Genomic DNA, 57,671 nt, shown 5'->3' with positions numbered 1-57,671 from the left:
CTTTCTTATGACATATGCTTTCTAATTAAAATTTAGATTAAATTGTACCAAATGCAAGATATTTATGTTTTTAATACAATAAATCAACTTAGTGATGTACTCATACTAATACATTTTATGATACCGCTCATCTAATCTTAAAAGACTGTAAATACCAAAAATCTTTTTACTATAGTATTTTATATTGTATCAAGAAAAAATAATTTAAAGATAAAAAGAATACATACTACAATATAGAAACAACTATATACATAAGATAGTAAAAAATACAATATATCCATAATTTTCCATACGCATTACACTGACTGCATTTACTCATACTACATATAGCCTGACTGCACTGTCAGGGTGCTTTATATCACACATATCTAATTCAACATATATTTCTATAAGCTACCTTACTGATATTAGATAAGAAGATACAAATATACACGTATCTATCTTCAATAAATAAAATAATGTATTGTAACATCAACTCAATACATCTTATATAGAAATCAAGTCATTAAATATTAACAATAAAAATAATTAAACTTTAATATATGAAAAACTACACATTATTACATTTAGATATGCACTGAATTAGAGTGGATATTCATGCTTCTAAGAATTGGTGTTACTTGTAATCTAAACTGTAACACTGACAGTAATCGTTAGAACCATAAAAACACTTTTAGAACGAAAAGTTCTTCTACTCTCAACCATTGTCAAAAATTTTTATGATATAAGCACACTCTAAATTAACATATATTCCTAAAATGTATAACAATGCACATCTCTCCGTATGTCGTCATCGGTGCTATTATGGAATAAATGGCGCACAAAAACCCAGAAAATGCTATGAAATACAGCTTATATATAAGCATTACATCATTAATCTTAATACCAATAATATGAAAGGCATAGTTTAGAAATATTCTATAAACGATCATACGAGACATCCTAGACAAGGGGTAACTATAATCATATATTTATCTGCTCAACATTAGCATAATCCTGAAAAAAAGACGCGGTTAGTATTTAACAATGAATCTTTAATACATATCTGTACAAATACATATTTCACTCGTGAAATACTGTATGTCTGTCAATGTACGTATAGTAAATCAAAATACTAGTAGTTACTACTCTGAAGGCATACCACTTATCAAAATGATGACGCACCCATCAGTATAATTTTTATTATAGACGAAGGATGTTGCACTAGGTAGTCAATCTCGTCGGTATCCTTCAAGACACCAAAATCTACAGAATATAACTTTCACATCACCGATACCATCATGGTGATACATTAATCATATCCAATAACAAAACATCTTTCTACGCACAGAGGGTATCTTAGGAATTCTCAATTACTTAATACTAAGCTATGATTAGCTTATTTTAGATTAAATACTTGTTAGTGTAGAGGTGTCCTATTTTTATAAGAGTTTCTAACTTTTGTCGAAAAATCCTTAGTTGCGAAAAAGTTGTAGCACATGAGATATCAGTGGTATATCCGGTAGTTATTATCTCACAAAAAAAACATAATATCTCACATCAGGATATTAGTGACAACGCTCTAAAGGTGTTATATCGTCTGCATAAATTTGGATACGAGGCTTATCTGGTAGGCGGAGGCGTGCGTGATTTGTTACTTGGAAAACAACCAAAAGATTTTGATATAACCACTAATGCTACGCCAGAACAAATGCGTAAATTATTTCGGAACTGTCGCCTAGTAGGTCGACGGTTCCGTCTTGCCCATGTCATGTTTGGAGAGGAAATTATTGAAGTGGCGACTTTTCGTGGTCATCATGAAAACACGCAACACAATAGTAAAAATCATAATCATGCGCAATGTGCGCACAATGGCATGCTATTACGTGATAATATTTTTGGTTCCATTGAAGATGACGCTCAACGTCGTGACATTACTATTAATAGCCTTTATTATAGCATTATAGATTGTACGATACGTGATTATATTGGTGGACTTAGTGACCTTAAAACAGGCATCATTCGCATGATTGGTAATGCAGAAACTCGTTATCGAGAAGATCCAGTACGTATGCTACGCGTAATTCGTTTTTCTGCTAAATTAGGTATGGGCATCGCCCCTGAGACTACAGACCCCATTCCACGACTAGCATCTTTACTATATGAGATTCCTCCAGCGCGTTTATTCGAGGAAATATTAAAATTATTACAAACTGGACATGGTCATCACACCTATCTAAAACTATGTGAATACAAGCTTATTCAACCACTTTTCCCTATCATTACACAGTACTTTACTACTAAGGGTGATAGTAATATGGAAAAAATGATCCATTTGGTATTAACCAACACGGATACACGAATTCAGAATAAAATGCGCGTTAATCCAGCGTTTTTATTTGCTGCAATGTATTGGTACCCGCAATTAGACATCGCATTCTCTATTGCAAAAGAGAATAATATAGCGTACTATGATGCATTCATATTATCTGTCAATAATGTATTGGAAAGAGCTAGTCGTTCACTGGCTATACCAAAACGTATTACTAATTTAATACGTGATATCTGGCATCTACAGTTACGCTTAACACGACGTAATGGTAAAAGAGCATTTCTTATAATGGAGCACCCTACATTTCGCGCGGCTTATAATCTTCTAGCTATGCGGGCCAAGATAGAAAAAAATCATGATCTAAAAAAACTAAGCGCTTGGTGGTTAGAATTTCAGGTATCTACACCATTGCAGCAGCAACTAATGCTTAAAGAGCTTGATTACCAAGTAATTGCTCCGTGCAAGTCACAGTGTGTACATTCACACATCTTTACACCAATATGTCATTCACATATTAATCAGAAAAAAAATTACCCAGAATGAATCGTGCATACCTCTCACTTGGCAGTAATCTTTGCAACCCATTGCATCAAATTTGTAGGGCTCTGGAAAGATTAGCATCGCTTCCGTATTCTCATATTGCCAATATTTCTCACCTCTATCATACCCCCCCGTATGGCCAAGTACACCAATCTCATTTTCTTAATACAGTGGTAGCTCTTGACACTTATCTTGATCCAGAAGAACTGCTCAATAAAATTCAATGTATTGAGATAGAACAAAAACGCTGTCGTCAATCATATCGTTGGGGTCCACGTACACTAGACGTGGACATTATGCTGTTCAATAAACAAACAATCAATACACCTCAATTAATAATACCTCACTATGATATGCATAATCGTGCCTTCATGCTCAAACCACTCATCGATATTGCTCCATCACTTTGCCTACCAAACGGTAAAAATCTATCAGAGATACTAAAAACTCTTAACGCTAATGCCATTCACAAAGTGGTACAGTCTTCCTTTGACTTACAAAAATCGCAGGTGCTACTACAGAAGAATTAAAAAAAAATCTGTGTTTTTGCAGGATACATATCTATCTGGCATAAACCAGGCATGTCAATAGATGCTGACGCACTTAAGTATTGATATCATTGATCAGATACAATAAAATCTGATCATAAACCAACAAAATTAATAAACAACCTTTTACTGAATATATACAAAATAGAATTTGATGATTAGTATCATGTATGTGTGATTTGTACATAAATCAATGATATATTGATATTTAATCAATATGACATGTGAGTTATTCTAATATAAAGATTATTTCAGAAGATGACGAGGTTCATGCAGTGATAGCACTAAGCATCTTATAACTATATATGAATAGATAGATTTCATCTTTCAAATCAGTAGAGCATCACATTTTATTGACTATAATACGATTATTACATGGATATAAATACACATGTTAAAATTTGCCCGCGTGTATATACTATATATGCTTTCTTTTGTAATAAGATTACTACCTCTTACTTAACAAATATCTAACTGTATTTGCATATTGATGAATATAAGTATTAATAGAACTCCTATCTAATCCATCACCTGTCACTATATATTTGCCATTTATGAGCATAACCGGCACACCTGGAAGGTTAATATCTTCTGAAATTTTTTTCTGCTTCTCAAGTAAAGAAAGAACTATGGGATTATGCCATGCAGAATCATAATCTTCTGACTTGATTCCGGTAGATTTTATAAAAACTTTTTTTAATGAAGCGGAATCTACAATGGTTTTATTGATCAATAGACCTTCAAAAATTGGAAACATCACTTTTTTTTCTACACCCATCATTCTTGCCATAGCCCATACATGGCTTAATGTTTGCCCCATGTCTCCACCAAAGTTAATAATATGGTATTTTACTACTTGACCATGCAACCCAAAATCCCCATTTAAAATATCTTGATTGTACCATGCTTTTTCAAATTCATAGCAATGAGGGCAGTAAAATGAAAAAAATTCGAGCACTGGAGGGATAGTAGTAATAGGTTTAGTTAGCGTCATATATTGCTTACCATCGTTAAATGGAGCTGCAAAGGCGCTATATGCTAGAACCATAGCAACCACAGTGAAAAAAATATTTTTCATTTGCGACCTCTTCGTTTTTCTCGCTCATTACGTCATACAGTGACAAACCTTTAAAAACTGAGATTGACGTTATGACTATATACATCATGTTAACTCAATCTGTATTGTACTCTTACTATCCAATCACCTAGTGCTATCTTTGTCTCATACGTTATATCACTCAGTGAGGTAAATTAGATGATCTTCTACAGCAGATAATTATCCGCACAATGATCCACCTGTCCTATATTTTATATTAAGCTGTCTAATATATTAGATCACCATACCATTTATGGAAATGTACAAAAATAATCACATCTATAATATATAATATTGAACATATACGTTCATTATGCTTCATAATATGCATATATTATCCATCTCTTGATGGTTTTTTCAAAAAGTATAGCAAGTATAGATATTGGCTATAAAATATAATTTTACACATTACTATAAAAATAATTTTAAAATATGAAAATAAAGTAAATTTTAAATAAAAATAAAATAATATTATTATGAATAATTGGCACTACACTAGAATAATACTTATTATTTATCTTATAAAGTCGTAATTATATATAACAATATAATGCAATAGTTATTTACAAAAAATTAAATTTGTTAATAAAGATGATAAAAGTAATATGCTATGTATTTTAATTAGACATACGCATATTTTAATAAAAGTGAATTTTAGAGTGTCTTACTGCATCACAAACGATAGTAACGGCATCAGTTTTAATAATTATTAATATGTATATATAATTTTTCTCAATCAGTCTCTTTAAATTAAAAATAAGTACAATATATTATATGTTATCATCATATGATCTAAATAGTATAGAAATATAATTCATGTCATAATCATAATATATATACTCTTAATATATTTTATTAAAAAATTTTTTTAAAAAACCATGAAATGGTTTACTCATATAAAGGAATATCTTTCAATTCATGTCATGCATTAGTTCTCCATACCCCCCCAACGCTTAAAAAGGTCATTGGGAAGCTTAATATCAAATTGATCTAATACACGATTCACAATCTGATCGATGATATGCATGATATTAGATGGACGATGATAGAAAGCTGCGACTAGAGGCATAATAATAGCTCCTATCTCTGCTGCTTCAGTCATGGTACGAAGATGACCTAAATGGAGAGGGGTTTCACGTACACATAACACTAGACGACGACGCTCTTTTAAAACAACATCAGCAGCGCGTGTCATTAATCCATCATGATGCCCACACACAATACCAGATAAAGTCTTCATTGAACAAGGTAGTATAAGCATGCCAATTGTTTTAAAGGAACCAGAAGAAATGCTAACTGAAATATCCTGTACATCGTGCACTACATCAGCCATTTCCTGAATATCACGTACTGAATATTCACTCTCTAAAAGTAGTGTTTTGCATGCTGCCTGACTGATGATTACATGTGTTTCAATATCATTGACTTGTTGTAAAACTTGTAAAGTGCGAACACCATAAATCACCCCACTAGCGCCAGATATTCCTAGAATCAGTCGTTTCATCGCATATATCCTAAATACACTAAATAAAAAAGAATAAGTTATATGCTTAGTGCATAATCTATCGATAGATGTTTTGATAAAGTTTTTCATGAACAGTATGTAGTCATAACTCTACAGTATCAAAATAGTGGAATATAATAATTCTGCTATTTACAAACACCACTTTTATATACCGTCAATGATTCTTTCATATACTTTTTTATATTATACAATTCATTTTATGTAATTTTAGAGTGTGTAAATATAACACTGATATCAGTTAAAAATATATGAATAAATGACGATAACAAGTAATACAATATTTAACTATAAACATAAAAGTGTTATATATAGAGATAATCTGTAATAACCTACATTATGGCAATAATTATAAGATAAATGATATTGATGTACATAAAATATAGTAATATAAAGATTCACTTAAATATATCTATAAGATATTGCATTTTTGATTATGGCCAATGATTACAATAATTGGCGCTTAAAGAATCTTAGTCACAGTATGTAGTCAATTTATATAAAAAACTACGTTTGATAATATCATGTGATATCAAAGTAATAACATATTGTTATGCATTATATATGTCAACTACACATATGATATAGTGACACACTAAACAAAAGATAACATAGCTATTTAAATAAAAATTTAATTGTTTATTACCTATTACCATTATTCTTAAATATTTCTTAGTCATCATGAACGAAAATAAAACATCTTTTTAATGTCATAACATGTGAAAAGACATAAAATATAACATAAATATCACTGAGAACATTTTATATAGAATACCAGAATTGTATATTCAATACCACATGCTTGCACAATATTTAACTCTCATTATGTATCTCTAAACTCTCTATTTCATTTAAACGTTGTAATTCTTGCGTTTCATCGTTACGTAAGAATTGCAAATACTCAAAGGACCGCTGATCCACATCTTGAGTGACGTAAATACCATTAAAGACAGAGCACTCAAATTGCGTAATCTCTAAATTCTCCTCCCGTACAGCCTCAATGAGATCAGTAAGATCCTGAAAAATTAAAGCATCAGCACCTATTAACTGCCGGATCTCTTCCACCCCTCTCCCATGGGCAATTAATTCATTTTTGCTTGGCATATTAATACCGTATACATTTGGAAATCGAATTTCTGGAGCTGCGGAAGCTAGGTAAACATTTTGAGCTCCTGCTGCTCTAGCCATCTCAATAATCTGTTCGGAAGTAGTTCCACGCACAATTGAATCATCCACTAACAAGACATTCTTGCCGCGAAATTCTTCACGATTGGCATTTAACTTGCGTTTAACCGCACTACGTCGTAGATTTTGACCTGGCATAATAAAAGTACGACCTACATAGCGATTTTTTACAAACCCTTGCCGATATGGTTTATTAAGAATGCGTGCCATTTCTAATGCTATATCACAAGAAGTTTCAGGAATCGGAATCACTACGTCAATTTTGCGATCTTTCCATTCACGAACAATCTTCAAACCCAGTTTCGTCCCCATACGAACCCGAGCGCTATACACAGAAATTTTATCGAGGAATGAATCTGGACGCGCAAAGTACACATATTCAAATATGCATGGATGATGTTTAGGATTATCAGCGCACTGTTGGCTAAATAGTTGACCTTTATCAGTTATATATACAGCCTCACCTGGTTCTATATCACGTAAAAACTGAAAGCCCAATGTATCTAACGCAACACTTTCAGAGGCTACCATATATTCAAAACGACCATCTTCTGCCTGCCGTCTACCAATCACTAATAAGCGAATACCGTAAGGGTCACGAAACGCAATAAGCCCATGACCAATAATGATTGCCACACAAGTATAAGCGCCTCTTACTTTACGATGTAACTCAGAAATAGCTGTAAAAATATTGACAGATGAAAGTGGATAGTGCTGAAAACAATTCACCTCCTGTGCGAAAATATTAAGCAGTATCTCCGAATCCGAAGTGGTATTCACATGACGATGACTATCTTCAAATAATGATTTACGTAACATATTGGCATTAGTAAGATTTCCATTATGAGCAAGAGTAATGCCATAAGGAGAGTTCACATAAAAAGGTTGTGCTTCAGACGCACTACAGCTACCAGCGGTAGGATAACGAACATGGCCAATGCCCATGTTTCCCTGCATACGCTGCATATGACGCGATTTAAATACATCACTTACCAGTCCGTTAGCCTTTCGCATATGGAAACAATTTACTGCATCAACAGTAACAATACCAGCAGCATCTTGACCTCTATGTTGTAGTACTGTTAACGCATCATAAATAGACTGATTAACTGGAATAAAACCAGCAATCCCAACAATACCACACATATTAATATTTCCTTATAATCTGAGTAATAACAAAATTATAGTAACAGAAAATTTGAGGTGCTGTTTAGGTGATGTACAATCCAATTTATGAGATAACTGAAACGTGGTGCAAGCTGAGATTTATGTAAATCGGGAAGTGTGCTAACATCAGTAAACGTATCGAAAAAAAACAACATAGCTGCAACAATAAATATACCACGCAGCCCCCCAAAACAAACCCCTAGTACCTGATCAGTGCCTTTTAAGCCGGTTTTTACAACTAAGGATTCCATCATAGAAGTGATAAATACTCCTATCAGTAAGCTGCCAATAAACAAAAAGATTATAGATATTCCATTACACACTAATTGGTTGCCTAACCCTTTCGCTTCTAAAAAAGTAGAAAAAAATCCGTAATAATGATAAGCAACAAAACACGCCATACTCCAGGTGATTAAAGATAGTATTTCCTTAATTAACCCCCTTGTTGAGCTAACAAGAATCGAAAAACCAATAATTGCAACAATTAAGTAATCTATCCAGATCATTATATATCTTCCGGTTAAGCACTGCATGAATACTTCATTTATGTTTTTTATGAAAACTTTTTCTCTATTGAGATTGAGTGCACGCACGACTCAATGAAATAACATTTTCCGTATGTAGTATCTCGGTAATAATTATGATGATTGGTATGTCTAGGTATTAAGAATATTATCTCTCCTCCCAATATAATTATAAATATCCTAGTGAAGTAGGTGTTAAATACACTACGATAAAATGTGTCATATTAAACAAACTATGATGAAATGTATCATTGTAATCTTACATAGAACTACCACACATGATAACTACACGATGTATAATTTTCTATGAAAGTACTGCAATGCTAGATATTATATGATTATGTGAGAACGCCATTAATGTCATGAAATGTATTTTTCTCAATCATCACATATCACAATCTTAGCATGTGTTATGCTTTACCTGAATGACATATGACAATGTTTTACTTACCATTGTATGAAATATTTCACTTTGAATAAAATTCCAAAAATACTCCACAGTACTATTATGCAGCACTCTAAACACCTATAGTGCATGAACGAGTAAGCAACACCTGTATATCCAGAAATTATTAAAATTAGTGATTACATAGAATGATCATCTAGTACAATCTACAATGTACCACAATTTGTACTGATGTTCTCAGTACACAGCATATAGCTTGCAAAGCAATAAATAGCGCTCATATGACATCGTCATCATATTCCACATAGTCTGTGTTTTGCCACATACATACAATTGAAAAAATTTTGACTCCCTATATTGTAATGCTCACAAATCCATCACCCTCAACGTATAATACGTATAATAATTGTGTACTTTGTAAATAATTTTCATATACCCCTGCAAAAATAAAGCATGCACTGATCTCACATAAAATAGATATGCATTGTATAAAAATTATTTATTATTTACTAAATCCACCTATATCTTTATAAGAGCAAATATAAGCATAAAGACATTTCTACAGGTATATTCTTCTGTTTTAGTCGTATTAATCACATTGCTCTATTTTCATTATGCAATGTGAAAAATATTTAAATGTCAGCATTCAATGCAAGGATGATAATCCATCACTATTAGCATGCTTATATTACAAAATAGTCTGCGCGGGCACTATTTTATATTTCTATTGAAGCAATCTCACTACAATCATTTAAGATAATAATATGACGCAATACTAATGTGTATTAGTATCATGCTCTTCATTTTTAATCCAAAGAGCATTCAATGATAATCTAACTATTATATCATGTGATGATGCTCAGTTATAAAATCGATCACTTCATATTAAAATACAATTTTACTAATGATATTCTATATATAAAAAGATTGATGACCCATTTTTGTCATCGTGCTAAGAATATTATTCTGCTCTAAATACACAATCAGTGATTAGTCATAAAACGCATGTAATTTTATTACAAGTGATAATCATGACCGCTGTTCTAATATAACTACTCTCTGCTCTAATATAGCTAGTTTCTCTTGTAGGTGTAATAAAGTTTGAGCTTGAATATCAAACTCTGCACGATTCACTAAATCGAGTTGCATTAGTTGTGATTGAAGAATATGCAGTATTTTATTTTCGAGATCATATCCTAAATCCCGAAAACTTATAGGCATAGCATTGTGCACATGGCGAGCTAAATTTTCAATTGTTTTTATATCAATCATAGTATAATTCCTCATAGGATTGTAGAATACACTTTATCATGTCTATATAGTATTTATCTATCTACATATAGTGTGATCAATCAGAAACATAAATACCAATGATCTAAAAATTTTTAAAAATACTATAGATATAATTATCATGCTAAAAAATAAATTAACCCTATAAACATTTGTAATTTTTAGTAAAAATGACTAAAAATATTCGTTAGTCGTAATAAAGACACTATATTATTAATATATATGATAATATTAATAATAGCTCAGTTTAGATCCATATAATAAAGCCTTAACTGCAGATAAAATGTATATTTATATCGTAAGATTAAATATATCCATTCTTCTGTCTACATACATAGTACATGCACTGTAGAATCCATGTATACTCTTTATTATATTTATATAACCATATATATCTGCTATCTATCTAAAAAATACACAGAAACAATCTCATATATAGTTGTATAGTTTATGTGTATCTTCTGTTTCTCTCCTGACGCCAAGATATAAAATATCATTGTGCATTTCCTGATAACACCACATTAACTTTTATATCCATGAGGCAATAACATATTACTTTTCCTGATGTAATAGAATGTTTTTCTTACTTATTCAATAAACTTTTTATCACACCGCTCATACAGCATACTATGAGTATTGATAAGTAAGATACTTTAGTGCACATTTAATTTTTATTGATTAATATGTATTATAAGACAAACCTTCTTCTTTTAAATTTTAATGTAATAGATAATGCAGTCTTATGCACAGGATAAAATATTCATATCTTTTAATAGATAAATTAATGTATTATATATCAATATCTGCATCATTATTAAAACACAATTATATAGTAAAATAACCATATGTTATTAAACAAGCTTTCTTACTGATTTATCATTCTCAATATCATATTTATGATGATATATATTTTAATATATTACTATAATTAGTATAGCTTGATAGGCATTTATTAATATCTAGTTAATCAAGTTTTAAAAACGTATTATGTTTTGATTACATCATAATATCCAATAATTAAAATCAATAAAATAAATAAAAAAATGAGTTGGAATTATCATGAAATAACTGAGTAATAGTTTTTTCAGAACGTGGAATGTTATTCCACTTACAGTACACATACGTTATGGATATAAATATTATATTAATCGTGATCTTTATTTTTATTTCATGTGATCGCTGTGTTATTTAGCTAACCAATCTTCTATTTGTTGATGTATTCCCACCCAATCTAATTTATAATCAACACGAATCTCTTCTTGAGTCCCTTGAGGAATAAACTCATCTGGTAATCCAATATTTAATACTGGGATTACTTTACGTTTAAACATCAAGAGCTCATTAATTCCGCTACCAGCACCACCTTTGATGACCCCTTCCTCAATAGTAACAACTGCATGATGTTGTGCTGATATCCCTAGCACTAAAGCCTCATCTAATGGTTTCACAAAACGCATATCAATCAGCGTGCTATTCATTTTTTCTGCTACTATGGCAGCCTGTGAGAGAAGTGTACCGAAATTTAAGATGGCTAGTTTTATTCCTTTACGTTTTATGACACCCTTGCCGAGTGGTAAGTTGGACAACGGTTTAAGATTAACACCAGTTCCATGACCTCGTGGGTAACGAACTACACTAGGACCATCTAAATAATGATAACCAGTATATAACATCTGACGACATTCATTTTCATCACTAGGTGTCATAATAATGATATTAGGGATACAACGGAGAAAAGCAAGATCAAATGCTCCTTGATGAGTTTGACCATCCGCTCCAACCACACCCCCCCGATCAATGGCAAATAACACTGATAATTTTTGCAATGCAACGTCATGAATTAATTGATCATAAGCACGTTGCAAAAAAGTAGAGTAGATGGCAACTACAGGGCGATAACCCCCAAGCGCTAATCCAGCAGCAAAAGTTACTGCATGCTGCTCGGCAATAGCTACATCAAAATATTGATGTGGATACGTGCGCGAAAAATTCAACATACCAGAGCCTTCACACATTGCTGGCGTGATTGCCATAAGTTTATCATCTACGGCAGCAGTTTCACTCAACCACTGACCAAAAATCTCGGAATAACTAGGAAAACAGCCAGTTTTCTTTGGTAAAAGACCACTAACCAGGTCAAATTTAGGTACTGAATGCCAACTAATAGGATCTGCTTCGGCTGGTGCGTAACCTTTGCCCTTTTTTGTGATCACATGTAAAATTTGCGGACCTTTTAACACCCTTATATTACGCAATATTGATACTAACTCCCGGACATCATGCCCATCTACTGGGCCAATATAATTAAATCCAAACTCCTTAAATAACGCGCCAGGAACTATTTTACTTTGCAACGGTTCATCAGTGCGTGTAAATATTGCTTTAATAGATAAAAATCCATCTAGAACCTTTTTATTGGTTGCATTAAGACGTGCATATGCTTGACTAGAGAGAATATGTGAAAGGCGATTGTTCAACGCACCAACATTTTTAGAAATTGACATTTCATTGTCGTTCAGTACCACCAGTATATCGGTCTGCATATCTCCAGCATGATTCATGGCTTCAAACGCCATACCAGCAGTCATCGCACCATCACCAATCACACAAACAGTAAGACGACCTTTATCTTCTTTGTTCGCTGCCACTGCCATGCCCAACCCAGCACTAATTGAAGTAGATGAGTGACCCACACTGAGCATATCAAACTCACTTTCTTCACGCCATGGAAAAGGGTGTAGCCCACTTTTTTGTCGAATAGTGCTAATCTTGTCGCGACGACCAGTAAGAATTTTATGCGGATACGCTTGATGCCCAACATCCCACACAAGATGATCAAAAGGCGTGTTATAGACATAATGTAGCGCAACTGTAAGTTCTACAACACCTAGTCCAGACGCACAATGACCACTTGAACAACTCACACTTGCAAGAAGGTACTGTCGTAGCTCATCACAAAGCAATGGAAGACTCTCTTCCGGTTGCCAACGTAATTCTTGTACCGTACTTACCAAAGCAAGTGTCGGATACTTTTTAGATTCAAAGCTCATGAGCCTCTCATGTATAAAGTTATTTATTGCGCTGAATAATAAAACTTGCTAGAGCTCGTAACATAGTTGTATTATATTTTTGTTCAGAAAGAATTGATAATACACTGAGAGATGTTTGATACAAATCTCGTATTTTTGCTTGAGTATTAGATACACCAAGTAACGTAGGATATGTACTTTTACCTGATAGTTTGTCGGAGCTAGTTTTTTTACCCATCATCCCCGCATCGCCAATTACATCCAGAATATCATCTTGTGCTTGAAAGGCGAGACCGATGGCATGCGAAAAACTATCTAGTTCTGGTAGAACAGATTTTCCGTAAGCGCCAGCTGTAAGTGCACCTAAACGCACCGCTGAACAAATCAATGATCCTGTTTTGTATCGGTGTATCTTCTCCAAATCTTCTAGTGTCATTCTCTTACCTTTGGACATTAAATCTAATGCCTGACCGCCACACATACCTGTAACTCCGCTAGCATGTGCTAGCTCAGATAACATCGCTAGACGGTTTTCTTTTGTCACACCCGGCATTGGAGAGTTTACTAAAATAGAGTATGCAAGAGCTTGCAAGGCGTCTCCAGCTAGGATAGCCATATCCTCTCCGAATTTACGATGGCATGTCGGATGACCACGACGCAGATATGCATTATCCATTGCAGGCAAGTCATCATGAATTAAAGAATAGGCATGAATGCACTCAATAGCTGCCGCTGCAACATCAAGCGCCGCATCATCTGCGTGTAACATATTACCTGTTGCATATACTAGTAAAGGACGTATTCGCTTACCTCCTAATAATGTACCGTATCCCATAGCGCCCACCAAGGCAGTATTTTTAAAAGATAGTTTTGAAATATATCTTTGAAGTACTGTATTCACTCGATGACGATAACGATCGAGCAATATGTTAACACTCATTACTTTTTCCGTTTAAGTTATACTTGTCTACATGCTAGTGTACATAGTACATGAATACATGAAGTCTATGTGACCTTCAATGCTCTAATATATCAAACAAAGACGCACATATGATCTATAAACGATCAATTAAAGTTATTCCGTAGACTTAGCTATCCATCATGTGATAATGTACCGATAAATTATCGATGTAGTTTAGACATTAATATTCAAGATGTGATAATGCATGAATGCATCTATAACCCTTACATAATTTACATTAATGTTCAAGTGCATGAAGTTAACAACAATGAATAAACCTATATTGATAATTACCATCGATACCGAAGGTGATAACCTTTGGAAAAATCATAATAAAATTACCACAAAAAATACTGATTTTTTACCACGTTTTCAAGAACTATGCGAAAAATACAAATTTAAAACTACTTGGCTTACAAATTATGAGATGTCTGTTGATGCAAAATATATTGAATTTGCTAAAAGTATTATTAAGAACAATAGTGGTGAAATAGGAATGCACTTACATGCCTATAATAACCCCCCTCTATACAATCTTACTGGAGACGACTTGCGATACAAACCATACCTAATTGAATATCCACCAAAAATTATGAAGCAAAAGGTAATGTACATCACCTCTTTGTTAGAGGATACTCTACAGATAAAAATGCGCTCTCATCGCGCCGGTCGCTGGGCTTTAAACACCTTGTATGCACAGTTATTAATAGAACAAGGTTATCAGGTAGACTGTTCAGTTACACCACACGTGAGTTGGCAATCCTCCATGGGAGATCCATGTGGATCTGGTGGAACTAATTATCAAAAATTTCTTGAGCACGCTTATTTTATTGATCCCGATGATATATCTAAATCTGGCTGTTCTACGTTACTTGAAGTACCAATGAGCACTCAGCATAAACATTGCTCCTTTATCAATCAGGTGCAAAAGATATACAATAAATTACATGGCAAAAAACGCAACCCCTCTGTGCATTGGCTTCGCCCTCAAGGTGGTAATGTAGCACAGATGATCAAAGTGATAAGAAAGACGCTATCCAGTAATAAAGGTTACCTAGAATTTATGATACATTCTTCCGAGTTAATGCCTGGCGGAAGTCCGACCTTTAAGAGTAAAAAAGATATCGAGATGTTATATCAGGATCTAGAAAAACTATTCTACTATTTAAGTATGCGTACAATAAGTATGAGTTTATCAGAATTTTATGCTAAAAAATTAAAAAACCGCGAGATGAACCCATGTAAATGAAAAGACTGCAATATAAAAAAGATAAAAAAGCACTATTACAACAGAATTAAAATTCTATCTTTTCTGCGGATAAATAATATCCAGCACCTCTATTACAAGCATAATACTATCTTAAATAACAAGATCTTTTATTATAACAAACTGATAAGAGATACATCAAAATCCTAACTCTGGATGTTTATTAAAACTAATATTTACTTCTTCAGATAAGATCCACGTAAATCGTACGATTGCATATCCCGCTGTAGACTAATCATCAACGCCATAATTTATAGCAATTAATAAGTCCATTGGTGGAGCTATCATGACTATGACTGTCTTCTTTATCAGATAGATTGAGAAAAATACGATTAGCAAGTTTTTTACCGACATCGACCCCCCACTGATCAAAGCTAAAAATATTCAGAATGGCGCCTTGCGTAAAAACTTTATGTTCATACAATGCCATCAGTGATCCAAGAGTATATGGCGTCAGGTCACGTAATAAAATTGAGTTAGTCGGACGATTACCTTCTAATACTTGATAGGGGATCACATTTTCAGACCATGTAGCACCTTCCTCGGTCATCATAAATTCATTTGTTATTTCTTCACGTGATTTACCAAAAGCTAATACTTCTGTTTGTGCAAAAAAATTAGACATTAATTTATCGTGATGTTCTCTGAATTTATTGTGAGATATAGCAGAGGCAATAAAATCACACGGTATCAATTTAGTGCCTTGATGAAGACACTGGTAAAACGAATGTTGGCCATTAGCACCTATCTCACCCCAAATAATAGGACTAGTCTGATAAGAAACAACCTCGCCACTACGATCAATACACTTGCCATTAGATTCCATATTCACTTGTTGAATATATGAGACAAAACGATGCATATGTTGATCATGCGGTAAAATGGCCTCTGTTTCTGAGCAGAAGAAATTATTATACCATATACTTATTAGAGCTAATAATACAGGTAGACTCTTCTCTGACGGAGTCTCGTAAAAATGACGGTCCATAGCATGAGCGCCGCTTAAAAATTTTTCAAAGTTCGCGAAACCAATGGATAATACAATCGATAAGCCAATAGATGACCATACTGAATATCGACCACCAACCCAATCCCACAATGCAAACATATTATCAACATTTATACCAAAATCACTTACTGCTTTTTTATTGCTTGACAAAGCGATAAAATGTTTCTGTATATCCGTCTCTTTGCCAACAGTTAAAAACCATGTACGCACACTGTAGGCGTTAGTCATAGTTTCTTGAGTTGTGAAAGTTTTTGAGGCAATCAAGAACAGTGTTGTGTGAGGAGTTAATTTCTGAAATATTTCGGCAAGCTGCGTACCATCAACATTAGATATAAAATGCATCCTCAGATGATTTTTATAAGGCCTAAGCGCCTCAGTCACCATATATGGACCCAAATCTGAGCCACCAATACCAATATTCACTACATCAGTAATCGCCTGCCCGCTAAAACCCTTCCACTGACCATTAATAACAAGATTAGAAAAAGCTTTCATTTTATCTAATACTTTATTAACTTCAGGCATGACATCTTGTCCATTCATCAACATTGGAGAATTCGTGCGGTTACGCAAAGCGACATGCAGTACTGCACGATTTTCAGTACGATTGATCTTTTCACTGGCAAACATTGAAGTAATCGCACTACGTAAATTAGTTTCTCTTGCCAATGCCTGTAAATTCTGAAGTGTTTCGCTTGTAATAATATTTTTTGAAAAATCTAACAATATCTGGTTGTTAAAAATAAGAGAAAAAGTAGAGAAACGTTGACGATCTTTATTAAAAAGATCAATAATTTTTACACCTTGCATTGTTTGAAAATGATGACAAAGTACTTTCCAAGCAGCAGTTTTTGTTGGGTTAATATTGTTCATACCACCTACCTTCATTAAAGGTATTAGCTTGACATTAAAGATATAAACACTTACTACTATTAATCACTGTGCCTGCTCTTTCCTGATGATCATCTTTCTTTATCCTATAGTGATATTAACTGCATATGCAACGTGATTGGTGAATACTGAATGGGTACGTTGTAATTATCATAAAAACTTAAAGATTCTATATCACAAAGAGATGTCATTAAAGATGAATTTTATCTAAATTAGCGATCATATGTGTAGATATGTTAATTGCACCATTCAGATCCATAATGTTAGCCTCATGCATATAGCATATACTTCTTATACCAGTAACATGCATTAATGCGTAATAAACACATATTGTCACTATTCAAGTAGGTTGACCCTGTCTATAATCTCGACATAAAACTACCCTTATTATGATAAAAAACCAATACTTGAGACGTAATATTAACAAATCTACGATTCATCAAACATAAGTATATCTTAAATAATACGCATAGATGTGTATTATTTATATGATCTAATTATGTCACTAGATTATGAACATTTAAATTTTTGCGTGAAGCATTTATTGCACCCGCATGAGAGATGCGCTGCGCTGTGAAACGCACTTTCTGCATACAAATCATCATCTTGATATAGTAATCTGGGAAAATATACGATAATCATAATATTTTGTATGATACCCGTTCACTCAAAAGACTCATGTAATCTATCAAAAATGTCAAGAAACATCATTCTATAACATGCGAGCATTTCTTCTAAATATGAGTACACCTGATGCTTCTACTCATATAGTTTCGTAAGAAACGTTAAAATAGATGCGCATTAAAAACAAGAAAGTTTCCAATCGCAAACAAAATAGCTGCAATAGTTGACCTGTACTACATGCAGAAATAATATCGATATGATCAAGACCCTATCAACTCTGTGCCGTTCCAGACAAACCGATAAATATTTTCGGTTAATGGTACATTCACACAGATAATAGACGGATTGATCAGGAACACTAAATATTCTAGTAACTCTAAGGATACGATATGGCACTCTTTAGTTACAGAGTGACAGAATACCTTACATGGTTCAATATGTGAAACGAATGAATATACATATTCTTATCACACATAACATTTAATTGACTTCCTCACCCATATAGCGGTAATTTTAGATGCAAGAAACTATAGTTTTTTCTTTTTATTTAAAATAGCATCATATTTTTACGCACAAATAGACGTAATGTCTAGCTTATTTTAATATCTTTCAATAATAAAGAAAAAACAAGATATATACCACACTAGCTCTCTTCACGACCTTATTTCACGATTTTACAGTGTTCGTGAAAAAAAACATTGTGCTCACTAGACAGATGAAGACCATGGCGCTACAACAAGAGTATTGTTACTCACACCCCTCGATGTTTAGGAAAAATCTGCGAAAATATGAAATATTACTACTCACTGCCCTTATTTTTACATACATACACTAGCGCAAAGTCATAAAAAATTTTAAAATGTTATTTTTTCAAAAAAATAAAGTCATTTCATGTAATCCACCTCAACTTCACATTTAGCCCTCTAGAAAAATACGAAATAATTCATCAAGAATATTTTAACAAACCTCTCTTTTCGGGTGTTTAAAAATTTAAATAGATTCTAATACTAAATGTTGCAATAACTACTAGTGTTAATATGATAGTGAAATAATTCAACCAGAACGGTTTACATGCATTCCAAACAATAAAATGTACAGTTCGACTATCTATGAAATCTATATGAGCTATGACATCTAATAGTGACCACTGTATGTGTATACATATTAACCATATCTTCATAGCGCTCATATAAAAACATAAACGATAGTAGAAATTATATTACAAATCCCATACATCTTTGATGTTTAAGACACTCACAAAAAATTACTCATTACAGAATATTTGTCTTATATACCCATAATTACATATAAATAATACTATTATAATGTAGTCTGCTTGCATATGGTTATTATATATGACACGAAAAACAATCATATACATATATTTTATGCTTATTCAATATATAGTTATATAACTAAACGCCTGGTTTTTACTACAGAAAAGACAAAAAAGAAAAAGCTGTTGTAACAGATCAGTTATAACATATGAATATTTCTCTAACACATAAATGTATATTTTCAAATACCAAGACACATATTTATGGTAAAAAATATGTATATGCTGATAATTGCATGTCACCATATAGCAGATTGACTGTAGTGATCACTTTATCTATGCAATACCACTAACTATACATTTATAATAGAAACATGAAAGCACACTGAATAATGCAATTTTATATAGTCAGTACTAATCTTATCAAGATAAACTGACTAGAAATAAATATAATAGAATTATGTCCTTTAACTCATCTATATTGATGTGCTATCATACAAAAATGAGTCTTATCCTCATATCAAGGTCTCACTTCTATGAAAGTTCAATACTTATTCTGTCACTTACAATAAGTAATTTCAAACTCCAGATAAAGGTCCATACAATATATATCACTTTATAAGTATCTACCACAAAGAGAAGTAATAACAGACCAGGAAAATTAAAATACTAAATGTTTTTAAACACATAACTTCTGTAACACCAGTCATATGAGAAATAAATGATATTTTAATTAGATTCATTGTACTCTTGATTACCTGTACAGTAATTTCTTATACATTAAAAAGAAAATTGATTACATCTCCATCTTCCACTACATATTCTTTTCCTTCTGCGCGCATTTTCCCTGCCTCTTTAGCCTCCTTACTGCCTTTATACATGATGAAATCTTTAAAAGAAATTGTTTGTGCGCGAATAAAACCTTTTTCAAAATCACTATGAATTTTACCAGCGGCCTCAGGGGCTGTAGCACCAACCGGAATAGTCCACGCTCGTACCTCTTTTTTTCCTGCTGTAAAGTAGGTGTGCAATCTTAAAAGATCATAACTAGCCTGAATAATACGCTGCAGACCTGTCATTTTAATACCTAACTCCACCATAAATTCCTTGCGTGAATTCTCTTCTAGCTCAGAAAGTTCTGATTCAATAGATGCACATATAGTCACTACACCCAACCCCTCTATAGAAGCTATTTTATGTACTTGATTAAGGTATGCATTATTTATAAAACCATCTTCATGTACGTTAGCAATGTACATACTTGGTTTTAGAGTAAGTAAATTCAAGTTATAAATACAATCGTTCTCTTTAGAGCTTAGAGATAGCGTACGCAACCCACCGCACGTCTCCAGGTGTAATATGCATTTTTTTAAGACCGCTCTCTCAAAATCTACATCCTGTTCATTTGTTTTCTTTTTTTTCTCTGTGCGAACTACAGCGCGTTCACAAACATCTAAATCAGACAAAACCAACTCAGTCTGAATAATTGCAATATCATCCGCAGGGTTCACTCTATTATTTACATGTATAATATTGTCATTATTAAAACAACGTACTACATGAATAATAGCTTCAGTGGCTCGTATATGAGTTAAAAACTGGTTTCCTAATCCTTCACCTTTTGAGGCTCCTTTTACTAAACCGGCAATATCTACAAACTCCATACTGGCAGGTACGACACGTTGTGGATGTACAATTTTTGCTAGTTCTTCTAAGCGTGTGTCCAGGATGGCAACTACCCGACTATTTGGTGTAATCGTACAAAAAGGGAAATTTTCAGCCTCTACGCTTGCTTTAGTTAAAGCATTAAACAAAGTAGATTTCCCAACATTTGGCATACCTATAATACCGCACTTTAAACCCATTTTTACCTCATAAAGTAAAAGTATTGTATAATATACAAATCTTTCTATCATTGATTAATATAGAACACAGTTCAAAAGATGATGGTTAGGTGTGTATTTTCTCGATACAAAGATCACTAACAGTATCTAGATATAGTATTATGTAATACTATATAAAATAATGTTAATACATACTAAAGGCAGTTTCATATGCCTATTAAATTGCTTTTGCTATTCAAGCATATACCTATATATGCTCATATCATCATATTGAATCTTAGTAGATCTTATACATCGCCTGTAAGAAGATACGATTTTTATGCATCATATAAATCCATTATATCTATATAGTATAGCGCAGATCACATGAGTCATATACTAAGCCTAAACGCACTACATAATATTACTGAACGGTTATTTGGCAGCATACGATAGTTAACTATCGTACAGTCACATCATTAGAAGAATTACTGATAACAGTCTCGCGCAACTAAATAAATTCATTTATATGCTATATATAACCTTGTTTATTAAAATGCACAATTCATCCTTCGAATTAATATATATAATTAGGGGCATCTTATTAATCATAAAACATATATACTATGATTCCCCTTCCTCCTTAAAAAGAGCTCCTATCCTGTTAATTATTCATTAACACTGATATGCATAAATGAACCATAATAAATATAAAATCTCTTTATAACGTCTTTCTATTTATGTCTTGATCTTTATAGAGAAAGAGCATGCTCTTCGGTTAGAACGCATATAGATAAATATACTCTTTGATATACAAACAAGAGAAAAACTAAAAAATAAAATATTCCTCTCAGATCTATCTGGACTATGCATACTATGCTAGAAATGTAAAGAAAATAACATTACTCATATATAATTTAACGTTCTTGCTAGTCTAAATATGTGCATGCGTGTCCCGCAAACTTAACAGACTTTACTCACTAACATAAAATAGACATAAGAAGAGGTAATACTTCCTCTACCAATCTATATAAATTACATTAGTCTATGCTTAGTATAGTATAGATTTATTAACAGTAGGTATATGAGAAGAAGGAGTAAACTATAACTATTATTAATACTATCCACCAGGCAAGATAAAGAAGATATCACTAGAGACAATCAGAAAACTGAATACACGATAATTTTCCATTGCTTGTTCTTTTTTACAGATTTTTAGATAACATGTTTCTATGTGTATGAATAGACATAATCACTCCAAATCCCGCCATAAGAACAATCAGAGCCGAACCCCCATAACTAATCATGGGTAACGGTACCCCTACTACTGGTAAGAGGCCACTGACCATTCCAATATTTACAAACACATAAATAAAAAACACTAGCATCATCCCACCTGCCATCACTCGACCAAAAGTAGTCTGAGCTTGAGACGCCATTACTAATCCACGTATAACAAGAAGCACGTAAAGTAAAAGCAAAAAAACAACCCCAAAAAAACCAAACTCTTCCGCTAAAACAGAAAAAATAAAGTCTGTATGTCTTTCCGGTAAAAACTCTAATTGTGACTGAGTGCCTAAAAGCCACCCTTTTCCCGGAAAGCCACCAGATCCAATCGCAATTTTTGACTGAATAATATGATACCCAGCTCCTAATGGATCGCTTTCAGGAGAAAGTAAAATTTTAATACGATTACGCTGATAATCATGCATAAAAAAATACCATAATATAGGGATGCATGAAGATATAACTAGTCCCGCCACTACAACAAAAGTCCAACTCATACCTGATAAAAATAGGACAAAACAACCAGAACAAGCGATTAATATGGCAGTACCTAGATCAGGTTGCACTGCAACTAATAGCGTTGGAATAAATATTAATATTAGGATTCCTATGATATTCAGCGTACTAGGTGGACACCTGTCACGATTCACACATCGAGCTACTATTAATGGTACAGCGATTTTAGCTATTTCTGATGGCTGAAATCGTATCACACCGAGATCTATCCAGCGCTGCGCTCCTTTACTAATGTGTCCAAAAATGCCAACTACGATCAGAAATGCCAGAGAACAGATATACAAATAAGGCGACCACCTCTCATAGATACGTGGTGGAATCTGCGCCATAAGCATCATCACCCCTATACCTATAGTAATTTGAAAAATCTTGTGCTCCATCATATTACAATCCTGCCCACTAGCGCTCCATATTATTAATGCACTAAAGACTAACAGAATGGCAATAATGAAACAAAAAAATGGATCGACATGAACGCGACTCCAGATTGTTTTTTCCTGTTTATGAGTAACCATAATAAATTAACGATCTCCACAAACTTAGCAATAAATAATGTCTTGAGCATCCTAAGTCTGATTCTGTGTACGAATGATATAGTAATCTAGAATTTGACGTGTAACTTTTCCGATTGACACACCAGAGCCTCCGTTCTCAAGAATCATAGCGACTGCAATGCGTGGTTGATGATATGGCGCATAAGCAATCATAATTTTATGATCACGAAGACGCTCATGAAGCATATTAGAATTATAAGCTTGCATACCTTTAAGACCAAAAACCTGTGCTGTACCTGACTTAGCACCAATTTTATATGGTGCGTTGGCAAAACTCTTACTTGCAGTACCATTAGCATGATTTGCTACACCATACATCCCTTCTTTGGCGATGTGCCAATATTCTCTATTCACCTCGCTCACCTGATAGTGAGAAGGAGCGTGTAAATCACACCATGAGATTTTATGTTCACCTTGAGTAACATCTAGAAGCAAATGAGGAATATTAATGGTTCCATTATTAATGAGAAGCATTAGAGCTTTATTCATCTGAATAGGAGTTGCACTCCAATAACCCTGTCCAATACCAACTGAAATCGTATCCCCTTGATACCATTTTTCATGAAAACGCTGCATTTTCCATTCGCGCGTTGGCATAATACCGGATGTTTCTTCTGCTAAATCAATGCCGGTAAGACACCCATAACCAAATTTTTTCATCCACTCACTCAATTGATTAATGCCCATGTCATATGCAATTTTATAAAAAAACGTATCTGAAGACTCTTCAAGTGCTTTGATAATATTTAGAATTCCATGTCCTGAGTGTTTCCAGTCATGAAAAAACTTTTTAGAATGAGGTAATTGCCACCACCCAGGGTCAAATAGAGTAGTGTTGTATTCAATAACTCCGCTCATTAAAGCTGCAATGGTGATATATGGTTTGATTGTTGATGCCGGTGGGTAAATCCCCTGGGTAGCACGATTAATCAATGGATGATTACCATCATGAAGCAAAATATTGTATTGATGACGTGAAATGCCACCTACAAAAAGATTCGGATTATAATTAGGCATAGAGACCATTGCAAGTACCTCTCCAGTACGCGGATCAGTAACAACTGCAGCGGCACGGCTACCTTCTAATAGAGTTGTAATATACTGTTGCAGTTTAAGATCAATGGTTAAATGAATATTCCTGCCTGGTTGGGGGGCTTTCTCATGAAGCTGGCGAATAACCCTACCGTGATTATTAACTTCAACTTCTGCATACCCCACCTGACCATGTAAAATATCCTCATAATACCCCTCAATACCTAATTTTCCGATATCACGAGTCTCTGAATAATTAGACCATTTACCATTTTTTTTTAGACGGTGAATATCATTATGATTTATTTTGGATACATACCCAAGTACATGAGTGAGAGTCGATCCATAAGGATAAAATCGCTCTTGATAACTTGTTATCTCTACACCGTGAAAACGGTATTGATTAATTGCAAATCTCGCAATTTGTAATTCAGTGAGACTTCTTTTTAACACAATAGATGTAAAAATATGCGCGCGTTTGCGTTCTTTTTGAAAAGAATCTAATTCTTGAGAAGTAAGGTCAATCAATGGCTGAAGTTGTTTTAAAGTTAGAGCTAAATTGTCAATTTTTTCTGGTACTATTTTAAGCTGATAAACGGTTCTATTTAATGCAATTACAATACCATTACGATCACATATCAGACCTCTTCGAGGCATCTCTGGAACTAATTTTATGCGGTTTTCATTAGCACGAGTACTATAATTACTATGTTGGATGACTTGCAGAAAATAGAGATTAAGTAGTAATATAGCAGAGAGAAGTATGATGCCTAGAAAAGCAATCAATTCACGATGTACAAATAGTTTTTGTTCAGCGCTGTAGTCACGTAAAAAATCATCTTTTAATTTCATTCGATACTTATTTTACTTCTATTAACATAATTTGTGATGATTAATTATAAGAGTGGTTTTCTTCAGACACTTCTGATAATCTCATACAGGCTTTTTATATCTTAGCTTTACAGTAATAAATGTAGAAAAAAGCCTTGATTAATAACATGTGCGCCTAACTGTATCCATACCATTACTCTAATTATTAAACAATAAAAAATATCATTATTTTATGGCTAAAATACAATCTTATTTTGTATTCTGTGGATTAAGTAAATAAAAATCAATAATCCATTTTGAGGATCATACTTACGAGTTACTACTATTTGCCTTTATTTTTAATAAGTTATTCACTAATCAGTATTGATTCATATACAGTTCGTCACTATCACACCTTTTATAAATCACGTTCTCACTGCATGACGTAACATCTCAAGGCATACACGAAAGCACTAATCACTTATCAAACATCGCCATAATTCACAATTCTCCATTTGAAGAAAATGTATCATATGCATGATCTTAAGTCGTTTTTCTAAAAGCAATCTATTAAATCACATCAATATCCTGTGATGGTTTACTGATCCCATAACAGTGTAAACCTGCACTCTACTACGAATAAACGATAATTATATTTAATTAAAACTTTATGATGAAAAGATAATACATCAAACAATTAGTACGCTGGAGATAATAGCGATTATTAGATTATTAATAATACCTACCTACATAAGTAATCATTTAAAGAAAAACAACTTCATTATAATGATAAACAATACTAATTTTATTCTATATATATTAAGTTTATATTTTTATAATTTATATGATTTACATTATCATATAATCATGCGCTATATATTTATACTTGTTGGATAATTCAACAATGAATAAAAACACCATAGCGAAAAATAATCAAATATCTTTTATGTAAATATATTAGATGCATTATTATATATTAATATTTTTTAAATTATATATTGTTAATTATTACACGACACTGTTCATGTATCTCAATACTATTCATTTTAAATCATATGAGAAGCATCTACTGATATTATTCTATTTATTATTTAGATCCGCAGAATATAGTATATATACTATATGGAAGCATAGTTTTATCAATTACAAATATTGGTCTCTACCATTTGTTAATAGATGATAAAATTGTTAAATACAAGTGTGCATTAGTTTTCTATCGTTAACCACATAAACGTTTATTTTTTATGCGTTTCATGACTATGAAATATTATAATGACTATAATAATTTTATCATTTTCCATATAAGACACTGGAATGCTAATATGATGTTAGTACTAAATAGTATCATCTAAAACATAATAAATAAAAAGTTAAAAATGCTTTCACATATAATATATAAATATTTTAAATTTTTTTTATAAAAGTAAACATATTACTATATTAATAACAACATAATGACTTTAAATAATTTTATAATTTATTATAGAGTATGCATAACCATACTACAATTTTCATCCTCCTGCTATAAATTTACTATAATAATTATGTCTTTTTCTATATCTATCAGAAATACATATTATATGTCTCATGAATAAGTGTTGCAATCGCATGTTAATAAATCATATGATCATTCTAGTCCAGTCAATACTGATAGTAAATTGAATAGACAGAAATAAAAGTTTAGTACTTTTACTATACTAAGTTTAACAAAACAATACATTATACACGTAGTAATACAACATGATTCTTACATAGAGGAAACATCCATAATTGAAGATCTAAAATAACTATTCTCAGGATAGGTACGATTCTAGTCTCTATTCCGTAGCAGCATATTATAATTTACTCTAGAATACACGCTGGATGATAATGATATTATTTCTATGTAAAGCTTGTACGATAAATCTTTCTTCATTTTTAAGATAAAGCCATGAATTCTTGCCAGACGAGATAACTTTATACTCAATCGCACAAAAGATAAAAGTAACATAGAAAAAGGGAGATTACTTGCCAAAAATTTATATATATTTTCTATCTGCCATTCTCATGTGCTCATTTTCCATTGATATCCAAGCAGCACAGGCTAATTTGCAAATTTTAGGAGTATCCGCAGATGTAAAAATTAATATTCAGAAACGTTTATCGACTGTTATAAAAAACAAGATGCTTATAGATACCCATGTAAGATCTCATATTAATCAGACAATCAAAGAAACACTAAGAGCGTTAGGGTATTATGAACCCAATATTTCCTTTAAACTATTACCTTCATCAACTCTTAGAAAATATCCATTACTAACTGTAAACGTGATACCTGGTATGCCAATAAAAATTGCTGAAGAAATCGTTATACTAAGAGGTATGGCACGTAACGATAATGATTATCGCAATCTTTTCAGGACTGGCAAACCTCCCATAGGTAGTATACTGCGTCATGATGACTATGAAAATTTTAAAAATTCTTTAAATCATCTAGCCTTACGAAAGGGGTACTTTGACGCCCATTATGATAAAAATCAATTAAGAGTCTCTGTTCCTCAGCATAAAGCATTCTGGTATATCGACTATAATAGCGGGCCGCGTTATCATTTTGGTAAGATTACTTTTACTGGTTCACAAATCCGTGAGGACTTTTTACAAAACTTAGTACCGTTTAAAATAGGCGATAGCTATGCTGCACATAATTTAGAAGAGCTCGCTCGGCGCTTATCAGCAACTGGATGGTTTAATTCAGTGGCTGTTATACCGGAGATGGGGAAAATCAATATAAAAAGAATGGTGCCACTCCATGGATTTCTCACACCTCGAACAAAAAATACCATTGAAGTAGGTTTGGGATCTGCAACAGATGTTGGACCACATATTCAAGCACGATGGAATAAAAGATGGCTAAATAATAAAGGACATAATTTTCGTATCATTTCAGATATATCCATACCAGAAAAAAATTTAAAATGGACTTATAAAATACCAATATTAAAAAACCCACTAGAACAATATTATCTATTACAGGGTACCATAAAACATATTCACCTTAATGATACCAGGTCTGACGCTTCTGCTATAACCGTCTCACAATGCTGGGACTATTCCAGCGGATGGCAGTGGGCCATTCACCTGCACGGGATCTATGACCACTTTACACAAGGTAACGAAATCAATACAGCCATGTTGATCTATCCAAGCTTAACTGTAGACCACACCCGCTCATCGGATACATTAATGATGCCAGTCTGGGGAGACTCCCAGCACTATTCTCTTGATTGGTCGCATTCCTTCTGGAGATCCTACACGAATTTCCTAATATTTAAAGCTCATAATGTATGGATCCGAACAGTCAAAGAAGACCATCGCTTAATTGCACGTATCGGTTTGGGTTGGATTATGACCAAACAATTTGAAAATATACCACCAGATCTACGTTTTTTTGCCGGCGGTGAAAACAGTCTTCGCGGTTATAAATATAAAGGAATCGCGCCGCAGGATGCTACCGGAAAGTTAACTGGTGCTTCAAAGTTAGCAACAAGTTCCATGGAATATCAATACCATATCTATGGAAACTGGTGGATAGCAATATTTATTGATTTAGGCGCTATTATGCTAAATACTCATCAAGATGCCATTCACAGTGGTGCTGGTTGTGGTATACGCTGGCATTCTCCAATAGGTCCAATAAAATTTGATATTGCACGCCCTATACTGCAGCACAACACACATAATATGCAATTATATATTGGTCTAGGTCCTGAATTATGACAGGTTGTAAAAAATCCTTAATTGGTATATTTACCTTCGCCCTAATGCTCTCTTGTAGCATATTTTTTTTAGTAGAAACCACAATGGGCGCAAAGCTAATATTACATTCTGTAATGCGATCTATGCCAGCTATACATATACAAAAAATCGATGGTACTTTAAATAATCTAACCTTAACTCGTCTATCTTATACTACTCCTAGTATAAAAGTTTGCATAAAAAAAGTACACCTTGCGCTCCGTTTGAGTTACTTCATAAAAAGCAAGCTCTATGTGAATGAATTAATGCTACACAATGTCGATATATGTATAAATCAGCGTCAACTTTTCAAAATCAACAACCCTCTCATAAATGCACGAAAGAACAAGATACTAGTAACCACTTACCCCATTATACTAAAGCATATATCTCTTCATAATTGCCATTTCCAAACGGAAAATTCTATTATTTCTCTAACCTCCTTTATCGGAGGTTTAAATTGGGAAAAGAATGACGTTACGGTAACACCCTCATGCATACAGGGACTAATAATCGCACTCCCAAAAATCACTATAAACTCTTCCAAAAAAAACGTACAAAAACAGAATGATCATATAGGAAAAATAGCTATACATGCATACTCCGTTTATGAAAAATTACAAACACTGTGTGCTCACACCATTATGCCAGCATTATCAGCATTAGATTTATCCATCACTGTGCATATAATGCAACTACTCTGTGAGAAAGTATATTATATTGGAAATGGCGAGCTTTTGATGCATCGTATGTTTATAACAGGTTACATACGTAATAAAAAGCTTCAGATAGATCATCTTTTAATTGATTCTCCTCAAGGAATACTAAATGCAACAGGCCACATAACCCTTAGTGGAAGCTTTCCTCTAAAGTTTATTATACATAATATTATACATCAATCTTTACTAAAAAATGAAACTATCACGATAAATGTAAGCGGTGATGTATGCAATACACTGCAATGGAAAATACAGTTATCTGGCCAAATAGAAGCACTAATAAACTTACAAAGCAATCTTTCTGTTATCGGCCTACCTTTCAGTATGCAATTCTACAGCTCTCAATTACTCTGGCCATTCCAAGGGTTAGTGAAATATCAAGCGAAGGATATTCACTGTATCGTAAGTGGTAAAATGAATAATTATACTCTTTTGCTAACAGCAGAATTAAATAAACCACATATGCCACCCACAAACTTAACCGTCAACGGTACGGGTGATTTAGAGAAATGTGCCATTAGAAAACTACGTCTTACTACTTTGCAAGATAGTGCTGAATTACAAGGAAAAGTCAACTGGTGTAATGGAATCAATTGGTATGGGAAAGTCACTCTTTCGGGTATTGATATCAGCCATTTTTACGCTAAATTGCCTTCAAAGATAAATGGAAAGATTATTGCGCGAGGCAGTTTATCTCATAGTATACAGTCAATACAAAAAAACAGAGAACATCCATTAAAACTCCAAAATCTAGAGATACAACTTGACTTGAAAGGACAAATGTTGCATCACCCATTTCGGGTATGTGGATCTATTTTGAGTAATACGCCTCATCAATGGCATATACCTGGTGTAAACATAGGAGTTGGTAGTAATAAAATAATACTTAAAGGTTTCCTCACACATCGGGCGCATTTAGATATAAATATTAATGCTCAAGATTTAAATAATATTCACCCTACACTATTCGGTAGAGCACAAGGAATTATTCATATTCGCGGCGATCGTATACAGCCAATATTAATGACAAAGTTTTCTGCTCATCATTTAAGATGGAAAAACATATTTGTAAATTGCATTAATCTAGATGGATCTCTTGTTGCTAGTAATAAAATGCAGAGTCATATGAACCTACAGATTGAGCAGTTAAAACAAAAAACAGTAATCCTAGAATTACTACAATTACAAGCTACTGGAACAGCTTTAAAACATAATTTAAATATTCAGATACAAAGTACACCAATATCTGGACACTTTGCTATCCACAGTGCTCTGAATTTTCTCAATAATCAATGGATGGGAACCATTGAACGCGCTTGCCTATCTACTCCATTAGGTATGTGGACATTAAGCAAAAACACTGCTATTCATTACCTTTATAAACAAAAAATATTAACTATTGGTATGCAGCGCTGGAAAAATCATAACGTTATGGTATCTATACCACAAGTTAGACAAATGACACTAAATGGAAAGGCTAACATCATATGCAACCATTTAAATCTTATGATGTTTAATATGTTGATGCCAAAGACCACTCAGTTATCAGGAATACTTGAAAAAGCTGAGATGCATGTTAGATGGAACCTGCATACATTTTTATCATATGGAACGGTTGCTCTCACAGGAAAAAATATTACAATTTATCATAATGTAGACGGGGAAAAAATACCGATCACTATCAGTAAAATACAACTCAATATAGTATTACACGAAAAATATATACAGATTAAAAGCATTGTAGATCTTGCTAGTTATGGAATATTAGATGCTAACTTACATATATCTCACCTTCACAGACAACGTACGCTGTTGGGTACAATTAATATTCACTCTCTGTCTGTAGGTATATTTAACCCAATACTTATTCCAGGTGAAAACATTTCTGGAGTACTAAATACTCATTTGCGCCTCAGTGGAAATTTAAAACAACCACAAATTTTTGGAACAATGCATCTTAATAACACTTATTTTGAAAGCAATCTTATCCCTATTAAACTCACGAACTCTCAAGTAACTATAAATTTTAATGGTCTACGCTCAACTTTAAAAGGAATAATCCATTCTGCAAAAGGTAAAATAACTTTAAACGGCGAAGCTGCATGGAGTCAAATCAATCATTGGTACACGCGTATAGCCGTAATAGGGGATAGAATACAAGTAATAATGCCACCTAATATAAAAATGGATATTGCGCCAAACCTACTATTAACAGTTGAACCAAAATTACTAACTCTAATAGGCCATATTAATATCCCATGGGCTCATTTTATAGCAGAACAAGTGCTACTAAGTTCAGTTCAAGTTTCTTCTGACGAAGTTCTTCTGGATGAAAATCTAAAACCATTAAAACAAAAATTTTTTACACTGCCTATGAGCAGTAATCTGACGTTACATATTGGTAGTAACGTGACTTTAGATGCTATAGGTTTAACAGGAAAACTACACGGAGATCTGCAATTCAAGCAAGATAATTCTAATATTGGTTTGTATGGGAAGATTCATATCTTATCAGGATCCCTGCACGCCTATTCCCAAGATTTGATTATACGAAAAGGAGAATTACAATTCTCTAGATTTCTGCATCAACCATATCTCAACATTGAAGCAATCCGTAATCCAGAATCCACTACCGATGATGTTACTGTCGGCGTCAGAATTACTGGGCTTGCTAATAAACCTACATGTGAGGTTTTTTCTGATCCAGAACAAACACAAGAAGAAGCGTTATCGTATCTCCTACATGGTCAAAAACGAGACTCCGCTGGGAGTGAAAGTGATACACTTACCTCTGCGCTCATAGGATGGGGGGTATCCCAAAGCAGTACGCTGGTAAATAAAATTGGCCAAACCTTTAACGTTAATCATCTTATACTAGATTCTATTGGAGCTGGCGAGAAGCAACAAGTACGGATGAGTATCAATGTCCTACCGCGCCTCCAGATAAAATACAGTATGGGTATATTTGATTCTTTGGATACACTCACTCTACGTTATCGACTATTACCAAAATTATATCTAGAAGCCATCTCTGGTATGAATCAAGCAGTAGATTTTCTCTATCGATTTGAATTTTGATAATAATTTTGCATATTTTGACATAGATAATATCAAAAAGTAATCTACAATCTCACACAACATTAGACACCCCTTCTATGAAGGATGGAAAAACATTGCAAATAATAGTATTGATTTACAGATATCAAAGATGTAATCTGTAGAAAGTTAAAATGCACAATGTACATCATATAAAATTAAAATGATTTTCTCATAAAATCATGCAAATATATAAGAATCGATATTCTGCAAGATATACAACAAAATACCTAGAACCGTTTAAAAATTAACAACATTCAAAATATTCAACATTTTTTATAATAACACGCTGTCCCCGATGCATTTACACAAAATTCATCTTCTACCATATCAATAATCTATGGATGATAAATATAATCATACATCACGTTTGAACAAATAAATTATTACCATATATCCCTGATATATAATCACCGTATTAGTATAATATTTTAATTCAGATGCATTTAATTTTAATAAAATTCATGAACAATAAATCGAAGTGATGTTATTACCCTCACAAAAACGTTCACTCAATATTGTTACCGAATAGCTATAGCGGTCTGTCTATATTAATTAATTACAGTGAAAATATGAACTATACTTACTATAGACATAGTTTGTAAAACAAATAAAGTATACGGAACTGCATAACATATATGATTATTCATCAATCAATCGTGATATAAAGACTTCATAACATAATCCATCAGCGAATACTGCATATTTATTTTCACACACAATAAAAATCATGCAATCGTTACTTGTACTTCATACAGTAAATATAATACATAGCTATGTTGTCATTGTTAATGTACAGAGGATTCCGTCTATTCAAAGTAAAAAATCTCTATATGTCTATCCCTACAGCAGTAGTAAAACACTCTCTCGCTATTATTGAGTATTCACGCAAAAAATTATATAATTATTTCATGGATGTTCTATTAACATTCAGTACACATATTTTTTAACATATTAAAGAATCACTCTTTGTGATGTTCCATATTCATGGTATTATATACTATATTCATAACGAAATGATATTTAGAACGTCTTTTTCCTAATATCCTTACCAAATAGAGATCTATTAATTGTAATACATATGTCAAATCTTCCTGAGGCTACAAAATTTTACCCACTATCTCTCCTGGAGTACGCGTATTATTAATGACTATATGCCTCTTTATATACATCTATGTGTATCAGACTCTTTTATATTTTAGAACACATTCTCTTTAGAGAGTAATTCATATCAATAACACCACTGATTTGCATTATTCTTTAGTGAATACATTCTATATAGCTATCTATATTATCAGACAACAAATGTAGAAAATATTTTATAACTAGCTACTATATCTCTAGAAAAAATGAAAGCATATGTAACACTATTAATATACAAAAAAAACTTATGAGCATGTAATATTATTTGATAGGTTAATTGGGTCTATTAGATATACAATCAACATTCTCAATGGTGACAACATCCTTTTCACATCTACTACAGTGATATCAAGCAATATCATATATCTCAATCACACACATATCAGGTATAAATATTCATGCCTTATCATCCAGACATACTTATCGTATTAGTCCAACATCGAAATTAAGCGTTAAAGATAAAAATTTCGGAGAAAATATGTAAAATTATTTACATTATACATAAAATTAGGCATTATTCACTGATGTAGAACAAATGTATAAAATCAGAGGACTTAATGGCTAAAGAAGATAATATTGAAATGCAGGGAACAGTACTAGATACGTTACCAAATACAACATTCCGTATTGAATTAGATAATGGCCATAAAATTATCGCACATATATCTGGTAAAATGAGAAAAAATTACATTCGTATTTTAACAGGTGATAAAGTTACAGTGGAGATTACCCCTTATGACTTAACTAAAGGTAGAATTATCTTCCGCAGTCGATAAGAACATTCTGTATACAGAGAAGATAGAAATAGTACTCGTGCTTAAAATGCAATATACAATTCACAAAGAAACGTGTTTATGATGCAGGATGTGCCTCAATACTACCCATGTTATAAACGCAAAAAAACATACAGTCTCCATTGGACTATACTTTTATGTGTGTGAAAATTTGCAGTGACAGATGTAGAAAGTGCGTAAGAAATGCAAAATACAGATGTTATCCATCAGATAACCGATGGAATAAAAATATCTTTTTAAAATGAAAATTATGATATGTGCAGTATTTCTTTTGCTAATCATATTATTATGTCAATATATGGGTTTATAACCTATATATTATATAGCTTTAAAGCAAGGTTTTTCAAAAAAAACATCAATTAAAACACAGCATCTAAAATAAAACAGACTGGGTTATATGTCTCTACGGCCATATATATCTTTATATTTTATTTATAGTATATAGCTCTCCAAGTATATAGATATCATTATAGTAGGGCGACACATGATATATCTTTGACAGATATTACAGACTACATATTTCACATTATAGAATCTATATATTTTCATAAGTCATAGATATATCTCTTACTTTACAGTATATCAATCTCTATTCAAAATACAATATCTGTTGATAAACTGCTGATAACAATATATATACTTATGTCACTCATTTTAACTATATTCTCTGTCATGTAACCATTATGAAATAATCAAACAGTGATCAATATATACCTCTCGTGTCAGATGATAAGTCAAAACAACCCATGATGACAGAGTATTACTAATACAAAGCAGTATTACTAATACAAATTAGTACATTACGTGTATCCATAACAATAGTAAAATGCTATAAAATTATTATATTCACTAGAATCCACGAATCCTGCGTAGGATCTGTCCAGTGCTTATATCACACGTTGCACGTTAAAATTACCATCAATATTATTATAATGCATATACTTGTATTACTAAAAAAAAGGGATGTAAGAGCGTAAAGTTTTTATATTCAACCCTGTTATAACAAATCAATTCATTATCCATATTCTTACTTAGAGGTGTATTATATGCTACAAATCTGATATAATCATCACATTAACAGTTAATGAATTACTAGTTCTTTGTAAGATCTTTTCAAGGATATGAGATAAATGGCACAGATCGGTATTTTCTTTGGTAGTGATACAGGTAATACAGAAAAAATTGCGAAAATGATCCAAATCAAGATGGGCCCACATATTGCAGAAGTTTTTGATATTGCAAATAGTAGCAAAGAGGATCTTGAAAAATTTAATATCTTACTGTTAGGTATTCCCACTTGGTACTATGGTGAAGCCCAATGTGATTGGGACGACTTTTTTCCAATTTTGGAAGAAATAAATTTTGCAGGAAAATTAGTAGCATTATTTGGGTGTGGTGATCAAGGAGATTACTCTGACTATTTTTGTGATGCCATGGGAATTATTAGAGATATAATTGAATTAAAATCCGCATCCATCATCGGTCATTGGCCTACAAATGGTTACATCTTTGAAACATCTAAAGCAATGGTAGATGCAACTCATTTTGTTGGTCTGACGATAGATGAAGATAGACAACCTGAGCTAACTCAAGAACGTATTGATCGCTGGGTCCAACAAATTTATGTTGAAATGAATCTAAAAGCACTCGTTAAAGACTAAACCCTATGATAGGGTATCATACAATTTTATCTTTAAATTATGCTGATCATACTGCTTAGAATGCTATTCCGATACTAAAAGATATGGATACATATATAATCACAACATAATAAACTGAATCTTATTAACATATACACAATAATTTATTATTGTCATAATATACTCTATCTGCAATATAAAAAAACATTAACACCATGATCGATGTGTATCATAGTAATAGTAATTATAGGAAAATTAGATCCTATGCAAGTCTTTAGATGCAAGGCTACACATAAAAGTAGTATACATTACTGATACATTTCTTGTTCTTCATAAAATACTAATTTCTCTAGGTAATTATCCTTGCAAGTAGAAAATATTACTATGAACTATATCTCTGCCATCAATATCCATATAGCAATGACAACACCTATAACGGAAAAGAAACATCATAACCTAACTAATCATTTTTTATGAAAGCCTGAATGTTAAATACAATATAAAAAGTCACTATCCATCGTTAATTCTTAACATACAATCGATATGGATCGATATCAATACATGTGATATGCGTAAAACTACTCATTCATCAACCAATAATATTCGCTTTTTATAAAAAATAGTACACATACTCATACAGCTACGCTTATCTCACTTCAGATGTCATGTTTTCTGTAGAAAATTACATGGTACATCCTACATTAATATCCTCTCAAAAAATGGAGCTTACGAAGCCAATCAATACGCATATATAGTATAGTATAGTATATAATTACACACCTGATACTTAAGTGCGCGTGTCATACTTCTAATCTATACAGATAAACAAATAAGCATTTTACTATATATACTTATATTGTCCATTTATCCAGAAATTCTATCTAGCTCTCTATAAATATTTTTAAAATACATAACTTGCCTTCCTTCAACTATGTAAGACAAATCGTCTAATGTAAAATAGAAATTCATGATTGTATTGCATCCTATACCAGTATGCACACCAGCAATACATTGAATATACAAAGAAAACGCAGAAAGAGGTAATTTTATTACTAAAATATTACATTCAATATTAAAGTTATAATTGACAACATTGCAACAGCACCTAAAACTTTACTGATCAAAGCATAATATGCATTATACTACTGGAAGAATAGAGTGACACAACCAAGACAATAACATCTTGTACATCATATGAATAATTTTAGACAGAATATGGTATCTGCAAATACCGCACCTACCATGATCCTCGACTCAATTACTCACACTAACAATACAGATGCATATATCATCCCATATATAGCGAACCTATAATTAAATGGCATTGAATTGTAAATTACATAGTAATTAATATCTCAAAGATAAATTTGCTAGCATCTGTTCTCAAGTATCGCAGTAATATTGAAAAACAATTTTCAAGTGCCGTAGAGAGTCGATAAAATCTTGTTAGACTAATAGCTGAAATTTCTTTGATTAACGATATCATCCCTATATATATACTATGCATTTAATCCTTCGCAGTGTTCATGATCTCTAGTTTAGGATATAAAAAGATAATATATATCAATTATGATCGTCACTGTAGGGGAAAACGATTACTAAATTTTTGATACTTTCGTACATTTTCCAGGTTTATCCATGCTCGCGACGATATTACATGCCATATAAACATAGTGCTATATCTTTATCGTACACATATCTTGCAAATTTCATATGCAATTACAATTGACAAATACCTTCTCATTTTTTTAAAAAAAAGAAGGTTCCTAATTGCTATATAGTGCACACCACTCTACGGTTAAAATGTATTAAAATAAACATCATTCAACCTATGCTAATACACAGAAATCCAAAATGATAATGTCGTGGTGTGTAAATATTGTTGTACACAGCATTGTTCTACCGAGATTTTCAATCTACATATCACATGTTAAAGTTTTATCTTAATCTTATTAAACACCTAAAATCTTAGAACACATCATATATTTATATATATAATATAATGTAGATTTATGTATTACTTATGTAATACTTATGTAATACTTATGTGTTATGGTCGTAATATTTATTAACTATATCCATATATACAGATATCATATAATATCAGCCACTTATCGCAATCTACCCTGTATATACCTCTTATAATAAGAGATATGTAAATTTCTTATTATAAGAATAAGAGCTAGATGATATATACATATATATACTCATAAATAAATATGAAACATAACCGAATATCAGTTATGAATATTTTGTATGTATTCTTACTTGACAGCTTCTTTTAAAGATTTACCTGATACAAACACCGGCACTTTTACTGATGAGATATAAATTTCTTTTCCAGTCTTAGGATTGCGACCCATTCTCTCTGCGCGTTGATGTATTTTAAAAGTACCAAAACCCACTAGTTGTACATTATTTCCATTTTTTAAGGACTGAGTAATTTCTGTCAATATCGTCTCTAACGCTACTTTAGCCTGACGCTGAGATAAACCTGCTTTTTCTGCAATTATCTCTAATAATTGAGCCTTATTCATAGCTAATCCTCATTGTATATGTGGCGCTGATGCGTTGTACTTAAAAACATTACTAAATGCTACCATGTCCCTTATATATCACCTTATCATACTAAGATATTCAATGAACTTAGATATTGAATAAATGTTCATTAACATATCATGTGTTACTAACAATCTATGCATAATACCAAAAAGTATTAGTACATATTTCTACTCTCGAGAGAGATCTTATAGATAAATATCGATAAATAGAAAACCATATGGCTTATAATTTATTGTACATAATATTATTAATCAATATATATTCTATTTATTGCTATTAATAGATAGGTGAAATAACTTGTAATACAACCTCAAAACAATGTAATGCTAGCACTTAACTATAAATACTCCTATTTTAACTCTATGCATGACTATCAGTCGATATGTTATTAATTTTTAAAACTATTTCTTTACATTAAAAATATAAAGTATATTTTATCCGTCTTATGGTAATGAATACACAGGTACTCTATTTGATAACATTCCATCACTGTATATTAAATACAATATTCTTTTCTTGTAGAAGAATACAATTTTGATGTAGTTGTATATCTATGGTAATCGTTATAAACGATATTTATACACTTAATAAAAGTATATTGATGAATTTATGGTTCCCTATATAAGTATAGTATCTAGATAAGATAATACTTGCAGTTTTTGTTATTTTATATTTATGCAATAAAGTACACTGTAAGACTTTAATTAAATATTCACTATAGGATATCTTTTAAATATTTTATATAAAGTTAAAAATATTTTTTTTATATTCTTCATAACACCCTTACTATAGTGCCTTTCTCTTAATTATAAGTATCCAAGACTCATCAGTTTATCACTAGCCACTGATCATCTCTCTCAATCGCAAAATAATTCTTATGAATTACTATATATCTTCTTTTTTTTGAAGATTTAAGCATATATAGTATAATGAGTAAGAATTGATAATGTCATATGAAAAAAAATTTATACACATGCTCATAAGCGTCGTATCACATACTTATGTTAATCATCCTGATTAAATCTTGTATATTTATTACAGATGCATATACGATACACTAAATAGGTAAATTTGATCTATACGAGTATGAATGTATGCTATAATTTTGAATATGTAAGATACCTCTATGCATCACATTCAATATAGTGTGTATAAAAAAACTATATGATATATACATACCACATTTTATTGATGAATCTCATATACTCGCCTTTATTTATATATATAATTTTAATATATAAATCTTTTCTTGTTTCCATTTTAATAAAAAAGAGATCATAAAAACCATTCATATATATAATCTATATGATTATAACATATGATATTTTTATAAAAACTTACATATTACTAATATAGTGAAGTGAGGCAGATACACCATAAAAATAAAAATTTCTAAATTTATTTTTAGATACATTACCTATATGAAAATTCATGATTATACGAAAATCTCAATTTAAACATGTTATTTTATAAACATTTTATTTAAAATTTGATATATATTTTTGTAAAATTCTCTATATAAGATAGACCTGACATATATAACTGACTAATAGTCTATTTTGGTGGAAACTCGTGATGACATAAAAAAAAGAATGTAACATCTTTAATATAGCTATTCCAAAGATCTTCTCTAGAATACTTTTAGCAATACGGTAAAGATAGTATGCAATAATATTACATACTATCTTCGCGCTCCTTAGTCCACCTATGAGAGAAAATGGTAAGAGTGGCACTGAAAGATAGATCATACAAAGTAGCCATAATGTAAAAATACAAAAAACAACAGATCAGTCCCCAACATCTTTACAATAGAAATATAAAATACTGCTTTTGTTATTCTGTCTGCTGAATGATAACTAATGTCAGTACATGCTATATTTGTCGCATCTTTCTTTATATAAATAAGTCATGTCTAGTGTGTGTAAAAAAATATTGTATCATATTCTTAATATATCATGCTGACGATAGAAATGTAGAAATTATATTAACAATAAACTACTTATCCAAATAACCAATATAATCATATGATTATCATAATCATATTTTTACGTGAAAACGTATAATGTTAGAGTAGAAAAGAGTAGAATACTATTCTCTAATATACATATACAAATGACGACTATACCAGTAGTGTACTCTGTACATAGCATTAAAAATATCTGATACCTCTCACTAAAATGAATCTACAGAAAAGAAGAACAGATAATCATAAAAAATACATATATTATACCTGTGTATCACGTATATTAATGCATACATAAAATTTTTATATGCAACTTATCAACCAGACGAAAAACTTCCCACCCCTGTCATCCTCAAAACTCTTAATTATTTTACTGCATAGTCATTAATTCATATTTACCACAAAAGAGTAATATAATATACTGGCGATAATAGTAATCAATGACTACTTACTTTGATATACTGAGCAATTAGTAGCATTCATATATTTCTGCTGGTAAACATTGATATCGCCTACAAAATATATCCGTATATCTTTCAATATGTACAAGTTACTTATAATAGTAAATTGATGACATGGACCCTAAGAATCAGAAATTCAGAAAACGAAAAACCTGCAGAATGACATAGCGATAATCTAAGTTTTAAGAATATCTTTGTACATATCTATTGAAATTTTTTAAATAATCTAGAGAGATACTACGCCTTTTTTGCAAAAATTTCTCAAATATGCAATAATGTCTTTATTACAGACATAATTAGAAATTTATTCTCGTATTTAGTCTCTTTTTCATCTATGCATAAATGCTATTAAAAATATAATATGAAAATTTATATCACATCTTAAACAAATGCTATACAGTCGTAAAACTATAAAAATGAATACCATACTACATCAGTTTACCTAACAATGATATCTCAATAAAGAATAGTTATTAGATGCTTTGCACTATCATTACAATATCCAATAATACTACATAAGAAAATCAAAATAACAAATCACAGTTTTCTAAAATTATTAGAATATTGCATGCAATATTCATGTTACTACTATATAACAATTCCTCTTTATTCTGCTAAAGCATGATAACGCTCACCATCTATAGCTTTGGATGTTAAAAGTTTAGGAAAAATATTCCCTCTAAAAAATATGCTCACCATATAGAAAATAGCTAAAGATATTCAAAAACTAGTGATAATCACAAAAAACTATTCTTTCTTACTATCATTATTCATATGTATATTTTGTTGTAATAAATAGTATCGGATGATAATCTTTTGTTACGGTATCGAATGATATTTCTATTATATTTCCTATGTTATGCAGGATTGTGGTAATAGAGCATAATCTTTCTACATTTTTTATTTTATCACTAACAATAGGCTTCTCCTATATAGTCTAGTGGACGCTGGTATTTCGGAGTATTTGTATATACGATCTCGATGAATAATCAATTATTCTACCTATTTAGTTCGATGGGCAATTTAAAACATCACATATACACTGACATAATATGCTTAAATCTTATTACTTTGCAAAAAGAGTGAGTATCTTATATTCCTATAAGATAATATTATTTCAATAAAGTATAAAAATACAATTCATATAACAAACTATATTTTATACAGCTAGCACATACTATTCTGTTGATCTACTCGATATCATCATTAATTTATGTTAATCTACCTTATGATGTAACAGTGATTATATCGTACAGCTAACTAATGCAGAAGAGTATATACCCTTCTAAAGGGCATTACATTTCAAACAATATCGAGATGTTTTTGATGTACGTCTGGAAAAAAAATCCTAAATTCCAGTAAGTATTACTATATTAATCTGTGTTAAATACATAAAAGAGGAAATTAAATTTTATGATGCGTATCGCTCTATTTTTGCTAACTAACCTTGGTGTTATGGTGGTTTTTGGCGTCATTCTTAGCTTAACAGGGATTCAGTCAAGTAGTGTGGTGGGTCTCATGATTATGGCAGGTCTATTTGGTTTTGGTGGAGCATTTGTTTCACTGTGGATGTCTAAATGGATGGCCTTACGCTCTGTGAGCGGAGATATTATTACAAAGGCTAGTAATGCAACTGAACATTGGCTAATGGAAACTATTACCCAACAATCAAAGAAAGTGGGTATTTCTACACCGCAAATAGCCATTTACCATGCTCTCGATATGAATGCTTTCGCGACTGGTGCGCGTCGTAATTCATCATTAGTAGCAGTATCTACTGGACTATTACAAAATATGACTCGTGAAGAAGCTGAGGCTGTTCTAGCGCATGAAATTAGTCATATTGCGAATGGTGATATGGTTACCATGACGTTAATACAAGGTATTGTAAACACTTTTGTTATCTTTATATCTCGAATATTAGCCCAAGTAGTATCAGGTATGCTTTCCAATGACCACGAAGAAGAAGAGGAGGAACATACTAACGGCCATCCAATGGTCTATTTTATGGTTTCTATGCTGCTCGAGCTCATATTCGGCATGATTGCCAGTATGATTACTATGTGGTTCTCACGTCACCGTGAGTTTGATGCTGATGCAGGCGCAGCTCATCTTGTTGGACGTGAAAAAATGATTGCTGCATTAGAACGCCTCAAAACTAGCTGCGCACCTGAGGAAGCTGGTAGTATGATGGCACTGTGCATTAATGGGAAATCTACATGGATTAGTGAGATTTTTATGTCACATCCACCATTGGATAAACGCATTAATGCACTGCGCCACACGCCTAATACATATACATAGTATAGTATAGTACACGTTATGGTTGTTGTGTGGTGTGTGTCGTGTTTATTGTGATGTCTGCAATACAGTATTCATTATTACTACTACCTTCTTTTGTTATGAAGATAGGAAATTTCTCTCTACGAGAGAAAAGAATTAGCAACGCACACATGTACTTTTATAAAGTACTACCGCTACACCGCTCGCTATACTAACATAAGGAAAATGTATAAGATACTTGGATCATCCGCCCCGATCCTATAGAAAAAATCAAACCCATAACTATTGCTGTAAAAGCAGAAATAGTTATGGGTACAGTTGTCATCAGTATAAAAAGAAATAACATATATGTTCATTAAGTATGAAGCGGCATAGTGATACACTAAGAACTATATCACTGTAATTATATAGTATACATAGCACGTTCTTTATATATCGCCTTTAGAGAGGCATCTAAAAGGATGTTCTGCTGATCAATAACCGAATCAAAAACCTTAAGTGAGTCAGAAAGTGCATAAATAGCATATATATAAAAATCTTTACTCTTCAGCATGAAATGCATCACTGATAATGACAGGATCAAGCTATATTGTTATCATTAATCCCACTACTTCGTGTATTTTTTAGTAATATAGTGATCCCTAATAAAACACCCCACTTTATATTACCACTGACTTACTCACAAATACTAATTATGCTCAAAAATAGTATTTTCTAGCCAACTTTCTAATATTATTGCTGCCGCAAGTGAGTCAATATAATTTTTTCGAAGGGCTTGAAAACCTCTTCTTTTAAATATTAAAGACTTGGCTTCAACCGTACTTAAGCGCTCATCATGTAAGTCAACTAATACAGTATATCGTATATGCATGAAATTTGCAAATTTACGTGCGCGCATAGTTAATGGTTGCTCACTACCATTCATATTCAGTGGTAATCCTACCACAATATTTGTAGGTTGCCACGTCTGCATAAGGGCATCCATTTCATCTAAAGAAGGCATGCCAGCCTGCGCTTTTAGTGCCTTTAAAGGATAAGCTGTACTCGTGATACACTGTCCGCTAGCGACACCAATGCTTTTCATCCCAAAATCAAATGATAAGAATGTGTGACTTCTACTCATGCATGCCCTGCGTCGCCAACTATGTTGTACATATCAATACCAATGGTTTTTGCTGCTTCGCGCCACCGTGCCGCAATGGGAGTATGAAATAAAATGTTGCTATTTGCAGAAGTGGTTAACCAAGCGTTTTCCATTAATTCCTGCTCTAATGGACCCTGTCCCCAAGCACAACACCCTAACGCAACTAATACCTGATCTGGTTGTTCATCTGTGCCTAAAGTTTCTAAAACATCACGGGATGTTGTCATGATTGTGTTATCTGAAACACGAATGCTAGAAGAAAAAGTCTTTTGTGCTGAATGCAAAATAAAACCACGATCTTCCGCCAAAGGCCCACCCACAAAAACAGGTTTATTTAATTTAATATCTGATCTCCTACTAGAGGAGTGAGCGATTTTTAGTTTTTGCAACATACCTGGAACCATAAGGTTATCTACTGGTTTATTGATAATTAACCCCATAGCCCCATCAGCATTATGTTCAAATATATAGATTACAGACCTTTTAAATAAAGGAGTCTGCAGTGTTGGCATAGCAATTAAAAAATGATGCTGTAAATTCATGCGCAATATTCTGTAGTCTAGTGAATGCTTACTATTAATAGATTATTCGATACAAAATCTCTATTTTGATAAACTCTTTAATAACCCGCTATAGTCAGCATTCAGGAAAACGTTTTTCGATTACATCCATTAACATACCAGTAATCGATACCGGAAAAGCAGTCTCAATCTCACAAATACAAGTAGGACTTGTTACATTAATCTCAGTCAATTTATCTCCTATAACATCTAAACCAGCAAAAATCAGTCCTTTTTGTTGTAAAATTGGTGCTACACGATGTACTATCTTTAAATCGTCTGAAGATAGCGGGCGAGCCTCACCATAACCACCAACTGCCAAGTTACCACGTGTTTCACCTAACTGCGGCATACGAGCTAAACAATATGGAACCGCTTCGCCGTCTACAATTAGCACACGCTTATCGCCATATATAATCGATGGCAAATAATCTTGCGCCATACAGTAAACAGTACCGTGCTTAGTCATAGTTTCAATAATAACTGATATATTAGGATCTTCTTTGCGCACACGAAAAACCGATTCCCCTCCCATACCATTCAGTGGTTTGAGTATAATATCATTATGTTCTTGCAAAAAAGATAAAATATGTTGAGTGTTACGAGTTACGAGTGTGTCTGGAGTAAGATCAGAGAACCATGTAGTAAACAATTTTTCATTACAGTCACGTAAGCTCTGTGGTTTATTAATAATCACTGTACCTAATTCTTCCGCACGCTCTAGGATGTAAGTAGCATAGAGAAACTCACTGTCTAAAGGTGGATTTTTACGCATCAATATGACATTCAGATAAGATAGTGAGATATCTTTTTCATTACTGAAAGAAAAACATGGATAAAATCGTCTCTGAATATTCAGTAAACAACGTGTTCGTGCACGAGCTTCTCCTCTATATAAATATAGATCAGACATTTCCATATAATGAATTTCATAACCACGGCTCTGTGCTTCGATTAACATCGATAAGCTAGAATCTTTTTGATAATTAACAGAAGCGATAGGATCCATTACTACGCCTAGCTTAATCATTCCTCTCTCCACTTGACGTTGTATTGTGCACATTATACAATCTATTCTAATACTATATTCTATATATTAACAAGAATGAATTACACTGATATAGACGTATGACAATTTTCAGTATTTTTTGAGAGAAACCATCATAAAGAGGCAACTCATCATTGATGATGTCATCATATTTTATTTTAATATATATTAAAAGTCAGGAAACAAAAAAATGGCCGCACTTCTTAATTCTTATATTTTCTTCACGCTCGCTACAAAAACATAAAACAAAAAATACACATATTTAAAATTAAGACACAAATTCTATATTATATAAATATACTAGCAAATTTGAAGATATAAAATGGTATACATATATAGGTTACCTACAATGTTCTATCCAGAAATATTAATAGACAGTTCGAAAAATATAACCTCCGTGAGATACACGGACGAAAGATATGTAATGATTAATGTTTATTATTAAAAACTACAGTCTTTTGTTAATAAAAATTAATAATTTAATTGAAATACATTAAATTATACTATTTTTAAAAAAGTTTTTCAAAACTTTCATTATATGTAAAAACATACACCTATTCTCATAATATATATCATCTTCATACGATATTCCACACATTATCTCATCTATACACTATATATTTTATACTACGTCGGTTGGTGAATCATTATACCATGCGGTCTCTATTGTATAGATTGTCATCTACGACTCTGATATAGGTAGTACTGCTGGATCAGAATTAATACGTGTAACAAGAAGTTGGTCAATGCGATAACTGTCTATATCTACTACCTCAAATTTATATCCTTGTAGTTTCACAAAATCAGTACGTTTTGGAATTTTTCGTAACATAAACATCATAAAACCCCCAATCGTTTCATAATTGTCCGATTGCGGAAATGCATGCATATGTAAAGCACGCATGACATCATCAATGGGCGTACCACCTTCAATTAGCCATGAATTTTCATCTCGTGCAACAATCTGATCTTCTAACCCTTGACCAACTAGATCACCCATCAACGTAGTCATTACATCATTTAGGGTAATAATACCAACTACTAACGCATATTCATTCATAATCACTGCAAAATCCTCTCCTGCAGTTTTAAAACTTTCTAATGCTTCAGAGAGTGTAAGCGTATCTGGTAAAATTAGTGCAGAACAGATCTGTATACTACCATCAAGAGATAAAACCTGATGACTTAAAACACACATAAGAAGTTCTTTTGAATCTACATAGCCGATTATATGGTCAATATTATCACCACACACTAGAAACTTGGAATGCGGATGACAAGCAATTTTTGCCTTTATACTATTTTCATCTTCATGTAAAGTGAACCACACTACATTTTCCCGCGGAGTCATTGCAGATGGTACTGTACGTGATTCTAATTCAAAGACATTTTCAATTAATTCATGTTCTTGTTTACGTAACACACCTGCTAATGCACCTGCCTCCACTACTGCATATATATCATCAGATGTAATATCATCATGACGTATCATAGGAATTTTAAAAATACGAAAAATAATGTTTGCCCCACCGTTAAAAAACCATACAAGTGGTCGAAAAATAAACAAACAAACACGCATAATACTAATAATCTTTAAAGACATCCGTTCTGGAGCAATCATCCCCAAACGTTTAGGAAATAAGTCTCCAAATAAAATAAATAAACTCGTAATTAATGTGAATGAACATATAAAGCTTAAGCGTTCTGCTATCTCAACATCCATAATATGTATGAATATTTTAAAAAAAACTGGAGAAAAAGATGCGTCACCAACAATTCCCCCAAGAATTGCCACCGCATTAACACCAATTTGTACAACAGTGAAAAACATGCCAGGATTTTCTTGTATTTTCAGTACAGACTGAGCGTTAATATTACCCTCATCAGCTAAAATCTTTAATTTAATTTTACGAGCAGCCGCTAAAGAAATTTCGGAAATAGCGAAAAAAGAACTAACTAAAATGAGTAGGAATATAACAAGAAAATTGTCTAACATATACAATCCATATTTGATGTTAACCATGTGAAACAAGTTATGTGCAAAAGATAATTCATATACACTCGGTATATACAATCACTCGGTAAATACAATCTCATACACTATCTAAAATGTTTTTAATTTTTAACACACTACATCTCTCTCATGCAAATGCTAAAGTGAGAGTAACCATTTATAGCATACATAGTCAGAATTTCTTAAACTCTAACAAACGAACGTGTTATATACTAAGTATCACAAAAGCGAAGAACACAACGTATCTTGTATAGCATACACCACCATGCTCACTAAATACTGAATACATAAAATATTTTTGTTATTACTTGTTATAGCTTATAGCGGTATATTTTATATAGTACACACTAATAAGTAATGTCAAAATATTGCTAAAAATCTTCTTTTCTATAAGTATGGAGACTTCATCAGAGTGTCCCTAATTTATCTCAGCATACCATCACTCTATTTGTATATACCGTCACTCTATTTGTATAATAACTAAACCAATAAATGCCAAACCAATTACTTTAAGAAATAAATAAAACCTTATAAGATAAATCATCCATCATCCATTACGGTTTTCATCATAAAATCCATGCAACAAGAAATATGATAACTTTAACGATGTACGTGATCATGGCATACCTATATGCCATCTTAGGGGTATGATGATCACATCAGATCATAGTGATGATCTAAATTAAACTATCGAGGTAACTACACGATTCATATGAAAAAAAATATAGTAGAAATCCATAACGTCAGTTTCGCTCGTAATAATCTGATCATTTTCGATGCTCTCTCGATTTGCATACCTAGAGGAAAAATCATAGCTATTATAGGTCCATCTGGTGTAGGAAAAACTACACTATTACGCTTAATTGGGGGACAGTTACGTCCAACAAACGGGGAAATATGGTTTAACGACGTAAATATTCCCACTCTTTCCCGTGCATCTTTGTATCAAGTCCGTAAAAAGATGAGCATGCTGTTTCAAGTAGGAGCGCTATTCACAGATCTTACTGTGTTCGATAATGTAGCATGGCCTCTACGGGAACATGCTTGTTTACCCACACCCTTACTACATAGTACAGTAATCATGAAGCTAGAGGCAGTTGGATTACGAGGGGCAGCGCATCTCAAACCCTCTGAGCTTTCAGGAGGTATGATACGACGAACTGCACTTGCACGTACACTCGCACTAGAACCAGATTTAATTATGTTTGATGAACCCTTTGTAGGACAAGACCCTGTTACTGTGAAAATATTAATAAAACTGATACATGAATTACAATATGCATTAGATATGACCTTTATAATCGTTTCTCATGACATTCCTGAAGTGCTAAAAATGTCTGATTACATCTATATTATCGATGAAAGGCGCATACTTGCTCAGGGTACAACTCATGATCTCTATCAGCATCATAATATCCGTGTTCGTCAATTTATCGATGGAATTTTAGATGGACCTATACCTATTTTTTTTCCTACTCAGGATTATCTACAGGAATTACTTAGTTTTAGACAAGGCGCATACTAATGTGCCTACAAGTGTTGGCATTACTCGGTCGAAAAGGATTAAATTTTTGCGCTTCTTTCGGTCGCGCCGGATGGATATTATTTCACGCACTATGTCATTTTCCAAATTATCGTTCACATGGAAAATTATTACTAGATCAGATATATTATATTGGCGTGCTATCATTATTAATTGTAACAATATCTGGGCTATTTATGGGTATGGTTATAAGTATGCAAGGCTATCTAGTCTTGAAGACTTATGGTGCTGAGAACGATCTTGGTATAATAGTGGCATTATCGCTATTACGTGATCTAGGTCCAGTGATGACAGCTTTATTATTTACTGGGCGTGCTGGATCTGCTGTCACTGCAGAAATTGGTCTAATGAAAGCCACTGAACAACTCGCTAGTATGGAAATGATGGCAGTGGATCCATTACAACACGTCATCCCCCCTAGATTCTGGGCTGGCTGTATTAGCATGCCTCTGCTAACATGTATTTTTGTCTCAGTAGGTATTATTGGTGGTGCCTTAGTAGGCGTTGCATGGAAAGGTATTGATTCTGGTTTTTTTTGGACTGCCATCCACAACGGAGTTCATCTACAAGAAGATATTACTCACTGTATAATTAAAAGCATCGTGTTTGCTGCAACTGTAACATGGATAGCATTATTTAACGGTTATGATGCGATCCCAACTTCTGAAGGAATATGTCGGGCCACAACACGCACTGTGGTGCACGCATCCCTAGCTGTATTAAGTTTAGATCTCTTTTTAACAACACTCATGTCGGGGCACTGATGTATAATGCAAACAAAAAAAAGTGAAATTTTAGTAGGCGCCTTCTTAATACTATCTATCAGTTCAATACTTTTCCTTTGTCTACATATTAGTCGCCCGACATCTCCATTTAGTGCACCCGCCTGGAAGCTCCATGCTATTTTCGACAATATAGGGGAACTTAAAACTGGCTCACCTGTAAAAATCGGTGGAGTAGTGATCGGACGTGTAACACGCATTGCACTTAATCCAAAAAATTACTTACTAACAGTAAGCATGGATATTGAAAAAAAGTATAATAACATCCCGAATACAAGTTCACTTTCAATAAGAACATCTGGTCTATTAGGTGAGCAATACTTAGCATTAAATATAGGATTTACAGAACCGGATCTGGGAACGAATATACTGAAAGATGGGAGCGTCATTCAGGATACAAAATCTGTTATCGCGCTTGAGGATCTTGTTGGGCAATTCTTATACAAAAATGAAAGCATTAATAATCAACACCAGCTATCTCTAGGTAAACGGTCTAAGTAAAAATAATAAATATAGATCAACAACATATACTCCATAGCAGAGGCAACAATGTTTAAAAGTTTTCTCATCCTGATAATGATAAGCATTGCCCCTCAAATAACACATGCAAATACTGAGCAATGTAATCCATATAAGATTATGACAAAAGTTACTGTGCACACTTTTGATCGCATTCAACATGAACAAAAAAACATTAAACAAAATCCCAGTTATTTACATACAATCATACAAGAAGAATTAATGCCTTATATACACGTTAAATATGCCGCTGCATTAATACTGGGACGTTATTATAATCATACAACCCAAGCTCAGCGTGATAGCTATTATAGCGCCTTCAGTGTTTACTTATCGCATCTTGCTAGCCAAATGCTATCTGTATATCAAGGCCAGGCCTATAAAATTACACCAGAAAAACCATTTTCTGGTACAAATATTGTTACCATTCGTATCACGATCTTAAATTCTTATGGCGGTACACCAATAAGATTGGACTTCCAATGGCGTAAAAACAGTATAAATGGACGTTGGCAAGCCTATGATATCTTGACAGAAGGTGTTAGTATTATTAGCACAAAGCAAAACGAATGGAGTCATATCCTTCGTAAACAAGGTATTGATGGCCTAACTAAAACACTTACATCCTACACCCATCCCCATCCACTGCATTGAATAAATAATCACAATGAGCACGCATCTGCACTGGGAAGTTCAAAAAGGACACCTCTATCTTAGAGGTGAACTAACATATGAGACTTTACAACCTTTATGGCTACAACACAAAAAAGTAATGCAATACGTAGACCACATTAATCTTGCAAAATTAACACGAGTAGATACGGGCGGGCTTGCCTTGCTAATTCATTTGCAGGCGATGGCTATTCGTCATGGAAAATCACTCTATTTTTCTGGCATCACAAAAAAACTACATACATTGATTACACTATATCATCTTCAAAATATTATTAAAGGTACACCCTAAGGAATATAATTTTCACAGTCGTATGTACAAAGATTCTATTAAAATACGCACCCTTTGCTTAACCTATTATGTTCTTATGTCTTGGTTTGAAGTCATACTTAATAACTTTTCTTTCTTCATGAAAACTCATCATGGCCATCATGTTTATATGCTCGTTTACATATTTTCTGGTGGTACACAATATGGGAAATAACACTTGCATATTTTGTTAATTTATCTGTTCATATTACCATAATAATATGGCATTATAATCTTTTTGTCTGTATTATACATAATATGTAAACTTTCTTTTATATGATTCAAGAATTGGCGATCCTCTTATCTCATATTAATGAGAGGAAATAATACATTATTCAATGAGACATTTTACTATCATGCATTAGGTAACATTACACTCTCTCCTAACATGAGAACATGTTTCCTAGCCCTTATTTGGGACCTCTGTAAAAATAAAAAATGATTTCATCATACATGTGCTAATCAAGATATACATTCATTACATAGAGATCCCGCGCAATCTCTAAATATAGAGACTGTACATTACTTACCATGGGCCATAGTCTCTTTGTCTATGTTTTAAATAAATTACATTCACATCATGCTATAAATATAAAATGTCACTCAATCGATGCGCTAATCATCATCAATGCATTATAAATTTATTATGATCATTATATTGCAAATATATATAATACTAAAAAAGTAACCTCAGCTCCATGTTAACTATTCTCACTACTATCTTTCACTTTAAAATTACAATGCAAATCATTATGAGCCAAAAAATTATATGCCCTTCTAACGCCTTCTACCTATTAGATTTATGCTATCCATCAGACCTCAATGCTTATGCATGATGCTTTTATGATACAAGAAATATTAGTGACCGTATGAAATCGATACTAATCAGAACGATATTAATTCATCAAATCATATAGTGAGGTGCAAAAACATGATTCATAATAGTACCATTCAGTCTTTTTTATTAGAACAATTGCCATTACAAGAAGTCCATATAAGCGGTAATAGTAACCACTTACAAATTATTGCTATCGGTGAAATTTTTTTTGGACTGAGCCGCGTTAAACAGCAACAAATAATTTATTCATCTGTGGCCTCTTATATTACTGAAAATCATATACATGCTGTTTCCATTAAAGTCTACACCCCTGAAGAATGGAACCGGGCCCGTAAGTTACATGCCGATACATCTATGTCGTACTAATGCTTGAAGTGCTCATATAACCATACCAGAAAGATAGAAGAACTGGTGGAGAAGGCGTGTCTCAGAAACTCGAGTAATAGAAATGGATAAATTTCGTATACAAGGTCCAACAAAGTTAAGCGGTGAAGTCACTATTTCTGGCGCGAAAAATTCTGCATTGCCTATTCTGTTTGCCTCACTACTAGCTGAGGCTCCAGTAGAAATCCAGAATGTTCCGAAGTTAAAAGATATAGATACTACGATGGAGTTACTCAGACAACTCGGTGTGAAAGCAGAGCACAATCATTCTGTATACCTAGATGCAAGTCAGGTGAATGTGTATTGCGCACCATATGATCTAGTTAAAACAATGCGGGCCTCTATTTGGGCTTTAGGACCATTAGTTGCACGCTTTGGACAAGGGCAAGTCTCCTTACCAGGAGGGTGCGCGATTGGTGCGCGCCCAGTGGATTTACATATTACTGGTCTTGAACAACTTGGTGCTAAAATTAAGTTAGAAAATGGTTATGTCAAAGCATCTGTAAATGGCCGCCTAACCGGTAAGCATATTATAATGAATAAAATTAGCGTTGGCGCTACTGTGACCATTATGAGCTCCGCTACACTTGCTATAGGTACTACGGTTATTGAAAATGCTGCACGAGAACCAGAAATTGTTGATACCGCTAATTTTTTAAATATGCTGGGAGCCAACATCACTGGTGCAGGCAGTCACCGCATAACAATTATCGGTGTTAATAGACTAGAGGGAGGGTTATATCGTATATTGCCTGATCGTATTGAAACTGGAACTTTCCTCATTGCAGGAGCTGTTTCCGGCGGTAAAATTCTTTGTAAAGCGGCCAAACCAAATACCCTCACAGCAGTATCAGAAAAACTACGAGAAGCTGGCGCTGATATTAAAGAAGGGAATGATTGGATCAGCGTAGATATGCACGGTCAACGCCCAAAAGCAGTGAATATATGCACTGCTCCTTATCCAGGTTTTCCTACTGATATGCAGGCACAATTTAGCTTACTAAACTTGATTGCTGAAGGATCTGGGATTATCACTGAAACTATTTTTGAGAACCGATTTATGCACATACCAGAACTCATGCGCATGGGAGCTCAAGCCATTATTCAAAGACACACTTTGATTTGCCATGGCGTAAAAAAGCTATTAGCAGCCCCAGTTATGGCAACAGATCTACGTGTTTCAGCTAGTCTCGTACTGGCAGGTTGCATTGCTGATGGTATTACCCTAGTAGATCGCATCTATCATATAGATCGTGGATATGAACTGATTGAAGAAAAACTGAATAGATTAGGAGCAAAAATTCAACGTATTAATGACAAATAACTACACGTATCATACATTTTAAAAATAAAAAAATAACCTGTTTAGGTTATATTTTTATGCAAGCTTATAGAGAATAACTGAGAATATTATTCTATAATTATAGTTAACCAACAAATATAAATTTACAATCTATGCATACATATTAGTATATATGTTCCTCTCCGAAAGGTGAGAGATTTTTTGCATCATATGTGTGTCATAAAAGATCCAATTTTAGGTTATTTAGTACTATTATCTTTAGCTTCTAAAAAGATATCTCTAACACTTCATACATATATATACAATAAGCATTACAGCTCATACTTTAACATCATACTATAGATATAAAGATGTGATTGTATATATCTTATGGTGATATTCATACGCCAAAGACTGCTATATTATGACAGAAGTATATACTAGTTACATACATATACCCTTTCATAAAATACATCTCTCTATATTATATAATGTAGAGAGCAACATCTCATTTTATACTATCAATCCAAAACAATGTATGGCTGTATTGCTCGCGTCAGGTACTACTATCCTGGGGGTTGTATACCATCATATAACACCTGCCATCACAATGTGTATACACGCATCGGATGCATTAATATTCCGCTCTTTATGTTATTTTTATTCACATTCATGTGCGTTGCGTAATAATTCATTAATACTAGTTTTAGACAGTGTCTGTACATCCACTTTTTTTACAATGACTGCACAATATAAGCTATATTTACTATTTTTGGATGGTAGGTTGCCTGCGACTACTACAGATCCTGCTGGGACACGTCCATAGTATATGCCACCAGTTGCGCGATCATAAATTTTTGTACTTTGCCCGATATAGACACCCATAGATATAACTGATCCCTCTTCTACAATCACCTCTTCAACAATTTCTGAACGCGCCCCAATGAAACAGTTGTCTTCAATAATAGTTGGATTGCTTTGTAGTGGTTCTAGCACCCCTCCAATGCCAACACCGCCAGATAAATGTACATTTTTACCAATCTGCGCACAAGACCCAATAGTAGCCCATGTATCCACTAGTGTACCCTCATCGATATATGCACCAATATTAATATAAGAAGGCATTAAAATAGTATTACGAGCAATGTATGCTCCGTAACGCACTGCTGCTGGCGGCACGATACGTACACCTTCTTCTTTAAAACGCGAAGCATTATAAGAAGAAAACTTTCTCGGAATCTTATCATAAAAAGGGTTATCTAAACTACCTATGACCTGATTCTCATGAATGCAGAAAAAAAGCAATATTGCTTTTTTTAACCATTGATGCGTTATCCACTTATCTTTGATTTTTTCAGCGACGCGTAATTCTCCTCTATCCAGTAGCGAAATAAGATAATTAACTGCCTCATAAGTATTTTTATCAACATTATTCGGAGTGATACTCATGCGGTTTTCAAATGCTTCTTCAATGATATGTTTTAATTTTTTCATACAGATCCTATTCTAGTCGTATCACCTGGTTCACGCCATCTAGTATCAATATAAGGAATATACTGAAGTAATATACATAGGGTTAGTATCATGATATTTGAATGGTTATAACTGATGGCAAGCATTGTCAATGATATTGTATCTCAATCATGATTCAAATCTTCTACAAGGAACATTGTTTTTATTTCGAATATGAGAGATAAGCATAAAAACTCTTACACATCACCTTCTCATAGATGACTTTATAAAATTTTACAAACAATAGCAGTGATTTATTTGAACTACATATAATAAAAGTTAATATTTCTCAAGATGTCTTTCTATTTTTATGCCATGCTTTATCATATACTAATATTATTTAATCATGTTATATGTAGATTTATTTTATATAACAATTCCACTACATCTACACTATTATAAGTACAGGCGGCCTCTCAAAATGCGTGTGTATCATAAGTAATGCGATACATTATTACCATCTATGTATCACCAAATCATATCAACAAATACTAACTTCTTTGTTAGAAACCTAAGATTCATAAATATTGCATTCAAGATTCAATTTTGATATACTGTATCTTACAGATATCATCCTATAAGTATGAAATAATGGTCTACTGTATGTGACATTATAAGAGATACATCATATCTTATATAAAAGTTATACACATACTATAAAATATATAATCATATCTCAGCATAACTATTTAACATTCTAAAAATATTTTGTATATACTTTCAGAAGATATAAAAGATCACTTAAATATTTAGATAATAATCTTGATACATCAAAGCTATAAATAATTTTTATAGCAAAACATAGAATACAGCACCTATGCCAATATGTAGAAAATAGTTTCCATACTAGTATGATTCTGATACTTTTCAATATAGCAATAATAATATTTCTTAATATATCTGAAGAGCTGCCTGATATGTTAAAATAAATGTTCTAGATCATTATTAGAATTAGTGAAA

At 32.7% G+C, this 57,671-nt stretch carries 32 protein-coding genes; 15 read left to right on the top strand and 17 right to left on the bottom strand.

Annotation, left to right across the window (positions count from 1 at the left end):
* Positions 1–1,417: 1,417 nt before the first annotated feature.
* Both pcnB and folK read left to right on the top strand, forming a co-directional pair.
* Positions 1,418–2,854, top strand: a complete 1,437-nt coding sequence (gene pcnB, locus ERCILAFE3058_RS01225; RefSeq protein ID WP_157990056.1) for a polynucleotide adenylyltransferase PcnB — start codon at positions 1,418–1,420, stop codon at positions 2,852–2,854.
* Positions 2,851–3,381, top strand: coding sequence for a 2-amino-4-hydroxy-6-hydroxymethyldihydropteridine diphosphokinase (folK, locus tag ERCILAFE3058_RS01220; protein ID WP_157989667.1), 531 nt, complete (start codon positions 2,851–2,853; stop codon positions 3,379–3,381). The genes pcnB and folK overlap by 4 nt, the downstream gene beginning before the upstream one ends.
* A gap of 466 nt (positions 3,382–3,847) precedes the next feature.
* On the opposite strand, the gene ERCILAFE3058_RS01215 is transcribed toward folK, so the two are convergent.
* The 7 genes from ERCILAFE3058_RS01215 to ispA all read right to left on the bottom strand — a co-directional run bounded on the left by ERCILAFE3058_RS01215 (position 3,848) and on the right by ispA (position 14,558).
* Positions 3,848–4,477 (bottom strand): DsbA family protein, encoded by a 630-nt coding sequence (locus ERCILAFE3058_RS01215; protein WP_157989666.1) that lies wholly within the window; start codon positions 4,475–4,477, stop codon positions 3,848–3,850.
* A 946-nt stretch (positions 4,478–5,423) separates the two neighbouring features.
* A complete protein-coding gene (locus ERCILAFE3058_RS01210; protein WP_157989665.1) occupies positions 5,424–5,999 on the bottom strand; it encodes a UbiX family flavin prenyltransferase in 576 nt (191 codons plus the stop codon).
* 831 nt (positions 6,000–6,830) lie between these two features.
* Positions 6,831–8,348 carry an amidophosphoribosyltransferase gene (purF, locus tag ERCILAFE3058_RS01205; RefSeq protein ID WP_157989664.1) on the bottom strand — a complete coding sequence of 506 codons (1,518 nt, stop codon included), beginning with the start codon at positions 8,346–8,348 and terminating at the stop codon, positions 6,831–6,833.
* A 35-nt stretch (positions 8,349–8,383) separates the two neighbouring features.
* On the bottom strand, positions 8,384–8,875 hold the full coding sequence (locus ERCILAFE3058_RS01200) for a CvpA family protein (protein ID WP_157989663.1): 492 nt from the start codon (positions 8,873–8,875) through the stop codon (positions 8,384–8,386).
* 1,453 nt (positions 8,876–10,328) lie between these two features.
* Entirely contained in the window at positions 10,329–10,571 is a 243-nt protein-coding gene (locus ERCILAFE3058_RS01195) for an accessory factor UbiK family protein (RefSeq protein WP_157989662.1), read from the bottom strand.
* A 1,202-nt stretch (positions 10,572–11,773) separates the two neighbouring features.
* Positions 11,774–13,639 (bottom strand): 1-deoxy-D-xylulose-5-phosphate synthase, encoded by a 1,866-nt coding sequence (gene dxs / locus ERCILAFE3058_RS01190; protein ID WP_157989661.1) that lies wholly within the window; start codon positions 13,637–13,639, stop codon positions 11,774–11,776.
* Positions 13,640–13,658: 19 nt separating this feature from the next.
* Complete coding sequence (gene ispA, locus ERCILAFE3058_RS01185; protein ID WP_157989660.1) at positions 13,659–14,558, bottom strand: (2E,6E)-farnesyl diphosphate synthase; 900 nt, start codon at positions 14,556–14,558, stop codon at positions 13,659–13,661.
* Between the two features lie 289 nt (positions 14,559–14,847).
* On the opposite strand from ispA, the gene ERCILAFE3058_RS01180 reads away from it, so the two are divergent.
* Positions 14,848–15,828, top strand: coding sequence for a polysaccharide deacetylase family protein (locus ERCILAFE3058_RS01180; protein WP_157990055.1), 981 nt, complete (start codon positions 14,848–14,850; stop codon positions 15,826–15,828).
* A gap of 256 nt (positions 15,829–16,084) precedes the next feature.
* On the opposite strand, the gene pgi is transcribed toward ERCILAFE3058_RS01180, so the two are convergent.
* From pgi to mrdA, 4 genes are all read right to left on the bottom strand, one after another.
* Entirely contained in the window at positions 16,085–17,728 is a 1,644-nt protein-coding gene (gene pgi / locus ERCILAFE3058_RS01175) for a glucose-6-phosphate isomerase (RefSeq protein WP_157989659.1), read from the bottom strand.
* A 2,691-nt stretch (positions 17,729–20,419) separates the two neighbouring features.
* Positions 20,420–21,511 (bottom strand): redox-regulated ATPase YchF, encoded by a 1,092-nt coding sequence (gene ychF, locus ERCILAFE3058_RS01170; protein WP_157989658.1) that lies wholly within the window; start codon positions 21,509–21,511, stop codon positions 20,420–20,422.
* A 1,163-nt stretch (positions 21,512–22,674) separates the two neighbouring features.
* Positions 22,675–23,787 carry a peptidoglycan glycosyltransferase MrdB gene (gene mrdB, locus ERCILAFE3058_RS01165; protein WP_157989657.1) on the bottom strand — a complete coding sequence of 371 codons (1,113 nt, stop codon included), beginning with the start codon at positions 23,785–23,787 and terminating at the stop codon, positions 22,675–22,677.
* Between the two features lie 51 nt (positions 23,788–23,838).
* Positions 23,839–25,710, bottom strand: coding sequence for a peptidoglycan DD-transpeptidase MrdA (mrdA, locus tag ERCILAFE3058_RS01160; protein WP_157989656.1), 1,872 nt, complete (start codon positions 25,708–25,710; stop codon positions 23,839–23,841).
* Positions 25,711–27,714: 2,004 nt separating this feature from the next.
* Between mrdA and tamA the strand changes: the two genes are divergently transcribed.
* The 4 genes from tamA to fldA all read left to right on the top strand — a co-directional run bounded on the left by tamA (position 27,715) and on the right by fldA (position 36,855).
* On the top strand, positions 27,715–29,424 hold the full coding sequence (gene tamA / locus ERCILAFE3058_RS01155; RefSeq protein ID WP_414973854.1) for an autotransporter assembly complex protein TamA: 1,710 nt from the start codon (positions 27,715–27,717) through the stop codon (positions 29,422–29,424).
* Positions 29,421–33,239, top strand: coding sequence for an autotransporter assembly complex protein TamB (gene tamB / locus ERCILAFE3058_RS01150; RefSeq protein WP_157989654.1), 3,819 nt, complete (start codon positions 29,421–29,423; stop codon positions 33,237–33,239). Before tamA ends, tamB begins: the two co-directional genes overlap by 4 nt.
* 1,718 nt (positions 33,240–34,957) lie before the next feature.
* The gene (gene infA / locus ERCILAFE3058_RS01145; protein WP_157989653.1) at positions 34,958–35,176 is read left to right on the top strand and encodes a translation initiation factor IF-1; all 219 of its coding nucleotides are present in this window, start codon (positions 34,958–34,960) and stop codon (positions 35,174–35,176) included.
* A 1,148-nt stretch (positions 35,177–36,324) separates the two neighbouring features.
* Positions 36,325–36,855 (top strand): flavodoxin FldA, encoded by a 531-nt coding sequence (fldA, locus tag ERCILAFE3058_RS01140; RefSeq protein ID WP_157989652.1) that lies wholly within the window; start codon positions 36,325–36,327, stop codon positions 36,853–36,855.
* A gap of 2,243 nt (positions 36,856–39,098) precedes the next feature.
* Here fldA and ERCILAFE3058_RS01135 read toward each other — a convergent pair.
* Positions 39,099–39,371 carry an HU family DNA-binding protein gene (locus ERCILAFE3058_RS01135; RefSeq protein WP_157989651.1) on the bottom strand — a complete coding sequence of 91 codons (273 nt, stop codon included), beginning with the start codon at positions 39,369–39,371 and terminating at the stop codon, positions 39,099–39,101.
* Between the two features lie 3,862 nt (positions 39,372–43,233).
* Here ERCILAFE3058_RS01135 and htpX point away from each other — a divergent pair.
* Positions 43,234–44,124, top strand: a complete 891-nt coding sequence (htpX, locus tag ERCILAFE3058_RS01130; RefSeq protein WP_157989650.1) for a protease HtpX — start codon at positions 43,234–43,236, stop codon at positions 44,122–44,124.
* Positions 44,125–44,791: 667 nt separating this feature from the next.
* Here the strand turns inward: htpX and ruvX are convergent.
* From ruvX to paeA, 4 genes are all read right to left on the bottom strand, one after another.
* Positions 44,792–45,226, bottom strand: coding sequence for a Holliday junction resolvase RuvX (ruvX, locus tag ERCILAFE3058_RS01125; RefSeq protein WP_157989649.1), 435 nt, complete (start codon positions 45,224–45,226; stop codon positions 44,792–44,794).
* Positions 45,223–45,789, bottom strand: a complete 567-nt coding sequence (locus tag ERCILAFE3058_RS01120; RefSeq protein ID WP_157989648.1) for a YqgE/AlgH family protein — start codon at positions 45,787–45,789, stop codon at positions 45,223–45,225. Before ERCILAFE3058_RS01120 ends, ruvX begins: the two co-directional genes overlap by 4 nt.
* 94 nt (positions 45,790–45,883) lie before the next feature.
* Positions 45,884–46,837 (bottom strand): glutathione synthase, encoded by a 954-nt coding sequence (gshB, locus tag ERCILAFE3058_RS01115; protein WP_157989647.1) that lies wholly within the window; start codon positions 46,835–46,837, stop codon positions 45,884–45,886.
* Positions 46,838–47,537: 700 nt separating this feature from the next.
* Complete coding sequence (paeA, locus tag ERCILAFE3058_RS01110) at positions 47,538–48,851, bottom strand: polyamine export protein PaeA (RefSeq protein WP_157989646.1); 1,314 nt, start codon at positions 48,849–48,851, stop codon at positions 47,538–47,540.
* Between the two features lie 730 nt (positions 48,852–49,581).
* Between paeA and ERCILAFE3058_RS01105 the strand changes: the two genes are divergently transcribed.
* The 7 genes from ERCILAFE3058_RS01105 (at position 49,582) to murA (ending at position 55,241) form a co-directional block, all read left to right on the top strand.
* The gene (locus ERCILAFE3058_RS01105) at positions 49,582–50,394 is read left to right on the top strand and encodes an ATP-binding cassette domain-containing protein (protein ID WP_157989645.1); all 813 of its coding nucleotides are present in this window, start codon (positions 49,582–49,584) and stop codon (positions 50,392–50,394) included.
* Positions 50,394–51,176 carry a lipid asymmetry maintenance ABC transporter permease subunit MlaE gene (gene mlaE, locus ERCILAFE3058_RS01100; RefSeq protein ID WP_157989644.1) on the top strand — a complete coding sequence of 261 codons (783 nt, stop codon included), beginning with the start codon at positions 50,394–50,396 and terminating at the stop codon, positions 51,174–51,176. The genes ERCILAFE3058_RS01105 and mlaE overlap by 1 nt, the downstream gene beginning before the upstream one ends.
* A gap of 6 nt (positions 51,177–51,182) precedes the next feature.
* Complete coding sequence (mlaD, locus tag ERCILAFE3058_RS01095; protein WP_157989643.1) at positions 51,183–51,695, top strand: outer membrane lipid asymmetry maintenance protein MlaD; 513 nt, start codon at positions 51,183–51,185, stop codon at positions 51,693–51,695.
* A 48-nt stretch (positions 51,696–51,743) separates the two neighbouring features.
* Entirely contained in the window at positions 51,744–52,367 is a 624-nt protein-coding gene (mlaC, locus tag ERCILAFE3058_RS01090; RefSeq protein ID WP_157989642.1) for a phospholipid-binding protein MlaC, read from the top strand.
* Between the two features lie 13 nt (positions 52,368–52,380).
* The gene (mlaB, locus tag ERCILAFE3058_RS01085) at positions 52,381–52,677 is read left to right on the top strand and encodes a lipid asymmetry maintenance protein MlaB (protein WP_157989641.1); all 297 of its coding nucleotides are present in this window, start codon (positions 52,381–52,383) and stop codon (positions 52,675–52,677) included.
* A 952-nt stretch (positions 52,678–53,629) separates the two neighbouring features.
* Entirely contained in the window at positions 53,630–53,899 is a 270-nt protein-coding gene (locus ERCILAFE3058_RS01080; protein WP_157990054.1) for a BolA family protein, read from the top strand.
* A gap of 82 nt (positions 53,900–53,981) precedes the next feature.
* A complete protein-coding gene (gene murA / locus ERCILAFE3058_RS01075; RefSeq protein ID WP_157989640.1) occupies positions 53,982–55,241 on the top strand; it encodes a UDP-N-acetylglucosamine 1-carboxyvinyltransferase in 1,260 nt (419 codons plus the stop codon).
* A gap of 618 nt (positions 55,242–55,859) precedes the next feature.
* Here murA and dapD read toward each other — a convergent pair.
* Entirely contained in the window at positions 55,860–56,693 is an 834-nt protein-coding gene (gene dapD / locus ERCILAFE3058_RS01070) for a 2,3,4,5-tetrahydropyridine-2,6-dicarboxylate N-succinyltransferase (protein ID WP_157989639.1), read from the bottom strand.
* Positions 56,694–57,671: the final 978 nt, after the last annotated feature.

The organism is Candidatus Erwinia haradaeae (genome assembly GCF_900698955.1).
Classification (GTDB): Bacteria; Pseudomonadota; Gammaproteobacteria; order Enterobacterales; family Enterobacteriaceae; genus Erwinia_E; species Erwinia_E haradaeae_G.
This window is presented reverse-complemented; position numbering and strand designations above follow the sequence as displayed.

Bases quoted from the DNA above. Each gene is read 5' to 3' on its own strand.
- ruvX (WP_157989649.1), bottom strand. From the start codon at position 45,226: ATGAGTAGAAGTCACACATTCTTATCATTTGATTTTGGGATGAAAAGC.
- mrdB (WP_157989657.1), bottom strand. From the start codon at position 23,787: ATGGTTACTCATAAACAGGAAAAAACAATCTGGAGTCGCGTTCATGTC.
- fldA (WP_157989652.1), top strand. From the start codon at position 36,325: ATGGCACAGATCGGTATTTTCTTTGGTAGTGATACAGGTAATACAGAA.
- ERCILAFE3058_RS01180 (WP_157990055.1), top strand. From the start codon at position 14,848: ATGAATAAACCTATATTGATAATTACCATCGATACCGAAGGTGATAAC.
- ERCILAFE3058_RS01210 (WP_157989665.1), bottom strand. From the start codon at position 5,999: ATGAAACGACTGATTCTAGGAATATCTGGCGCTAGTGGGGTGATTTAT.
- mlaD (WP_157989643.1), top strand. From the start codon at position 51,183: ATGCAAACAAAAAAAAGTGAAATTTTAGTAGGCGCCTTCTTAATACTA.
- ERCILAFE3058_RS01105 (WP_157989645.1), top strand. From the start codon at position 49,582: ATGAAAAAAAATATAGTAGAAATCCATAACGTCAGTTTCGCTCGTAAT.
- folK (WP_157989667.1), top strand. From the start codon at position 2,851: ATGAATCGTGCATACCTCTCACTTGGCAGTAATCTTTGCAACCCATTG.
- mrdA (WP_157989656.1), bottom strand. From the start codon at position 25,710: ATGAAATTAAAAGATGATTTTTTACGTGACTACAGCGCTGAACAAAAA.
- infA (WP_157989653.1), top strand. From the start codon at position 34,958: ATGGCTAAAGAAGATAATATTGAAATGCAGGGAACAGTACTAGATACG.
- mlaE (WP_157989644.1), top strand. From the start codon at position 50,394: ATGTGCCTACAAGTGTTGGCATTACTCGGTCGAAAAGGATTAAATTTT.
- ERCILAFE3058_RS01120 (WP_157989648.1), bottom strand. From the start codon at position 45,789: ATGAATTTACAGCATCATTTTTTAATTGCTATGCCAACACTGCAGACT.
- dapD (WP_157989639.1), bottom strand. From the start codon at position 56,693: ATGAAAAAATTAAAACATATCATTGAAGAAGCATTTGAAAACCGCATG.
- dxs (WP_157989661.1), bottom strand. From the start codon at position 13,639: ATGAGCTTTGAATCTAAAAAGTATCCGACACTTGCTTTGGTAAGTACG.
- purF (WP_157989664.1), bottom strand. From the start codon at position 8,348: ATGTGTGGTATTGTTGGGATTGCTGGTTTTATTCCAGTTAATCAGTCT.
- tamB (WP_157989654.1), top strand. From the start codon at position 29,421: ATGACAGGTTGTAAAAAATCCTTAATTGGTATATTTACCTTCGCCCTA.
- ychF (WP_157989658.1), bottom strand. From the start codon at position 21,511: ATGGGTTTAAAGTGCGGTATTATAGGTATGCCAAATGTTGGGAAATCT.
- mlaC (WP_157989642.1), top strand. From the start codon at position 51,744: ATGTTTAAAAGTTTTCTCATCCTGATAATGATAAGCATTGCCCCTCAA.
- ERCILAFE3058_RS01215 (WP_157989666.1), bottom strand. From the start codon at position 4,477: ATGAAAAATATTTTTTTCACTGTGGTTGCTATGGTTCTAGCATATAGC.
- tamA (WP_414973854.1), top strand. From the start codon at position 27,715: ATGTGCTCATTTTCCATTGATATCCAAGCAGCACAGGCTAATTTGCAA.
- ispA (WP_157989660.1), bottom strand. From the start codon at position 14,558: ATGAGTGTTAACATATTGCTCGATCGTTATCGTCATCGAGTGAATACA.
- murA (WP_157989640.1), top strand. From the start codon at position 53,982: ATGGATAAATTTCGTATACAAGGTCCAACAAAGTTAAGCGGTGAAGTC.
- htpX (WP_157989650.1), top strand. From the start codon at position 43,234: ATGATGCGTATCGCTCTATTTTTGCTAACTAACCTTGGTGTTATGGTG.
- ERCILAFE3058_RS01200 (WP_157989663.1), bottom strand. From the start codon at position 8,875: ATGATCTGGATAGATTACTTAATTGTTGCAATTATTGGTTTTTCGATT.
- mlaB (WP_157989641.1), top strand. From the start codon at position 52,381: ATGAGCACGCATCTGCACTGGGAAGTTCAAAAAGGACACCTCTATCTT.
- pgi (WP_157989659.1), bottom strand. From the start codon at position 17,728: ATGAACAATATTAACCCAACAAAAACTGCTGCTTGGAAAGTACTTTGT.
- ERCILAFE3058_RS01135 (WP_157989651.1), bottom strand. From the start codon at position 39,371: ATGAATAAGGCTCAATTATTAGAGATAATTGCAGAAAAAGCAGGTTTA.
- ERCILAFE3058_RS01195 (WP_157989662.1), bottom strand. From the start codon at position 10,571: ATGATTGATATAAAAACAATTGAAAATTTAGCTCGCCATGTGCACAAT.
- gshB (WP_157989647.1), bottom strand. From the start codon at position 46,837: ATGATTAAGCTAGGCGTAGTAATGGATCCTATCGCTTCTGTTAATTAT.
- paeA (WP_157989646.1), bottom strand. From the start codon at position 48,851: ATGTTAGACAATTTTCTTGTTATATTCCTACTCATTTTAGTTAGTTCT.